Raw genomic sequence first — 52,679 nt, forward strand, 5'->3', positions numbered from 1 at the left:
GCAGCTTTTGCCGGGCCGGGAATGTGGACGCCAAAGCGACCCGAAAGCCGGTCGAGCTGGACGCGCATGCGGATGTCGAACCCGGGATCAAACAGCTTTGGGTCAAGCGCCACCAGAAACAGGCCCGTGCCGGGCGACTGATGGCCCTCTGATATCGAGGGAGCGTCGAGCGACCAGTTTGCTCCTGACACGCCGGCGGCAAGCACCTCGACCATCAAGGCGATATTGGCGCCGCGCGCGCCGCCGAAGGCCAGCAGCACGCCCTTCATCGCCTTCTTGGCGTCGGTTGTCGGCTTGCCCCTGGCATCGAGCGCCCAGCCCTCGGGGATGGCTTCGCCGTCATGGGCTGCCTTGCGGACATTGACGAAGGCGGTGGCACTCGACGACTGGTCGATGATCAGCGGCGGTCCATCGACGACAGGTGCCGCCAGCGATATCGGGTTGGTGCAAAAGACCGGCTTGGTCGATCCGGAGCCGGCAACCAATGCCGGCCCGTTGGTCGCCGCCAGCGCCACCAACCCGGCTTCGGCGAGGCGGCCGGTGAAATAGCCGAGCGCACCGCAGGTATAGGCATTTTTCTGAGAGAAGATGGTGACGCCGAACAAGCGTGCCGCTTTGGCGATGCCCTCGAAGCTGCGGTCGAAACCGGTATGGGCGGCCCCGCCTTGCCCGTCGGACTGGTAGATCGCCAGCGCTGGCCGGTGGATGATTGGCTCTGCCTTGCCGTCGATACGGCCGGCTTCAAGCGCTTCGAGATAGTCGATGTAGTGGGAAAGTCCGACGCTTGGCTGGCCGTCGGCTTCGGCTGCGACGGCGGCAAGGGCGATGGAGCGCGCGGTTTCTTCGCTTGCGCCAGCACCCATGGCTGCCGAGATGCACAGTGAACGCGCCTCATCGAGGTTGAGTGTGACGGTCTTTGTATGCGGCATGGGCGTTATCCCAGTCTGGCCGGAATCCGCGCCTCCAGCTTGCGGAAGGCGAAGACGAGAATGCCGGTGATGATCAGATAGATAAGCGCGAGCAGCAAGAGCGGCTCGTAGACGATGAAAGTGTCCTGGCGGACGCGCGAAGCGACCGCATAGATGTCGATGACGGTGATGGTGGCGACCAGCGGCGTCGCCTTGAGCTGGAGCACGGTTTCGCCGGCCAATGTCGGCAATGCGCGGCTGACAGCCTGAGGCAGCCAGATGCGGCGGAACCGTTTCCACGGGCTCATGCCGAACGCGCGGGCGGCCTCCAATTGGCCCCTCGGCACGCCAGCAAAGGCGCCGCGCATGACTTCGCCCTCATAGGCGGCATAAGACAAGGTCAGCGCCACGACGGCATAAGGCCAGGCTTGCCTCAGGATCGGCCAGAGTTCGGACTGCCTGATCCAAGGAAATTGCGGAAACAGCGAACCGAGCCCGTAGTAGAGCAGCCAGAGCTGGAGCAGCAGCGGGGTGCCACGGATGACCGTGCAGAAGGCCTTGGCCGGCCAGGCGAGCCAGAACGGGCCGGCGGCCTGGGCGAGCCCGAGCGGGATGGCGAGCATGAAGCCGAGCGTGCAGGTGACGACCAGGATCCAGATGGTGCGCCAGATGCCGAGCAGCGCCAGGTCATAATAGTTGGGCAGCCAGTCCCAGCGCATGAAGAAGATGGCCGAGAGCACCAGGGCAGCGGCGACAATGATCAGCACGATACGATGCGGCTGCAGCCATTCCGAGCGCGCGGCGTGTGTTGCTTCGACCGGAACAGCGGCACTCATTGGCCGGTCTCCGTGATCGACGGCATGCCGCGCCGGGCCCAGCGTTCGATGCGGCCGATGATGACGTTGGAGAACAGGGTCAGCAACAGATAGAGGACGCCAGCGGCGACGAAGAAGGTGAAATAGGCCTTTGTCGTAGCGCCTGCCTGGCGGGTTTCCTGTGTCAGTTCGTTGAAGCCGACGACGGCGAGCAGGGCGGTGTCCTTGGTGGCGATGAGCCAGAGATTGGCGAGGCCGGGAATGGCGAAGGGCAGCATCGCCGGCAAGGTGATGCGGCGCAGCATCTTGCCGGGCGACATGCCGTAGGCGCGGGCGGCCTCGATCTGGCCTTGCGGGATGGCGAGGATGGCACCTCGGATGACCTCGGTGGCATAGGCACCCTGGACGACGCCGAGCACGCAGATGCCGGCGACAAGGCCTGATATGTCGATTGGTGCGTAGCCGAAGCTGTCGAGCGCGCGGTTGATGAGGTCGGTGCCGGCGTAATAGAGCAAAAGGATCAGCACCAGCTCGGGCACGGCGCGCACGACCGTGGTGTAGATCTCCATCAGGTCGCGCACCATCGGGCTGCCATAGAGCTTGCCCCAAGCGCCGGCGATCCCGATCGCCAGACCAAGGCCAAAAGCGCCAAGGGCGATCTGGACGGAATTGGCGAGCCCGCGCAAAAGATTGGCGCCCCAGCCTGGTGGCGAGATCGATAGCAGCTCGATGGCGCTTGTTTGCAGCAAAGGGTTCAGCAGGTGCTCGATAGGGCTGCTCCTGGGTTCGTAATCCCCCACCCCCCTTGTGGGGAGGGGCTAGGGGTGGGGGTAAGTTGCTGTTCGGCGCAAATTGTCGAAAGCGAACCTAGCTAGCCGAGCCTAAGGACCCCCACCCTGTATCCCTCCCCACAAGGGGGAGGGAGGGCGTCAGCGCCGCGCTTTCCTCATGCTGCCGGCCACCAGTTCCCTCACTTGCCGTAGATGTCGAAGTCGAAATACTTCTTGGTGATCTCGGCGTATTTGCCGTTGGCGCGAATGGCCTTGATGGCGGCGTTGAACTTTTCCTTCAGCGCCTCGTCGCCCTTGCGCAGGCCTACGCCTACGCCCGGTCCGAGCACTTCGAGGTCTTCGGCGACGTCGCCCTTCATGTCGCAGCAGGCCTTGCCCTGCTCGGTGCCGAGATAGGTTTTCAGCGAAAGCGAGTCGGCCTGAACGGCATCGATGCGGCCGGCGGCGAGATCGGACTGGGCCTCGTCCTGTGTCTGATAGATCTTGATCTCGGCGGCGCCGTCGGCGAAGTGCTTCTTGGCGTAGGCCTCGTGCACGGTCGACACTTGCACGCCGATGGTCTTGCCTTTCAGCCCTTCGGGCGTCGCGTCGAACTTGGCGTCCTTGGCGCCGATGATGCCGGTCGGGGTGTTGTAGTACTTGTCGGAGAAGTCGATCGACTTCTTGCGTTCGTCGGTGATCGACATCGAGTTGATGATGGCATCGATCTTCTTGGAATTGAGCGCCGGAATGAGACCGTCCCAGGCGGTCATGGTGACGGTGCACTCGAGTTTGGCCTCGGCGCAGAGCGCGTCGATGATGTCGATCTCCCAACCGCCCCATTTGCCGGAGGCATCGGGCGACTCGAAAGGCGGATAGGGCTCGGGCGCCATGCCGACCTTGATCGCCTCGGCGCTGGCGCCTCCCGCGCTCATGCCAAGGACCAAGGCCAGGGCCGCAGTTGCAAGCAGTGCTTTCATGCTGTCACTCCCGTTTGTCGTTGTTTCGGATGTTCCCCTGATTTCGTCCGCGCTATCCGATGCTGCGGATGAATTGCTTGAGGCGCTCCGATTTCGGGGCGCCGAAAATCTGGTCGGGCGGGCCTTCTTCTTCGACCACACCGTTCCAGAGATAGATCACATGCGTCGCCACCTCGCGGGCGAACTTCATCTCATGCGTCACCAGCACCATGGTGCGGCCCTCGCGAGCGAGGTCGCCGATCACCTTGAGCACCTCGCCGACAAGTTCGGGATCGAGTGCCGAGGTCGGCTCGTCGAACAGCATGACGCGCGGCTGCACCGCAAGAGCACGCGCGATCGCGGCGCGCTGCTGCTGGCCACCTGAAAGATAGGCGGGATAAACGTCGCGTTTTTCGGCGAGGCCAACGCGGGCCAGGAGCTTTTCGGCTTCGACGATGGCGTCACTGCGCTTAACGCCCAAAACATGCACCGGCACCTCGATGACGTTTTCGATCAGCGTCATGTGGCTCCACAGATTGAAACTCTGGAACACCATGCCAAGCCGCGAGCGAATGCGCTCGATCTGGCGCCGGTCGGCCGGCACGCTGTCGCCCAGGCTGTTGGGCTTGAGCCGGATCTGCTCGCCATTGACGCGGATGATGCCGCTGGTGGGGTTTTCCAGGCAGTTGATGCAGCGAAGCAGCGTTGACTTGCCCGAGCCTGAGCCGCCGATGATCGCCACCACCTCGCCGTCGCGTGCCGAGAGCGAAACGCCCTTCAGCACATGCAGCTGGCCGAATTTCTTGTGCAGGTTCTCGACATGGATGGCTTCGGCGGCGACGCCGTCGGTTGAGGCAAGGCGCTGGGCTGCATCAACCGCAACCATCAGCTGTGGCCCCAGTGCGTGTACGTTTTCCCGTCAGCGTGCAATCGGCTGCTCATGGTCGCGTCGCGATGTCCCCTGGCGGTGAAGATGGACCCTCAAGCCTTGCGGCGTCAACGGCACCATTCCCGCTTCTTATGTGGCCATTACGGCACTTGCGACGTTGTTATGCAAGTGTATAAATATTGCCACGATCCGACTTTTTTCTCCGGAAGATGCGAAGGTGATGGCACACGGCTCACTGTCCATGGCGCCGTCGCGCAAGGCAATCGCGCGATGATGGTTGCTGGGCGGCGAAAATTCCGCCGCGAGGGCGAGGAGCGGCGGCGCCAGGACCTGATCGAGGCAACCCTCGACTGCATTGCCGAACATGGGCTGCAGGGCGCCACCGTCCGAGCGATAGCTCTGCGTGCCGGTGTGACAGCCGGGCTGATCCGGCACTATTTTCCCGGCAAGGAAGAACTTCTGCAGGCGGCCTATGCGACGATCATGGGACGCATGACCGAGCTTGCGAAGACGGCACTCGCGACCGTCGAGCAGGATCCGCGCCGGCGACTTGCGGCGTTCGTCGAAGCAAGCCTGGTGCCGCCGGTCATCGATATCAGGACGTTTTCCATCTGGGCGAGTTTTATCGGCCGAGCGGGTTCCGATCCCGCGTTGGGAGCGGCGCACCGCGCCGGTTATCTCGGCTTTCGCGATGAGGTCGAAGCGCTTGTCGCCCAGGTCCTTGCCGGGACTGGACAGCCGGCGAGTGCGGGCGAGCTGCGCAGGCACGCCATCGCCATCAACGCCATCATCGATGGATTGTGGGTCGAAGGCTGCCTGGCCGGCGACATGTTCGGAAACGGCGAGCTGGCCGAAATCGGCATCGGCTCGGTCGAGGCCATGCTTGGCTTGAGATTGCGGCAAGAGGAAGTGGCATGACGACGATCGGCGAAGCACTCATCGAATTGCTCGAAGCGCATGGCGTCGACACCGTCTTCGGCATACCGGGCGTGCACACCATCGAGCTCTATCGCGGGCTGGCGCGGTCGAAGATCCGCCACATCACACCGCGCCACGAACAAGGTGCCGGCTTCATGGCCGACGGTTATGCCCGCGCGTCTGGGCGGCCGGGGGTGGCTTTCGTCATCACTGGGCCGGGGCTGACCAATACGATTACGGCCATGGCGCAGGCGCGCGCCGATTCCGTGCCGATGCTGGTGATTTCAGGCGTCAATGCCACGCAAACGCTCGGCAAGGGGCTGGGATACCTGCACGAACTGCCGGACCAGCTCGGCATGATGGCAAAGGTGGCGTTGTCGTCGCGGCGGGTGACGGAGGCTGCTGAGTTGCCTTCAGCGATTGCCGAGGCCTTCGAGATTTTTGCGACCCGGCGACCCGGTCCGGTGCATGTCGAGATCCCGCTCGATGTGATGGCCAAGCCGGCGGACGGGCTGAAGCCATTGCCGAGGCGGGCTGCCGCGCAGGTTCTAGACGAGGCGGCGATTGCCGAAGCGGTACGCCTGATCCGAGCGGCCAAGCGGCCGCTGATCCTGGCGGGTGGTGGCGCGAAACGCGCCGAGGCCGCCTTGAAGGCACTGGCCGAAAGGCTCGATGCGCCTGTCGTGACCACCGCCAACGGCCGTGGCCTCATGCATGGCCTCGCGCTGAACGTGCCGGCGAGCCCGAGCCTGAAGGCGGTGCGGGCACTGATCGCCGATGCCGATCTGGTGATTGCCGCGGCCACCGAATTCGGCCCGACCGACTACGACATGTATGGCGATGGCGGTTTCGTGCTGCCCAGGAACCTCATCCGCATCGATATCGACGCCGCGCAGCTTGGCCGGCGACCGGCGACCGTCTCAATTTTGGCCGATGCCGAGGCTGCCGTTGAGTGGCTGAACTCCGACCTTGGCGACAAGAAGCGCACTGCCGAAGGTGCTGCGCGCGCCAAAATGGCACGGGACGCGGCGTGGAAAGAGATCGGCCCGGTCATGCGCGACCAGGTCAAAGCCGTCGAGACCATCCGGGCCGCGTTACCAGGCTCGATCATCGTCGGCGATTCCACCCAGCCGGTCTATGCCGCCAATCTCTATTACGACCATGACCGGCCGGGCGGCTGGTTCAATGCCGCGACCGGATATGGCGCGCTCGGCTATGGCCCGCCGGCGGCGATCGGGGCGGCGCTGGCTGTCTCCGATGCGCCAGTCGTTTGCCTGAGCGGCGATGGCGGTTTCCAGTTCACGCTGCCGGAACTGGGGGCGGCACTCGATGCGAATGCGCCTGTGATTTTCGTCGTGTGGAACAATCGCGGTTATCGCGAGATCGAGACCTCGATGCTCGATGCTGGCGTAGAGCCCGTCGGTGTGTCGCCGGTGCCGCCGGATTTTTCGCTGATCGCACAGGCCTATGGGCTTGCGGCGGAACGTCTGCAGGATGTGGGCGCGCTCGATGGCGCATTGAAGAAAGCGCGCTCGACGGGAAAACCCTGTCTGATAGAAATCACCGTCGAATAGGCCGCATGTCGCGGCCAGTCGCGGGAGTTGAGCATGACGAAGAGCTTCGAAGGCCGGCATGTCGTTGTCACAGGCGCAACCGGTGCGCTGGGCGCCGCGGTTGTCAGGCACTTGCTTGGCGAAGGCGCTGTCTGCCACCTGCCGGTCAGTCGGTCGAAAGCGCCCGATGGTTTCGAATTCGCCGGTCATGACCGCGTCCATATTGCCACCGGCGTGGACCTGACGGACGCTCGCGCTGTCGATGCGTTCTACGACGCAATCCCCGATCTGTGGGCCTCGGTCCACTCGGCCGGCGGCTTCGACATGGCGCTAATCGACAAGGTCGATCCCGACCAGTTCGGCCAGATGATGGACATCAACGCAAAAACCGCCTTTCTCTGCTGCCGCGCGGCGTCGCGCTCGATGCTTGCCGGCAAGGCCGGCGGCCGCATCGTCAACGTCTCAGCGCGCGCCGGCATCGAGCCGCGCAAGGGCGGCGGCATGGTGGCTTATGCGGCGAGCAAGGCGGCCGTTGCAGCGCTGACGGCAGCACTGGCCGAGGAGTTGAAGGGCGCCGACATTCTGGTCAACGCGGTGGCGCCGTCCACGCTCGACACAAAGGCAAACCGCGACGACATGCCCAAGGCGGATTTCTCCAAATGGGTCAGCCTGGAGGCAGCTGCGGCTGCCGTCGCGCATCTTGCCTCACCCGCCAACCTGGTCACCAGCGGCACGGTGGCGGCACTTTACGGGCGAGCTTAGCAGGTCGCGCGATAGGGCGGGCGCTGCGGAATCGAGATCTGAGGTCTGTCCCGCTTAGTGCAAGAGCCCGCCATTAGGCACGCCGAGCAGCTTTGCCGGCAGGTAGATCACCAGCGAAGCCGCACCGGTGATGATGTTGGTGCCGTCGGCGAGCATGGTTTCGGCCTGAGCGCCTTCCCCACGAGCACCGATATCGCGATTGAGCGCCCCGCTGGCAGCCAGCGCCATGAGCGTTGGCGAGCTGGCGAAGACGTCGTGGCTGCCGCCATCGAGATCGGAGGTATCGAGAACGGTGATGTCTTCGTCCTGCAGCGCTTGGATATCGGCGCCGCTGCCGACGCGCGGATGGCCGCCGGTGAGCCTTCCCGAAACGCCTAGCGCCTTGTCCTTGCGCGACACCAGGATGGTGAAGGGACGCGGTAGCTGACCTATGTCGCGCACCTGGCTCTGGAACACGTCGATGTCGATGTCGGGTGCAGCCAGGATGACCCCGCCGAGGCGCTTGATGTATTGGCTGCGGCCGCTGAGCGCCAGGGTACGCAGCGCTTCCATGACCACATAGGTTCCCATCGAGTGACCGACCAGGACAATTCGCTTGGCCTTGGTGCGGGTGGCGATCTCGATGGTTTGGGCAAGCCCGTCGCGGCTGTAGGCAGCACTGTCACGGTCGTAGACGTAGAGCGGCAGCGAGCCGCCCGAGGGCCATGCATAGTGCAGCGCAACCGCCTTGAGGTGGTAGTCGTTGATGACTTGCGCGTTGCGGAAGACGCTGTCGGCGAAATTGTTGTTATAGCCGTGGACGAAGATGACGATTTCACGCTCTTTCTCCGGGCGTTTCGCCAGCGCTGCGTCGAGGGCGTCGATGAACTGCTGCTTGTCGTCGTAAGGCTGAAAGCTGCGGGCGAGGAAATCGCGTGCCGGATCGGGCGCGCGATCGCTCTTTTCGACCTTGCCTGCGACGTGGGTCTTGGGGATGCCAATCTCGAACTTGGCAAAATTCAGCTGCTTGGCCCGTTCGGACGAAAAGGGCTGCGCGAGGTCCTTCGTCCGCGCGCGCATCGTCGACACATAGATCGGCACAACAGTGGCCGACTCGCCTTCCCGGCTATCGCCTAGGCCAAGCACGGCTCTTCCCGCACATCCTGATAGGACCAGAACAACCATTATGAACGTCAGGAAACGCAACTTGGGCATGATCTGGCTCTGAACGCGGGCAGTGTCCAAGAGTAATGATCAGCAAATTTCCGTGACGGCAATCGCGGAAGAGCCCAATGAGGCCGACCTCGGCCTATTCGGCTGCGGCGCTGTAACTTTCCGGCATCACTCATGGCCTTTCCAGTCGCACCGGGCAGGCCATGAGCCATTGATTCAACTTGCGGCTACATACGCATATCCAGTGCCCTTCTTCTCGGCATAGCCGATGCCGGGATATGGCCAGTGGAAGCCGAGCATCTTGATCTTGTCGGTGGCGGCGCGGTCGAGAAACGTCTTGCGGGTCTGGATCGCGAGGTCGGGAATGGTATCGAAGCCGAAACGCCATTCGGGGTGGGGGAAGGCGATCGGCACCGCAACGACCGCATCGCCGACGATGACGAGCGTTTCATCGCCGGGCACCTCGAACGAGACGTGACCGGGCGTATGTCCAGGCGTGTCGAGCACCTTGATGCCGCCGTGGACCTCGTCGCCAGGCTTGAACATCGTCACCTTGTCCTTCACCGCCGTGAGGTTCTTCTGCGCGCCGGTGACGAAAGGCTGCATGCCTTCGGGCACCTTGGTGACAAGGTCCTTGTCCATCCAGAAATTCCACTCCGCAGCGGCTGCATAGTAGGCGGCCTTCGGGAAGGTTAGGTTCCCGTCGGTGCCGAGCGTTCCCCAGATGTGGTCAGGATGCGCATGGGTGAACACGATTTTGGTGATGGCGTCGGGTTTGACGCCCGCCAAGGCGAGATTTTCAACCAGCTTGCCGGCCGTGGGCTGAAAGTTCGCGCCGGATCCGGTGTCGAACAAGATCGTGTCCGCCCCTGAGCGGATCAGCGTGACATTGGTGTCAGGCTTGATCTCCGTGCCTGTGATGCCGGCGGCGTCCAGGAGCTGCTTGACCGCGTCAGGTGGTGCGTCGGGCGCAAGGATACTGGTTGGAAGCACCAGGTGGCCGTCGCTCACCACCGTGATGTCGAGCGTGCCCTGCTTGAAGCTGTAAGGCCCAGCGAGTGCAAGTGCCCTGGATGGCAGGACGCCAGCGGCGACAAGGGCGCCTGCGGCTGCGAGAAAGCGCCGGCGGTCGAGCGTGATGAAGGTTGGACGCGAAGTGTCAAATCCGTTCATAACGTGGCCCTCCTTTGGAGGCTGACGGCCCGCCCGACCAAGGATTATAGCGCCGATGTGGGATGCCGAGAACCGGTCGGCTGCCGCCCGGGTCAAATTATGATCGACCAAGGCTCCTACCGCGCAGCCCAAGAAAAAACCCCGCCGGATCGCTCCGGCGGGGTCTTTCAATTCACGACAATGAGCTGTTGGCTCAGTTGTTGCGGTTCTTCAGGGCTGCGCCCAGGATGTCGCCGAGCGAAGCGCCGGAGTCGGTCGAGCCGTACTGAGCGACTGCTTCCTTCTCTTCAGCGATTTCCAGCGCCTTGATCGAGACCTGCAGCTTGCGGGTCTTCTTGTCGAAGGCGATGATGCGGGCGTCTACCTTCTGGCCGACGACGAAGCGCTCTGGGCGCTGCTCGTCACGGTCACGCGACAGATCCGAACGCTTGATGAAGGTCTCGATGCCGCTCTCGACGAGACGAACTTCGAGGCCACCATCCTTGATGCCGGTGACTTCGCAGGTGACGACGGCGTTCTTGCGCAGTTCGCCAGAGGTCGCGGCTTCGACGACGGTGTCGCGGCCGAGCTGCTTGATGCCGAGCGAGATGCGCTCCTTGTCGATGTCGACGTCGAGCACCTGAGCCTTGACCATGTCGCCACGGTTGTACTCTTCGATGACCTGCTCGCCCGGACGGTTCCAGTCGAGGTCGGACAGGTGCACCATGCCGTCGACGTCGCCGTCGAGGCCGATGAACAGGCCGAATTCGGTCTTGTTCTTGACTTCGCCTTCGACTTCGCTGCCGACCGGGTGGTTACGGGCGAAAGCTTCCCAAGGATTCTCGAGCGTCTGCTTGAGGCCGAGCGAGATGCGGCGCTTGGCCGGATCGACCTCGAGCACAACCACGTCGACCTGCTGGGTGGTCGACAGGATCTTGCCGGGGTGCACGTTCTTCTTGGTCCACGACATTTCCGAAACGTGGATGAGGCCTTCGATGCCCGGCTCGAGTTCGACGAACGCACCGTAGTCGGTGATGTTCGTGACGGTGCCGGTGATCTTCTTGCCGATCGGGAACTTGGTGCCGATGTCGGACCACGGATCGCTCTCGAGCTGCTTCATGCCGAGCGAGATGCGGTGGGTTTCCTGGTTGATGCGGATGATCTGCACCTTGACCGTCTGACCGATGTTGAGGATTTCGGTCGGATGGTTGACGCGGCGCCATGCCATGTCGGTGACGTGCAGCAGGCCGTCGATGCCGCCGAGGTCGACGAACGCACCGTAATCGGTGATGTTCTTGACCACGCCTTCGACAACCTGGCCCTCTTCGAGGTTCTGCACGATTTCCGAACGCTGCTCTGCACGGCTCTCTTCAAGCACGGTGCGGCGCGACACAACGATGTTGCCACGACGGCGATCCATCTTGAGGATCTCGAAGGGCTGCGGGTTGTGCATGAGCGGGGTGACGTCGCGGATCGGACGGATGTCGACCTGCGAACGCGGCAGGAAGGCAACAGCGCCGTCGAGATCGACGGTGAAGCCGCCCTTGACCTGGTTGAAGATGACGCCTTCGACGCGCTCACCCTTGGTGAACTTCTCTTCGAGCTTGACCCAGCTCTCTTCGCGGCGAGCCTTGTCGCGCGACAGCATGGCTTCGCCAAGCGCGTTTTCGATGCGCTCGACATAGACCTCGACGGTGTCGCCGACCTTCAGCTGGCCGTCCTTGGCCTTGGCGCCGAATTCCTTCAGCGGCACGCGACCTTCGACCTTCAGGCCGACGTCGATGATGGCCATGTCTTTTTCGATGGCCGTAACGATACCCTTGACGACCTGGCCTTCGCCCGAATGACCGTCCGAGAAGGACTCTTCGAGCAGGCTCGCGAAATCGTCGCGGGAGGGATTAGCTTGTGACATTAGATCTCCTGGTGCGTCCCGCCTTGCGGGAGCGGCGCCGTGGGTTAGCGTTGCGTTGGCCTGCCGACACCCCGGGCTGAAAGCCCTTGGCCGCCCAAAGCGGCAAATCGGCGCAAGAAGAATGCTGGCAGGTCGGTTAAGTGGCGAAACCTTGCGGCTTCATCCGTATCTTCAACTTCCAAGGACCCGATCGACGATGTCCCTGGCTGCGGAAAACGCGGCTTCTATATCCATTTCTGACGTGTCGAGCAAGTGCGCGTCGTCGGCAGGGCGCAATGGCGAGTCGGCGCGGCCGCTGTCGCGCTCGTCGCGGCGCACGATATCGGCCAGGATACCAGTGAAATCGGCGGTTCCGCCATTGGCCTCGATTTCGGCCAACCGGCGCCGCGCGCGGACCTCGGCACTTGCCGTGACGTAGAGTTTGATCTCCGCGTCCGGACACACCACCGTGCCGATGTCGCGGCCGTCGAGCACCGCACCTTGCGGCGAACGCGCGAACTGGCGCTGTTTTTCGACCAGAATCTTGCGCACCTCGGGGATGACCGCGACCTTGGACGCGGCCTCGCCTACGGCATGTGCTGAAAGCACCTTGCGGTCGAGATGGCCGAGATCGACGAGCTTTGCCGCCTCGATGGCGTGCGCAACGTCGTCGAGCGGCCAGCCCTTTTCAATCAGCATGTGGGCCACCGCGCGATAGGTCAGCCCGGTGTCGAGCAAAGCGAGGTGATAATAATCGGCGAGCCGACGGGCCAGCGTGCCCTTGCCGGCGCCCGCCGGGCCGTCGATCGCGATGGTGATGGAGGTAGGCATTTTTCGCGCGGGTTCCTCGTCAGATGCCGCGCATCAGGCCGCCGTCGACCTTGAGGCTCTGGCCGGTGATGTAGGCGGCACCGTCAGATGCGAGGAAGGCGATGGTCGCGGCGATCTCCTGCGAGGTGCCGTAGCGCTGCATCGGCACGCCGGCGCGGCGCTCGTCGGTCTGGGGCAGACTGTCGATCCAGCCCGGCAGCACGTTGTTCATGCGGACATTGTGGGGGGCGTACTGGTCGGCGAAAAGCTTGGTGAAGGCGGCAAGGCCGGCGCGCGCGACCGCCGACGTCGGGAACATCGCCGCCGGTTCGCTGACCCATGCGGTCGAAATGTTGACGATAGCGCCGCCCTTCTGGGCGACCATGATCGGCGCAACCAGCCGCACCGCGCGCACGACATTCATGAAATAGACGTCGATGCCGGTGTGCCACTGCTCGTCGGTGATCTCCAAAAGCGGAGCGCGCGGCCCGTGACCGGCGCCATTGACCAGCGCGTCGATACGGCCCCACTTTTCCACGGTCAGCTCGACAAAGCGCTTCAGATCCTCGTTCGACTGGTTGGAACCGGTGAAGCCGAGCCCGCCGAGCTCCTTGGCCAGCGCCTCGCCCTTGCCGGACGAGGACAGGACGGCGACGGCATAGCCTTCGGCTGCCAGCTTTTTCGCCGCCGCAGCACCCATGCCGCTGCCGCCGCCGACGATCATCGCTACTTTGTTGGTCATGCTATTCTCCCTATCCCTAGCGCTTGGGCGTCTTCGGAAGGCCCTTCGACTGCCTCACCAGATCCGCGATGGCTCGGTCCGCCTCGTCCTGGCGTGTCAGCTTCCGCGTCTGGTCAAATCTTTCATACTCAGCTTCGGCGAACTGCCTGGCCGTAGAGGCTTTTACCGAGCCGCCTGTTCGCAGCACGTTTCGCCCCAGATTGGCAAGCTGTCTGTCGAGCAGATTTTGTGCGTCCAGCATCACAACGAGGCGACCGAGGTCAAGCTGATCCTCGAAAATGTCCAGGAGGATCGTGGTCAGCCTGTTCAGTTCGCGAATTTCTGTTTCGGCGAGGTAGTTCTTGGAGACAGCAACGTCCGCCTTGCGGATGCTATCGCCTTGCCAGGCGGTCAGGCCCATGTTCGCTACTCTGTGATCGGCTCTTTCGGAGATGATCTCGGCCGGGGTGTGCGAAGTCACCGCAAATACGAGCTTGGCCTGGGTCTTCTGATAGAATTCGCGGGCCGCCTCGCTGTTGCCGTCGTAGTCCTGGCACATGGCGCAGATGCTGCGCAGCTCCCGGTAGACATTGGCTTCGTCGGATCGGATGTCGCGAATGATCTCGCGCAGCTCGGCGACACGGTCGCGGGCCTCGGGTTGCTTGAGGCGAGGGGCATCGACGACGAAGCCCTTCTTGGCAAACTGAACGAGAATGCCAGTCGCCCATCGTCGGAAGATCGTGGCCTGCGCTGAGGAGACGCGGTAACCGACGGAGATCACCATATCGAGGCTGTAGAGCACAGCTGGCCTACCGCTAGTTGTTTGCGCTTTTTGCAAAGAACCAGTTTCGTCCAGCTCGCCTTCCTCGAGCACATTCGCGATGTGCCTCGATATTGTCGATACGTCTCGCCCGAACAGCTGCGCGATCTGGGCCTGGCTCATCCAGAGCGTGTCGCCTTCGTACCGAATGTCGAGACGAAGGCCTTTGTCTGAGTTGTAGACGAGGAAGCGGTCGCCGGATTCTGCATCCTCGACCAGATGAACGGGCCCGTCGCCGCCGTTGCTCATTGCTCCATCCAATTCCTAGCAAGCGGAACATAATGGCAACATTGCTATGGCAGTTCCTGCCTGGACGCAAGCCAACCGGAGGCTGCTTACTCGATCTCGGCACCCAGATTGGCCATCAGGCCCATGAATTCCGGAAAGCTCGTCGCGATCATCGCCTGGTCGTCGACGGTAACAGGTTTTTCCGAGGCCAGCCCCATGACCAGGAAACTCATGGCGATGCGGTGGTCGAGATGGGTTTTCACCGTGCCGCCGCCAAGGCCCTTGCCGCCAGGCACGCCGCGCACCGACAGTGTGGTCTTGCCTTCGGTGCAGTCGACGCCATTGGCTTCGAGCCCGCGCGCAACAGCTGCGAGCCGGTCGGATTCCTTGACGCGCAGCTCTTCCAGGCCCTGCATCAGGGTTTCGCCCTCGGCAAAGCAGGCAGCAACAGCGAGCACCGGATATTCGTCGATCATCGACGGCGCGCGTTCGGCCGGAACCTTGACGCCCTTGAGCTCGGAGCCGCGCACGCGCAGGTCCGCGACGTCCTCGCCGCCGGCATCGCGGCGGTTGAGGATCTCGATCGAACCGCCCATTTCGATCAGCGTGGTGATCAGGCCGGTGCGGGTCGGATTCATCAAGACGTTTTCGATTGTGACGTCAGAGCCCGGCACGATCAGCGCTGCTACCAGCGGGAAGCCGGCCGAGGACGGATCGCCGGGAACGGCGATGATCTGGCCGGTGAGCTTGCCCTGGCCTTCGATGAAGATGTGGCGAACGCCCTGCTCGTCGGCCTGGACCTCGATATTGGCGCCAAATCCCTTGAGCATCTTTTCGGTGTGGTCGCGCGTCATCACCGGTTCGATGACGGTGGTGATGCCGGGCGTGTTGAGGCCCGCTAGAAGGACCGCCGACTTGACCTGGGCGGATGCCATGGGCACGCGATAGGTGATGGGCGCTGCCTGGCGGGGCCCGCGCAACGTCAGCGGCATGCGGTCGCCGGGCGCGGCGTTGATGACCTGCACGCCCATCTGGCGCAGCGGATCGAGCACGCGTCCCATCGGCCGGCCGGACAGCGAAGCGTCGCCGATGAAGGTGGTTTCCATGTCATAGGTGCCGACAAGGCCCATGGTCAGGCGCGAGCCGGTGCCGGCATTGCCGAAATCGAGCGGCGCTTCAGCCTGCAACAGGGCGCCATTGCCGGTGCCCTGGATGATCCACTCGCCGTTGCGCTTTTCGATATGCGCGCCCATGGCCTTCATTGCGTCGCCGGTGCGCATCACGTCTTCGCCTTCAAGCAGGCCGGTGATGCGGGTTTCGCCCGAGGCAAGGCCGCCAAACATGAAGGAGCGGTGGGAAATCGACTTGTCGCCGGGCACGCGGGCGGTTCCAGACAGGGATTTCGACTTCCGGGCGACGGCCGGCTGTGGCACAGCTTGATGCGACATGATGGTTCCTCGTGCGGGATGGCCCAAGAAATCGGGCTTTCCCAAAGATTGCGGCGGTGTCGTAGCATCGATTGCGATAAGGGTCATCCCCCATTGCCCTTGCCGGGGATTTGGCTTTGACAGCGCCACCAACTGGGGCTAAGGGGACGAAAATCTAGAAAACGAGGCCTGACGTGGCAAAATCCGAGCTTGGCACAAAGCGTATCGACCCGGAGACGGGTCGCAAATTCTATGACCTGAACAAGGACCCGATTGTTTCGCCCTATACGGGCAAGACTTATGCGCGTTCTTATTTCGACGACGGCAAGGCTTCAGCCATCATCGAGGAAGAAGAGGAAGTCGAGACCAAGGAGCTCGACGCCGAGGAGGATGCTCCCGAGGTGGTTTCCCTGGAGGACGCCGACGAAGAGTCCAAGGCCGCCGACGACCTGCCGGATCTCGACGATGACGACGTCGATCTGGGCGACGATGACGACGACACCTTCCTTGCCGAGGAAGAAGAAGACGACGACGACGTCTCCGACATGATCGGCGTCGGCGACGACGACGACGAGATCTGACACGCCTTTTCGGCAAACCAAAAAAAGGTTTCGATCAAGGCTTGCCAATGGTCGAATGCGGCGCTAGAAGCCGCCAACAACACCGGCGCGGACGACAAATTCGCGCCGACCTTTGCCGGAAACGGCACCCGGCCCAGGCCGGTGTGGGGCCATAGCTCAGCTGGGAGAGCGCCTGCATGGCATGCAGGAGGTCAGCGGTTCGATCCCGCTTGGCTCCACCATTTATTTTAATAGTACCATAAAATCAGTGGCTTGATGGGGTGGCGGTAAGCGTTGCGTACCACGCTTTGTAGCTCTGTTCGGTCAAAGCTATCCCGACGCGAGACAAATCGCCCCGCAACGCGCTGCGGCTGTTCGAGGATGGCAAACTATTGCCAAAGGTTCCCCATGCCCACGCTTTACCTCACGTGCGGCCTTCCCGGTTCGGGTAAGACGACGCTTGCGAAGAGGATCGAACAAGAGACGTCAGCGCTTCGCCTTACGGGCGACGAGTGGATGCACAAACTCTACCCCGGCATTTCCACCCCGGAAGCGGAGACCGGTCCATGCCGAAGCAGGGTTGAGAGCCTGCAGTGGGAGATTGCCATCCGTGCGCTGAAGCTCGGCTGCAACGTCGTTGTCGACTGGGGGGTCTGGTCGAAGGAGGAACGGGACATTTGCCGCACGAGCGCTCGTGGGGTTGGTGCGCGGGTTGTCTTGTATTTCCTTGACGTTCCGATTGACGAACTTTGGAGTCGGCTTTCGCAGCGCAACGCCGAGCTTCCAGCCGGCACGTTCGATATCCCGCGTGAGGCACTTGCTAGATGGTCGGACCTGTTCCAGCGCCCTACGGATGATGAGTTGGCCCTCTATGACGTGCCAGTGGATGGTGCGGGCGAGTACTAGGTCCGCCCCCAAAACTCACTGCGGTTCCATCGCGTCTCGGCGCCCTGACCGGCCACCTGGACCACTCAGCCCTGAGTAACGGACATGGGTGGACTTTGCGACGATGCCGGAATGATTCGACGCAACTCGCTTCGACCTGCCTCTGCAGCTAGGCCGCGCGCCGATACTGGCACGGTTCGCATCCCGGCATCTATCGCCACTCATGGGGCAGCACGGCGTCAGGTTTGGCAGCTGCGGGCGTCGACCGGTAGCGTCAGTGCTTCACCATGTTCGCGGCGCAGCGTGAAGCGGTCGAAATTGGCGATCGAGGCGCAGGAATGATTGGGGAAAACACGCACCCGGCTGCCGAGCGGCAAGCTGCGTCCCGACAAGGGCACGAAGCCATGTTCTTCGGACATTCGCTCAAGCGTCCACACACCAGCGTCGGCGTCGCCGTCCGCCGAAACCACGATACCGAAGCCGGCGCCGCCCATGCCATGCGCACCACGGTCGGAGCTCATGCTCTTCGAGCCCGCATCGATGATGAAATGCTTGTCGTTTGAGGCAACGACGCGGGCGACGACCGACAGCGCCAGATCGTCGGCGGTGCAGATGCCAAGCCTGAGTGCCGTGCCGTCGAGAAAGACGTAGTTGCCTGGCCGGATGCAGTCGACTTGCTGGAGCGGCGCGCCGACACATGTGGGCGTTGCCCCGACTGAAATGCAGGCCACCGCGATGCCCCGGCTTTTCAGCTCGGCAGCGAGGCCGGACATGGCCGCTGCTTCATCGCGGGCGACGGCAGCAATGGCGTCGGCATCGGCGGCGGCATAGGAGTGGCCGGCATGCGAGAGCAGGCCGGCGAAGCGCAGGCCTTCGGCCGCGACGATCTTTTCGCAAACGGCTAGTGCCGCGGGGTCATTTGGCTTCAGGCCGACACGGCCGAGGCCGACATCGACCTTCAGAAAGACGCCCAGCTCGACCCCGTGGCGAATGGCGGCGGCGGACAGTGCTTCGACGCCTGTGACACTTGCGACAATGGTGCGCAACTCGGTGCCATGCGCCTTCACAGCCGGCAGCAGGCGGTCGAGCGATTCCGCGCGGACGATGGGGTAGCAAAGGATAATCGAGGGGATGCCTGCCTCGACAAAGACCAGTGCTTCGCTCGGCTTGGAGGCGGTGATGCCGCGCGCGCCCAATGCCAGCTGCTGTTGCGCCAGATAGATGCTCTTGTGTGTCTTGACGTGCGGGAACATCGCAAGGCCGGCCGCGTCGGCGCGGCTTTGCATGGCCTGCATGTTGCGCTTTAGCCGCATCTCGTCGACCTCGACATATGGCGTTGGCCGCTCAGCGGCCGCTGGTCGCCGCAGACCCGCGATCTTCAGCTGGGAGGAACTGCCAATATCCGACGTCACGCTGCCAGCCGCGGGGGCGACCGCCAGCGACACATTTGAAGTGGTCATTTAGGAATGCTCTGATTTCGAAGAGGAACTCTGGATGGTACCGCCGTCAGCCTGTCGCGACCTGGCGCACGAAATGGGTCGATGAGATTTGATGCATCGGCAGCTCGATAGGTACGAAATCCGGCGCGCGCATGGCGCTGGGGATTTCGTCCGACATCGGCTGGCGTCCCTCCGGGCGCTGCGTCGGATCGGCTATGGGAACCGTCGACAGAAGCTTGCGGGTATAGGGATGCTGCGGATTGTTGAAGACCGAGCGACGATCGCCGATCTCGACGATTTCACCGAGATACATGACTGCGACGCGGTGGGCGATGCGCTCGACCACGGCCATGTCGTGGCTGATGAACAACAGCGCGATCTGCATGTCGCGCTGCAGGTCCATCAGAAGATTGATGACCTGTGCCTGGATCGTGACGTCGAGCGATGCCACGGCCTCGTCGGCGACGATGAGCCGGGGGTTGAGCGCCAATGCGCGGGCGATGCATATGCGCTGGCGCTGGCCACCGGAAAACGCATGCGGATAGCGCTCGAGAAGTTCGGGCGAGAGCTCGACCTTGGCCATCAGCTCGGCCGCGCGGGCGCGCATGGTCTCGGTCGAGCCAAGCTTGTGCACCCGCATCGGATCCATCAGCGACTGCTCGATGGTCATGCGCGGGTTGAGCGAGGAGAACGGGTCCTGGAAGACCATCTGCGCCTGCCGGCGAAACCGCGCCACGACCTGACGCGGCGCGCCGACCAGTTCGGTGCCGTCGAAGCGGATCGAGCCGGAGCGCGGCTTGTCGAGCTGCATGAGCGAACGGGCGACGGTGGATTTGCCGCAGCCCGACTCGCCGACCAGCGCCAGCGTCTCGCCGGGGAAGATGTCGAAGGAGACGTTCTCCACGGCATGCACACGACCCGAGACATGGCCGAACAGCCCAGCCTTGAGGTCAAAACGGGTCACCAGATTGCGGACTTCGACCAGCGGCTGCCGGGTGTCCTTGTGCTGGGCGGAAGCGTTCATTTGCTCACCTCGGCGAGCTGGCGCTCGGGCTCGAACACCAGCAACGGGAATTTTTCCGGCGCATCCTTGTCGGCCATGCTGCCAAGCCGGGGCACGGCTGAAATCAGGGCGCGCGTATAGATATGCTTGGGGTTGGCGAAGATGTCGTAGACGGAGCCGGTCTCGACGATCTCGCCCTTGAGCATGACGCAGACACGGTCGGCGACTTCGGCCACCACGCCCATGTCGTGGGTGATGAACAGCACCGACATGCCGATTTCGTGCTGCAGGGCGCGCACCAGATCGAGGATCTGCGCCTGGATGGTCACGTCGAGTGCTGTGGTCGGCTCGTCCAGGATCATCAGCGAGGGACGGCAGGCTAGGGCGATGGCGATCATCACCCGCTGGCGCATGCCGCCGGAGAGCTGGTGGGGATACTGGTCGAGCCGGCGTTCGGCGTCGGGAACGCGGACCAGCTTGAGCGTGTTGAGTGCGATCTGGCGCGCTTGCGCCGGCGTCTTGTCCTGGTGATGGATCACCGCCTCGGCGATCTGGTCGCCGATGGTGAAGACCGGGTTGAGACTGGACATCGGGTCCTGGAACACGATCGAAATGTCGGCACCCCTCAGTGCCTCGACGCGTTTTTCGGAGAGCTTGGAGAGGTCGGCGACCTTGCCGTCCTTGAACCGCATCAATATCCGGCCGCCGGTGATGGCGGCGCCGTCATATTCGGTCAGCCGCATGATCGTCATTGCGGTGACGGACTTGCCCGATCCGGATTCGCCGACCAGCGCCACCGTCTCGCCGCGTGAGATGGTGAAGGAGATGCCGCGCACGGCGCGCACGTTCGCCTTGGAGCGAACTGCGAAGGAGACTTCGAGGTCCTCCACCGACAGGATGACATCCTCGGGCATTTCAAGTTTTGCGGCTTTGGCAGGGATCATCGGCACATGGACCCGTTTCAACGATGGACGTTGCGTTGACGGGCATCGAACGCAACGGCGCGGCGTTCTGTCAATAGGCCGGGAAGGGGCTGCCGACGCGCTTGTGTGGGCGATCAGCGCGGTTCGGCGCGGATGACACGTTGTCCAGCTCGGGCAAAAGCCAGCGAAATCAACGTGTCGCGACTGGCGCTGCCAAAACTATGCGTGTCACGCATTGCGCCACCTGTCTTCGCATATCGTGGCGCACAGGCAATTCGAGGCGCTTGAACGGTCAGGCCGCGTCCAGGGTGGACTCGAAACCGTTCTTGTATTGTGGAAGTTCGGCGCATTGCTTGAGGTGTCTCCACAACGCGTCGCCGTCGTGGCTGCTACCGCCGACACGCCTGAAGATGCGGATCTCGACCTCCAGCGACATTTGCGGGCCGCCGATCTGGACGAGTTGGCCGTGCTTCATCGCCTCGGCGACGCAGATCTGCGGCAGCCAGGCCACGCCGCGTCCGGCAACGGCCATGTGCTTCAGTCCGTCGGCAAGTGCCGACTGGTAGACAGTGCTGAGATTGAGCGGGCGGCGCCAGCGCGACTGGATCAGATTGGTCAGCTTGCCGATATAGCCGTCGCTCCAGGAATAGGCGAGGTAAGGGATCTCGGTGCTCTCGGGCACGTCAATGTCGAACAGCGCCCTGCCGTTTTCGTCTGTTCCGGACACCAAAATCAGCCGATCCTTGCCGATTTGCAATGATTCGAACGGTCCACCCTCCAGAACCGGCGGGCCGTCGGGATGGACATAGGTGATGGCGAAATCGCACTGGCCCGAGCAAAGATGGTCGACGCTTTCGAGGAAATCCGCCGCATGCATGCTGGTGCGCAAAGGCATGCGCGAGATCAGCGGCGAGCTGATCCATTTGGGGAAGAAGTACATCGCCAGCGTGTGCAGCGAAGTGAAAGTCAGCATCGCCGAGCTCTCGCCGGCAACATTTCGGCAATCAGTGCGCAGGCGATAAGCTTCGCGCACCAGCCTCTGGCAGCCGGGTAAAAACATGTTGCCAGCCCGGGTCAACTGTACTGGATAGGTACTGCGGTCGATCAGGTCGGCGCCGATCCAGCTCTCCAGCGATTTGATGCGACGGCTAAACGCCGGCTGCGAAATATTCCGCGCCGTCGCTGCCGTTGAGAAATTCCGCGTCGCGGCGATTTCCAGAAAATCTTCAAGCCATTGCAGTTCCATGCCGGGCCTCATGCGTCTTTTGCATAGTCCATCCTATCTACACATTGGACAGACCGGCAAGCGCTCTTCTAGCCTTTCCCTAACGAGAAGAGAAACTTCCGCCTCCACCACAAGGGAACGATGATGAAACGAGCCTTAGCCCTAGCCCTTTGTCTGGGGCTCGGCATGACGGTTGCCCCCGCCATGGCCGAGACCAAGAACCCTGGAACATTCGTGTTCATGTGGACCGACGACATCCAGTCGTTCGATCCCGCCTACATCGCCAACACGCCGAGCTCTTATGGCTCGCTCAACATCTACAGCCGCTTGCTGAACTTCAACGGCTCGAAGATCTCCGAGTTTGTACCGTCGCTGTCGACCGAGGTGCCGTCGCTCGAAAACGGCCTCATCAAGCAGGGCGACGATGGCTCGGTGAGCTACACCTTCCCGATCCGCAAGGGCGTCCACGCCCACAAGGTTGGCGTCAAGGGCGCCGACGGCAAGATCACCTGGGAATATTACGACAAGCTGACAGACGCCCAGAAGGCGGCGATCGAGCCCGGTTACGGCGAGATCACGCCGGAAGACGTGCGTTATTCGCTGCTGCGCGCCATTCTCCAGGGGCAGTCGTGGATGTCGAATGCGATCACCGAGGTGATGACCGCCGGCAAATACACCGACATCGCCAAGTGGGTGGAGACCGAAGGCAAGGTCAAGTCGATCAACGACGCCACGCCTGAGACACTGCGCGCGGTCTATGACCAGCTGGCCTCGCAGATCGTCGTCGACGGCGACAATGTCACCCTCAAGCTGCCCAAGTCGTTTCCGGCCACGCTCGGCGTGATCGCGCTGCCGTTCGGCACCTCGGTCCTCGACAAGGAATGGGTCGCCTCGGTCGGCGGCTGGGATGGTGAGGGCGACGACTGGAAAAAGCACTATCGCCCGGAGCTCGGCGCCAATCCGCTGTTTGCCGAGGAAAACGGCACCGGTCCGTTCATGCTCGAGGAGTGGGATCGCACCGACCGTCGCATCACGCTGAAGCGCTTCGATAATTATTTCATGGGCCCCGCCAAGCTTGAGCGGGTCGTCATGCGCACCGTTCCGGAATGGACGACACGGCGCCTGCAGCTCCTGTCTGGCGACGCCGATTTCGTTACCACGCCAGTCGAGTTCATCGACGAGCTGAGCAAGACCGAGGGCGTCAAGGTCATCGACGGCCTCCAGAAAGTGTTCTCGCGCGGCGTCTTCTTCGCTTGGCCGCTTGACGACAACGACAACCCCGCTATCGGCAGCGGCAAGCTGGACGGTGCTGGCATTCCGCCTGATTTCTTCGGCGACATCGATGTGCGCAAGGGCTTCAACTATGCGCAGAATTACGATGCGCTGCTGAACCAGGTGCTGCTCGGCAAGACGGTCCAGGCACGTGGTCCGACGGTGCGCGGCATCATGGGTTATCGCCCGGATTCACCTGTCTACAGCTACGATCTGGCCAAGGCCGAGGAACACTTCAAGAAGGCGTTCGACGGCAAGCTGTGGGACACCGGCTTCACCTTCACCGCCTATGTGACGGAAGGCTACCCGCAGCTGACCGCAGCCCTGTCGGCGCTGCAGCAGGGCCTGTCGCGGATCAACCCGAAGTTCAAGATGCAGATCCAGGCGCTGCCATGGGCCTCTGTTTCGGACAAGCTCAACAACCGCGAAAAGCCGGCTGCTCCGCTGACCGTGATGGGCTGGGGTCCCGACTATTCCGATCCGGGCGGCCCGCTGGGTGCGGCAAGCTACTACCTCTCGCCCACCGGTCTGGTCGGCGGCATGGCTGGCCAGGGCTACCGCGACCTGATGGCGGAGAAGTTCAAGCCGCTGCTGGATGAAGCCTGGGCTTCGAGCGATCCGGCCGTGCGCGAGCCGATCTACGCCAAGCTGCAGGAAATGTCGTACGACTACGCCACCACCCAGTTCTTGTGGGAGGACTTCGGCTACGTCGTCACCCGCAGCAACATCGACGGCTATGTCGACAACATGATCCTCTACGGCGCCTGGGACTTCTACCCGGTGACCAAGGCCAACAACTGATTGGCTACCGGCACGTCGGGCGGCAACGCTTGCCCGACGTGCCCCTTGCTTCATTTCCCCTGAAATCGGAACGTGTGGACCTGTGCTGAATTACGCGCTCAGACGACTGATGATGTTGCCCATCGTCTTGTTCGCTCTGTCATTGATGATCTTTGCGCTGCAGATGTCGCTCTCGCCGACACAGCGTCTGGCGGCTTACGCGCCGTCGCCTGACTACCTCAAGGGTGGCCAGGAAAGCATCCGTCGAATGATCGAGCAGTACGGGCTGAACGATCCTTTCTACGTCCAGTACGGCCGCTGGATCGGCGGCATTTTGACCGGCAATCTCGGCTGGTCGGAAACGGCCCGGCAGCCGGTGTCGACGGCACTGATGTCGCTGTTTCCGGCAACGCTGGAACTTGTCGTCCTGGCCTTCATTCCTTGCCTGCTGCTCGCCGTTTTCCTGGGCTCGCGCGCCGGCATCTATCTCAACCGCTGGCCGGACCACGTCATCCGCATCTTCACCATTTTGGGCTGGTCGTTCCCGGTCTACGTCTTCGGCCTTTTGATGCTGCTGATCTTTTATTCAGCGCTCGACTGGTTTCCGCCCGGACGGCTCAGCCAGTGGGCGCAGACGATCGTGAGTTCGGATGAGTTCGTGCGCTACACCGGCGCCAACACGATCGACGCGCTGCTGAACGGCAATTGGGCGATCTTCGGTGACTCGCTTCGCCATCTCGCCGCACCCGTCATCACGCTGACCTATGTCAACGTCGCCAGCATGACGCGGGTGATGCGCACCTCGATGCTGGAGACGCTGCGCCAGGATTATGTGCGCACGGCCCGCGCCAAGGGCCTGCCGCGCCGCGTGGTGGAGCTCAAGCACGCCCGTCGCAACGCGCTGCTGCCGGTGGCGACCATCGCCGGCATGGAACTGGCGGTCATGATGGGCGGCGTCGTCATCACCGAAACCATCTTCGACTATGCCGGCCTCGGCCAGTTCGCCGCCAAGACCGCGGCCAATCTCGATTTTCCGGCTGTCCTGGGCTTCGGCCTCTACTTCGCGGTGGTTCTCGTCGTGATGAACCTGATCGTCGACCTGATCTATCCGCTGCTCGATCCGAGGGTGAAGGCGCAATGAAGTTTCTTCGCTACCTCGCGCGCAATCCGATCTCCCTGCTGGGCGTTGTCATCCTTCTGGCCTTCGTACTGATCGCGATCTTCGCGCCGCTTCTGGCACCGCCGCAGAGCTTCCAGCTGTCGCCCTACGACACGCCGCGCGCCGGCTTTTTGGCAACGCCGATGCCGCCGTCGCGCGACGCGATCTTCGGCACGACGCAAGGCCAGTACGACATCTTCTACGGCGTTGTCTGGGGCACGCGCACGGCCTTCAAGATCGGCCTCGGCGTCGTTGCGATCTCGGTGCTCGTCGGCACCATCGTCGGTGCGGTTGCCGCCTATTATGGCGGGCTGATCGAGGAAGTCCTGATGCGCATCGTCGACGTGTTCATGGCGGTTCCGTTCCTCATCGCCGCGATGGTGCTGACGGCATTGCTGGGCAAGGGCATCTGGCCGATTACCATCGCGCTGACGACGTTCGGCTGGATGAGCTACGCCCGCGTCGTGCGCAGCGAGATCCTGAGAATCCGCGAGATGGACTATATCCACGCGGCCAGGAGCTACGGCGCGAGCGACCTCAGGCTGATCGTGCTGCACATCCTGCCCAATGCGATGTTCCCGGTGCTGGTGCTCGCGACCATGGCCACCGGCTCGATGGTGCTGTCGGCCTCGGCGCTCAGCTTCCTCGGCGTCGGTACCGAGGAGGGCTATGCCGACTGGGGCCAGTTCATCGCGTATTCGCGCAACTGGATCGTTGGCCAGCCCGGCAATCCGTTCCAGTTCTGGTACACGCTGGCTTTCCCCGGCGCTGCCGTCTTCCTCTTCGTTTTGTCGTGGAACCTCGTCGGCGACGCGCTGCGCGACATGCTCGACCCCCGCCATTCCCATTGAGATTTCCCATTTTTGAGATCAAGGAGCGTTTTTCATGCCCTCTCTGTCTGCCGCCGGAATTGAGCTGTTCGAGGACCTGATCCGCTACGAGGTCGAAGACAAGGCGATCCCGTCGATCTCCTATGCGCTCGTCGATCGCGACGGCGTGCTGGCCCAGGGCCACATCCAGCGCAAAGATCGCCATTTCGACATGCGCGAAGACACCTGCTTCCGCATCGGCTCGATCACCAAGACCTTCACCTCGCTGGCGCTGATGCAACTGGTTGAAAAGGGGCTGGTCGACCTCGATGCCGATGTCTCGACCTATCTGCCCGGCTTCAACCCGATCAATCCGTTCGCCGGTGCCGAGGGCGGACCCAACGGTTCGGTCATCAGCCTGCGCAAGCTGTTGACGCATACGGCCGGTCTAGTGCGCGAGCCCAAGAGCGGCCATTATCTCGATGCGACCCGTCCGCCCCTTGAAGATACGGTCAACGAGCTGGCAAGCTCGACGCTGAAGCAGGATCCGAGCGTCGGCATCATGCACTATTCCAATGCCGGCATCGCCGTTGCCGGGCGGGTCATCGAGGTGGTGACCGGCCAGAGCTATTCCGATTACGTCGCCCAGCACATCCTGAAGCCTCTCGGCATGAACAACTCGTCATGCGGCATGGCGCCGGGTATCCGCGAGCGCCTTGCGCCCGCCGACATGTGGACGCTGGACGGCGACACGCCGGCACCGGTGTTCAGCCTCGGCGGCTCGCCTGCGGGCAACATCTTTTCGACCACCAGCGACATGGCGCGTTATGTCCAGTGTCTGTTGCGCGGCGGCTTCGACGCCAAGGGCAATTCGATCGTCTCGCCGGCCTCGCTGCGCGAGATGTGGGCGCCCTTCGGCAAGCGGCCCGACAGCCTGGACAAAACGATGGCCGGCTACGGCCTGTGCTTCGGTGCCGGCGAACTCGATGGCTGGGAGTCGGTCGGCCATGGCGGCGCGGTCTATGGCTATGCCTCGCACATGCTGATCCTGCCCGGCGCAGGCATCGGCGTGCTGGTTTTCGCGACGCTCGATTTCGCCAACCAGATCGCCTCGCGGCTTGGCATCGACGGCCTGCGCATCGCGCTTTCGGAGCGCAAGATGGGCAAGGCGCTGGAGCGCATGCAGCGCCCTCCGGTCATTGCCGACGAGCAGTTCAAGACCTTGCCCGGCTACTACCGCGATGAGGCCACCAAGGAGGTCGTCGAGGTCAAGGCCAAGACCGGCAAGCTCTATCTGATGGGCGATGGCGTGCCGCTGCAGATCCGCCCCGTCGCCGGCAAGGACTTCGTCATCGACGGCCGCATCTACGGGCGCGGCGCCGGCTATGCCCACATGAACCTGTCCTTTCCCGAACCCGGCAAGCTGGTCTGGAAGGACGCCAGCTGGACGCGCATCGAAGCCCCGGCCGACGAGACGGTACCCGACGAGATCAAGCCGCATCTTGGCGAATACGGGCCGGACTTCAACATCACCTATCTGACCTACAGCCATGGCGGGCTGAAGTGCCTGATCGAGTATTTCTGCACCCATGCGTGCGAGCCGGTCGAAGAAGGGCGGTTCCGCATGCATGGCAAGCTCTATGAGGACGAAATCCTGGAGCTTGATGCCGTCGACGACAATGGCAAGCGCGGCATCCGTGTCGGGCCGATGTTTCTGGAGCGCCGCGCATCCTCCCAAGCGGCAGCGGCCTGAGCAAGAGCATGAGCGGTCTGTTCAAAATGGAATCGCCCATCGGCGCCCGCATGGTTATTGGCGGGCGCGAGGTCGATTATTACTGCGGCACGTCCTACTTCTGCCTGCATGGCCACCCCGAGGTGATCGAGGCGGCCTGTGCCGCGACAAGGCAGTATGGCATGGGACCAGGCACGCTGGCGCACATGCAGGTCTATGCCGACCTGCAGGAACGGCTGCGGGAATGGTTCGGCACCGAGGAGGTCGTCTACATGATCTCCGGCTACACCAGCCCGATGGTGCTGCTGCAGGGCCTGCGCGACGATTTCGACCTCATCTTCATCGACGCCGCGACCCACTACAGCACCCGCGATGCGATCCCGACGCTGGGCAAGCCGGTGCACGAATTCCGTCATGCCGATGCCGGCGATCTGGCCGAGCAGCTGTCGCGGCATGTCGGGGCAGGGCAGCGGCCGGCGGTGCTGACCGACGGGGTGTTTCCTTCGTCCGGCAGGCTTGCGCCGCTGAACGACTACCGGCAGGCGATGGCTCCTTGTGACGGCGCGCTTCTGTGCGTCGACGATTCCCATGGCGTTGGCGTCTTGGGCGAAACCGGGCGCGGGTCGTTGCAGCACGCCGGGCTCGAAGGCGAGGGCAACTTCTTGGCCGGCACGATGAGCAAGGCGTTCGGCGCGCTCGGCGGCGTTGTGCCCTGCGACGCGGCACTCGCCAAAAAGATCACGCAAAACGCCATGATCATGCGCGGCGCTTCGCCGGCACCACCTGGCCTTGCCGCAGCGGCTGCTGCTTCGTTGCGGGTGCTGCAGACGAGCGACAAGCGGGCCAATCTGGCGCGCAATGTCCGCCATATGCGCACCGGATTGCGCAATCTGGGCTTCGAGGTTGCCGACACGCCGGTGCCGATCGTCACCGTCAAGGGCGTCACCGACCTGGAGCGGATGCGCGATCGCCTCGCCGAGCGTGACATCATCGTCAGGGTCCAGCAGCCGGGCGGCTATTCCGACGCGTCCGACGTGCCGACCATGCGGCTCGCGGTGTTTTCCGAGCATTCTCCAATCCAGATCGACAGGCTTTTGTCGTCGATGTCCGAGCTTCTGTAAAAACCGTAGGGAACGATCATGAAAGTTTTCATTAGCGCCGATATCGAAGGCACCGCCGGCATCACCGTCTGGGACGAGGCCAGGAAGGGGCACGCCGCCTATGACGAGTTCCGCGAATACATGACCGACGAGCTGGTGGCGGCCTGTGAAGGCGCCAAGGCGGCTGGCGCCAAGGAAGTGGTGGTCAAGGACGCGCACTCCACCGGGCGCAACCTCATCCTGTCGAAGCTGCCGGCCTATGTCAGCATCATCAGGGACTGGAGCGGTCACCCCGACATCATGATGTTCGGCATCGACAAGAGCTTTTCGGCGGCACTCTACACCGGCTACCACAACAAGGCAGGCACCGACACCAACCCGCTGGCGCATACGCTGACCGGTACGGTGTCGCGCCTTTTGATCAATGGCGAGGTAGCGTCGGAATTCACGCTGAACGCCCTTTGTGCCGCGCGCTACGGTGTTCCGTCGGCGTTTCTTTCAGGCGATGCAGGCATGTGCGCCGAGGCCAAGGCGATCGTCTCGGGCATCGGCACCGTTGCGACCAGCGAAGGCTTTGGCCCAGCGACCCGGTCGCTGACGCCAAAGGCCTCTGTGGCGGCCATTCGCGAAGGCGTGGAGAAGGCACTGTCGGGCGATCTGAAGGGCTGCCTGCCCAAGCTCGCCGACCGCTTCGAACTGGTCGTCGAATACACCAATCCGACCGAGGCCTATCGCGGCAGCTGGTATCCCGGCGTCGAGCACGCGGCGCCACGCACGCTGCGCTTTTTTGCCAGCGATTTCTTCGAAATCCAGCGTGCGATACGTTTCATCGTCTAGGCATTTCGCCCCACACTGCCATGGCGCGCCCGGGGGCTGGTCAGTTGGATGCCTTGGCTTCCGACACCAGCACCGGGTCGCTGCGGTAGCGGTCGGGGAAGAGGCGCTTGAGGTTTTCGATCTTCGGTAGATCGTTATAGACGATGTAAGGATAGCTCGGGTTCAGGGCCAGGAAGTCCTGATGATAGGCCTCGGCCGGATAGAAGGCGCGGCCGGGCTCGACGCTGGTCGCAATCGCCGCATCGTAGATCCTGGCCTGGTTGAGTTGGGCGATATAGGCCTTGGCGATCTTCGCCTGCTCGGCATTGGCCGGGAAGATGGTCGAGCGATATTGCGTGCCGGTATCGGGTCCCTGGCGGTTCAATTCGGTCGGGTCGTGGGCGACCGAGAAATAGATCTGCAGGATCCGGCCATAGCTGATCTTGTGCGGATCGAAGGTGATCTTCACCGACTCCGCATGCCCGGTCGAGCCGGTACTGACGGTGTTGTATTGCGCGGTGCTGCTGTCGCCGCCGGAGTAGCCCGAGACGGCATCCTTGACACCTGAGACATGCTGGAAGACGCCTTGCACCCCCCAGAAGCAGCCGCCTGCCAGGACCGCTACCTCCGAACCGCCTTGTGCCGGCTCGTCGAGTGCTGGCGCCGGGATTTTTATCCCCTCCTGGGCAGCGCTCGGTGCTGCGGCAAAAGCCCAGGCGCCGACTGCCGCAGCAGCTGCTGAAAGCCAGAATGCCTTGCTATGCCAGGTGGTTTTCGCTCTTGAAAGTGCCTTGGTCATCGGTCTTCTCCCTATGCCGGCAGTTGCACAAGATACGAAGGCCGAGGTGGTTTTGTTACCGGCAATAGCTGAGGTCACGCGCAAGTGAATGCGCGTATCAAAACCAAACGGCCCCTGCTTTGCGGTGAAGCAGGGGCCGCCTGGTCGTATGCGCGGTGGCTATTTTGCTGGTTTGATGGCTGTCACGACGGTCTTGCCGGCCGTATCTGTCGAAAGGCTGATCAGGACCTTCTCGCCGGCCTTCAGCGTCTCCGCTTCGATGCCTTCAGGCAGCGTCAGCTTCTGACCACTGTCCAGGACAACCGCGTCCTTTGCCTTGTCGACGCTCTTAATCGTGGCGTTCAACTCCTTGGCGAATGCACCTGTGGACGCCACGGTCAGAATCGCTGCGGCAATGACGAACTTCTTCATGGTTCACTCCTGTTTCGTTTCGTCAGGCTGACTGAGACGGGAGCGACACTGGCAGGCGGATATTGCCGCGATATCGCCTGCGCATTACGAATTGGTAGGCCAAAGGCCACTTTCCGGACACGGTGACGCCCATAAAAAGGCCGACCGCCGGACAAGCCATGCGGTCGGCCTGAAGCGCGCTTGTTCGCTTCAGTTCGGCTTGCTGTGACGCGGATAGCTGCCCGTGTCGGGCGCGTTGGCGAAGCTCTGCAGGGTCTGTCCGCCATCGATCAGCCAGTCGACGCCGGTGATGTGGCGCGCCTCGTCGGAGGCGAGGAAGGCGACGGCGGCTGCCACGTCCTCGGGCTGGCCGATGCGGCGCAGCGGAATGCGGTCGGCAAAGCGCTGGATGCCGGCGGCATAGGCCTCGCGGTCGTTTGACGGTACGCCAAGCGTTGTTTCGATGACACCTGGGCAGATGGCGTTGACGCGGATGCCGTAGGCGGCGGCGTCGAGCGCTGCGACACGGGTTAGCCCAACCACGCCATGCTTGGTCGAGGCATAACCGGCGCCACCCGATAGCACGTCCCAGCCGGCCATCGACGAGCCCATATTGACGATCGAGCCTTCGATGCCGGCGGAAATCATCGCCTTGAGCGAGGCCTGGAGCACCAGGAACATGCTGCGCAGATTGATCCGCACGATGCGGTCCCAGTCTTCGACGGGCAGTTCGTGGACAGGCGCGACCTTGCCGGAAATGCCGGCATTGTTGAACACAGCATCGAGGCGGCCGAAGGCTTCGACCGTCTTTGCAACCGCCTGGCGGGCGGCAATCTCGTCGGAAACGTCGGCGGTGATGGCAATCGCCTTGTCGCCAAATGCCGAAGCGACCTGCGTGGCGCGTTCAGCGTCGAGGTCGACGACCGACACGCGGGCACCTTCATCGATGAAACGGCGCACCGCCGCACTGCCGATCGCGCCGCCACCGCCGGTGACCAGCACGACCTTGCCTTCGAAACGCATCATCTTCGTCTCCTGTGTTTAGTTGCCGTAAGCGCGCCAGGAATGGCGCGGCGCAAAGCCGAGTGTTTCCAGCGCATGCGTATTGTCGATGACCGCGTCATGGCCCGAAAGCGGACGCTTCAGCGGCGTTGCCGGGAAGGCGCGCTTGACCAGCGCGTCCGTAAGCTCTTCTGAATAGGTGTCGGCAGCGCTGAGGAAGGTGCGCAGATGGCCCTCGCCCTGCCAGGCCAGCGCCTTGATGAAGGCGTCGGCGGCGTCGCGCGCATCGAGATAGCTCCACAGGTCCCGCGCGGCATCGGCGAGGGTGCGGCGCGGGCCGACGCTGTCGAAGAAGCTCTCCGGCGTCTGGATCCAGGGCATGCGCAGGCTGACGGCCGTAAATGCGCCACGGCGCACGGCGGCCTCGACGATTTCTTCGCCGAGCCATTTCGACAGGCCATAAGCGTCCTGGGCGCCGATCGGGTGGTTGTGGTCGATGGGCAGATAGGCCGGGTCGACGAAGTTTTCGGCAAAGGGATAGCCGAGCACGCTGAAGGACGAGGCGTAGACGAAGCGCTTTGCCCTGGAAAGAGCGGCCGCCTCGATGACATTGTAGGCGATCGCCATGTTGGTCTTGAACACTTCGGCCGGCGCCTTGCCGAGCGGGCGCGGGATCGCGGCGATGTGGACGACAACATCGCAGTCGCGGATCAGCTGCAGTGTCAGGCCGAGATCGGTGAGGTCGGCGCTGATATGGGTCCAGGTGCAATCGGCAGGGGCGACCGCGTCGATGCCGAGCACGTCATGGCCGGCGGCGACAAAGGCTGAGGCGACATGGCGGCCAAGCAGTCCGCTCGATCCGGTAATGACGATTTTCATCTCAGGCTCCTCTTGTCGGTCACGTGGCCACTCGGCAAATATCGTTGATGGTCAAACAATCGGACACCGCAAACCGCTCTGCTTGTCAACGCATTTCTTGGCACAGGGGATAAGCACCTGTTGTAGTCGCAAGTCGCATGGCAAGGTGCTTCGGTCCGCCATATTGTGACAAGCAGCAAGCTCAAGGATTGACTTGGAAGTCGTCACGGTTTTTTGTATGACCACCAACAATCGGCAGTTCGCTGAAAAGGTAGGATCATGCCACTGGACAGCTTTTCGTCACATCGCCAGGACGCAGGGATCAAGATCGATCCGGCGCGCGTGGCGGTTATCGTCGTCGATATGATCAACGACTTCTGCAAGCCGGGCGGCGCCATGGTGCTGCCGGGCTATGAAGCGCTTGTCGGTCCACAGCTCAGCGTGGTCGAGGCGGCGCGTGCCGCCGGTGCGCCGGTGATCTGGGTGCATGATGCGCATCGCCGCAACATGCGCCGCGACCGCGAGTGGCTGAAACGCGCACCGCATTGCGTCGAAGGCACCTGGGGCACGGAGATCATCGACGATCTCGGCGCCCGCGACGACGAGATCCACATCATCAAGCGTCGCTATTCGTCGTTTTTCCAGACCGATCTCGACATGACGCTGAAGGACATGATGGTCGACCAGATCATCGTTTTTGGCGTGGTCACCAATATCTGCGTGCGTTCGACCGTGCATGATGCGTTCTTCAACGGCTACGAAGTCGTGGTGCCCGCCGATTGCTGTGCTGCCACCGGTCCGCGGGAGCAGGAAAGCACGCTCTATGACATCTCGACCCATTTCGGCGTCGTCAGCGATGCCGAAAGCGTGGTGAAAGCTCTGCGCGACGGAGTTTTCATCGAAAACGTCAACATCGCCGCATAACCTCTGGGGTCGGCGAATCTCAGGTTTCAAGCCAGGAGTTGGAAGCGCCGTGACAACCCTCGACGAAGCCCGGAAATTCAAGCGCAAGACGGCAGAAGTGGCCAACAAGCCGCTGAGCCGCGAAGAGACAATGACCCGATACACCAAGACCGGTTACGACCTAGACCTCCATCCCGCCCACGTCGTACGCCGCGCCCATCAGCGCGCCACGCTGTGTTTCCAGCAGGTCATGGCCGGTGAGGACCTGTCGCCGACGCAGTTCGCGGCCCTTGCCACGGTGCTCAAGCATGGCGAGGTTTCGCAGAACCATCTCGGCCGCATGACGGCGATGGATCCCTCCACCATCAGCCTGGTGGTGCGCAAGCTTTTGAAGCAGGGGCTGATCAAGCGCAGCGCGTCGGAGACCGACCAGCGCCTGACGATCATCACCCTGACCGACGAAGGCACGCGTTACACGCTCGACCGGCTCGAGCGCAGCGTCGAGGTCGGCCAGAAGCTGCTTTCGCCGCTGACGGCGGCCGAACAGGTGACGCTGCTCAGGCTGCTCCAGCGCATCAGCGGCGACGAGCCAGGCGGCGCCGAAGGCAAATGATCGTCTAGCGCCCCTTCACCAGACCATTCTCCGAAGCGACCGATTGCCGGCCTTGGGCCGGATCGACCCCCTCATGCCCCAAACAGACGCAAGGAATGCCATCGATGTCGCCTGAACCGCAAAACAAGGCCGCCGCCACCGACAAGCTCGTCATTCGCAACATCGGCCTGATGCTCAGCGGCGACCTCGCCCAGCCGATCCTCGATGCCGATACCATCATTGTCGTCGACGGCCGCATCGCTGCGGTCGGCAAGGCAACCGATCTTGATCTCGAAGATGCGACCAGCACCATCGACGCGCAGGGTTGCGTCGTAACCCCCGGCCTGATCGACAACCATGTCCACCCCGTTGCCGGTGACTGGACCCCGCGCCAGAACCAGATCGGCTGGATCGATTCGACGCTGCATGGCGGCGTCACCACCATCATCTCGGCCGGCGAGGCGCATTATCCGGGCCGGCCGCGCGACATCGTCGGCATCAAGGCGCTGGGCATCGCGGCACAGCGGACTTTCGCCAATTTCCGTCCGAGTGGCATGAAGATCATCGCCGGCGCGCCTGTGCTCGAACACGGCATGACCGAAAATGACTTCCGCGAGCTGGCCGATGCCGGCGTGACGCTGATCGGCGAAGTCGGCCTCGGCGGCGTCAAGGACGGACCGACCGGCAAGCAGATGATTGCCTGGGCGCGCAAACACGGCATGACCTCGATGACCCACACTGGTGGGCCTTCGATCCCCGGTTCGGGCCGCATCGGCGCCGATGTCGTGCTCGAAGTTGATGCCGATGTGGTGGCGCATGTGAATGGCGGGCCGACCGCGCTGCCCGATGATGAGATCCGCCGCATCTGCGAAGAAGGCACCCGCGCGCTGGAAATCGTTCATAACGGTAATCTGCGGACCGGCCTGTTCGTGCTCGGCATCGCCAAGGAGCGCAACGAGCTCGACCGCGTCATTTTGGGCACCGACGGTCCGGCTGGTTCGGGCGTTCAGCCGCTCGGTATCCTGCGCACCATCTGCCATCTCGCCTCGCTCGGCGACGTGCCGACCGAAATCGTCTTCTGCTTTGCAACCGGCAATACCGCACGGGTGCGCAAGCTCGACGATCGTGGCGTGATCGAGGCCGGCCGCGCCGCCGACCTGGTGTTCATGGATCAGGCAGCAGGCGGCATCGGCAAGGATTTCCTCGAAAGCCTGGCACTCGGCAACTTGCCCGGCATCGGCATGATCATGGTCGACGGTGTGGTGCGCACAGCCCGCAGCCGCAACACCCCGCCAGCGATCCGCGTGCCGGAAGTGGTTGCGGCCTGATCGCCGAGTTATCCGACAGGAACGAAAAAGCGGCCCCGAGAGGCCGCTTTTTCTTTAGCTTACGCCGTCCTTGCCGACGATCTGGTCCTTGGTCAGCCCGCCGACACGTGGATGCGGGCGGCCCGAATCGGTGACGGCAATCGCCACCACGATTTCGTCGTCGCGCGGCGCGTCCGAAATGCGCACTTCCATGCCATCGAAGTGGCTGCGCACCTTGGCAGCGTCCTTGTGGCCCAATGGAATGTCGAGCGGAATGCCGAGGCCGCCACGCTTCTTGGACGACGGGATCAGGGCCGCGCCCTTGCCGAGAATGTCGCGGAACGGGGCGCCGAGCTTGGGGTGCAAGATGGCGGCTGCATGCTCCAGCTCGCCATCGGCGCCCACCGCTGCGGCCTTGCCGAAGCTCTCGACCTGGTCGCCTGCAATGCCGAGCGCTGCAACGGCACGGCGCGGCAGAATGTCGCCGAGTTCAGCACCGACGTCGCTGAGGGCTGAGAGGTCATCGACGAAGGTGCCGACATAGGGGTTGCGGATGACTGCAACCGCCGCGGCGCGGCGCGTCGGTGGATTGACCGCCTTGCCGCCCTCTGTGCGCGTCTCTTCGACGATGGTGATGATTCGCCGGATTTCGACGCTCATCGCAAGCCGTCCTCGCCCTTTATGTCCTTCGCATCGAGGCCGCCGACGCGAGCATGCACGCGCGAACCCGTGGTCATCGCCAGCACGAATACCAGCTCGTTGTTGCGCGGCGCGTCGTTGATGCCGACCTCGATCGCGTCGAAATGGCTGCGCACATAAGAGGCGTTGACGTGGGTGACCGGAATGTCGATGCGAACGCCGGGGCCGCCGACCTTCTTGCTCGACGGCACGATCGCCTTGGCGCCACCCAGAAGCTCGCGCATCGCGTAGCCACCGGGGTTGTGCCAAAGGGCGCCGTGCTCGAGTTCGCCGCCACCACCAACGATGGAGCCTTTGCCGTAGCTCTCGATCGCCGAGGCATCGCCGCCAAGCGCTTCGAGCAGGCGGGTCGCCATTTCGAGGCCGAGCGGCTTCAGATCTTCCATGAACGGGGTGATGTCTTCGACATAGCGCCCGGCATAGGGATTGGCGACGACGGCAAGCACGGTGCCGCGCTTGATCGGCTCGGCGCGCACCGGCCCGCCTTCATGAAAAATCTCTTCGACCTGTACGACAAACTTCCTGACAACAACGTCCGGCATCGACTGCTCCACATTCTGGCGGGCTGAAAAACTTGTTAGAGTAGCAACAATTATCGGTTCGCCATATTTGTCAAGCCGGATGCGTGAAACCGCCGCCGCGTCGATTGTTCACATCGATTTTGGCCGCTCGCTGACCGATTGACAGTTTGTCGGGCCACCCATAAAGTCATATGACCACCAACAAGTTTTCCGGGCATCGAGGAAGAGCCCGACGCTTGATGCCAAGGTGTCAATTGGGGAGTTGAGATGAAAAGCGTATTCCGTAAATGCATTATCGCCGGCGCGGCTCTTGCGGCCTCGATCGGCTCGGCGGCAGCCCAGGACAAGGTGTCCGTCGCGGCGATCTCCGGCTATTTCGCGCAAGGCTTCGGCATCACGATCGTCGACGGTCTCAACAAGGCCAAGACCGATTTTGGCATCGACATGAAGCTGGTCGACACTGGCAACCGCGCGCTCGACTATGAAGAGCAGTTCGCAAACCTTGCCAAGGGCGGCCAGTACGACCTGATCTTCGTCATGGGCTGGGAACTGGTCGACGCGCTGACCAAGGCGAGCGAAGCCTATCCGAACCAGCGTTTCGTCTTCATCGACGGCGTGCTCGATTCAGACAAGATCATCTATGCCAACTTCGCCGAGGAGCAGGGCTCCTTCGTTGCTGGCGCGCTTGCCGGCATGATCGAAAACCAGGGCAGCGGCTTCGACAAGATCGGCGACGGCAAGGCCATCGGCTTTGTCGGCGGCCGCGACATTCCCGTCATCCGCAACTTTCTCGGCGGTTATGAGGAGGGCTCGAAATATGCAGCCCCCGACGTCAAGGTGAACCCGGTTTTCGCCGGCACTTTCGATGATCCGGCAAAGGGCAGCGAGCTGGCATTGGCGCTCTACGGCCAGGGTGCCGACATCGTCTACAACGTCGCTGGCCCAACGGGCGAAGGCGTCATGCAGGCAAGCGCTGCCGCCGACAAATACTCGATCGGCGTCGACATCGACATGTGCGGCTCGGCTCCGGGCAACGTGCTGGCCTCGATGCTCAAGCGCGGCGACATCGCCGTCTACTCGCTGATCAAGGACGAGGTCGAAGGCCGCAAGATCACGCCGGGCACCCGCACGTTCGACCTCGCCGCAGGTGGCGTCGAAGTGAAGATCTGCGACGACATCGCGCCGTCCATCCCAGCCGACGTGACCGCCAAGCTTGACGAGATCAAGAAGGGCATCGCTGACGGATCGATCAAGGTCACACGGCACAAATAAGATGCTGCCTTTCTCCGCGAGCCGCCCCCACGGCTCGCGGAACCATTTCTCCCAAGACTAGGTAGAGACGTATCCGTTCCGTCCGTCGGGACGGGTACGTCTGAAGCTGCGAGGCTCTCGTGTCGACCACGTCGCCAGCCATGACGGCACAAAACGCCGTCGAATTGATCGGCATCACCAAGCGTTTCGGCGCCTTCGTTGCCAATGAGGATGTCAATCTCACCGTCAAGCGCGGCGAGATACACGCCATCATCGGTGAAAACGGTGCTGGCAAGACGACGCTGATGAACATCCTGTTTGGGCTGTTGCAGCCCGACGAAGGCAAGATCCGCCTGAATGGCGAGGACACGGTGGTCGGCGATCCCGCGACAGCGATCACCGCGGGCCTCGGCATGGTGCACCAGCACTTCAAGCTTGTGCCGTCGCTGTCGGTTGCCGACAACGTCTTCCTTGGCATGGAAATCCGCCGCAACGGCCTGATCGACCATACAGCCCAGGTCGAAAAGACCCGCGAGCTGTCCGAACGCTTCGGCCTCAAGGTCGAGCCGACCGAGCGCGTGTCGCTGCTGTCTGTCGGCATCGAGCAGCGCATCGAAATCCTGAAAGTGCTGGCGCGTGGCGCCCGAACGATCATTCTCGACGAGCCGACAGCGGTGCTGACGCCGCAGGAAAGCCGCGAGCTGTTCCAGACGCTGCGCGGCTTCGTTGCCGACGGCATGACCGTCATCTTCATCTCGCATCATCTTGAAGAGGTGATGGAGGTTTCAGACACCGTCACCGTGCTGCGCCATGGCAAGCATGTCGCGACGCGGCCGACGGCCGAGCTGACCAAGGCCGACATGGTGCGCATGATGGTCGGTCGCGATGTCAGCTTCGACCGCCGCCCGCGTGAAAAGTCGGACGGCAAGGTCGTGCTCGACGTCAACAATCTGTGGGCGCGCGACGATCGCCGCCTGCCGGCTTTGCGTGACGCCAGCTTCACCGTCCGCGCCGGCGAGATCGTCGGCATCGCCGGTGTCGCCGGCAACGGCCAGACCGAGCTTGCCGAAGTGCTGTCTGGCCTGCGTCCGGCAAGCCACGGTTCGGCGATGCTCAAGGGCAGCGATCTGACCACGCTTTCGACGTCTGCTATCCGCGAGGCTGGCCTTGCCCACGTGCCGGGCGACCGGCTCGTGCGTGGCGTCGACGGCAGTGCATCCATCTCCTCCAATCTCCTGATGGGGCGGCAAAACAAGGCGCCGTGGAGCCGTAACGGCGTCATCGACTGGCGGGCCGCGGCCAACCAGGCCGTGGAGATGATCAAGCGTTTCGATATTCGCGCCCGTGGTCCCGAAGACACCGTCAAGCGGCTGTCGGGCGGCAACATCCAGAAGGTCGTTCTGGCCCGCGAATTCACCAATCAGGCGGACTTCCTGCTGATCGATCAGCCGACGCGCGGTGTCGACATCGGTGCGCAGGAATCCATTCACGACGAGATCATGCGCCAGCGTGCCACCGGCCGCGCCGTGCTCGTCATTTCAGTGCAGCTCGACGAACTGCTCACCTTGGCCGACCGCATCCTGGTGATGTTCAACGGTCGGATCATGGGCGAGGTCGACGGCGACAGCGCCGACAGCGAAAGGATCGGCATGATGATGGCAGGTCTCGAACCCGGCAATGCTTCGGACGAGGTGGTCTCGTGAACGACAAATTGCGTGCATTCTCCGGCCAGATCGTCGCCGTCCTTATCGCGCTCGCCATAGGTGCTGTGATCATCATGCTGATCGACGAAAGCCCCATCAAGGTGTTCATGACCTTGATGCGCGGCGCCTTCGGCGACCAGGCCAAGATCGCCGGCACCTTGTTGCAGACCACGCCTATCCTGATCTGCGGCATCGCCGCCTGCATCGGCTTGCGCGGTGGCATGTTCAATGTCGGCATCGAGGGCCAACTCTTCCTCGGCGGCTTTGCTGCTGCCTGGGTCGGCTTCGCCATGCCGCTGCCGCCTGGCCTGCATGTCGTGGTCGCCATGACGGTTGCCGTGATCGCGGGCGCTGCCTGGGTTTCGATCCCCGCCTTCTTCCGGACTCGATACGGCACAAACGAGGTCGTCTCGACGATCCTGTCCAACTACGTCGCGGTGCTGCTGACCTCTTACCTCACCATCTTCCTGTTCAAGCGTCCCGGCGGCTGGTCGGAAACACCGCCGATCCTGGCGACCGCCTACCTGCCCGAGTTGTTTTCCTTCTCGCGGCTGAACTGGGGCCTGATCATCGGTCTGGCGCTCGCCTTCTTCGTTGCCTGGTTCTTCCGCTCCACGGCCAAGGGCTACTCGATCTCGATGGTCGGCTCGGCGCCGAAATTCGCCGAATATGGCGGCATCGACGTCAAGCGTCAGGGCTTCCTGGTGCTGCTGGCATCGGGTGCGGTCGGTGGTCTTGCCGGCGGCATCGAAACGCTCGGCGTGCATCACCGCTTCATGGAAGGCTTCGCGCCTGGCTTCGGTTTCGACGGCCTGATCGCGGCCCTTCTCGCCAATGGTTCGCCGATCGGCACCATCGTCACCGCGCTGTTTTTCGGCGCGCTGCGCAACGGTTCGCTGCTGCTTGAGACCGATACCAACGCTTCGCGCGAAATCATCACCGTGATCCAGGCGCTGATTATCCTGAGCGTCTCGGCGCAGGTCCTGATGAAGCGTCGCGGCGACAGCACGGCAGGAGAGCGCCGATGGAAATTCTAAGCCTTTTCAACGTAGCACTGCTCGTCGCAACGCTGCGGATGACAGCACCGATCCTGCTTGTCGCACTTGGCGGCTCGTTCACCACCAAGGCCGGCATCTTCAACATCGGCCTTGAAGGCCAGATGCTGGTCGGCGCCTTCTTCGCCGTGCTCGGTTCGATCTGGTCGGGCTCGGCATTGGTCGGCGTCGCCTGTGGCGTGGCAGCAGCCCTGGTCTTCGCGCTCGCATTCGCCGTGCTGGTCGTCAGCTTCCGGGCCAATGAAGTGGTGGTGGGTCTCGCGCTCAACATCCTCGCCGGCGGCATGACCATTTCGCTGATGAAGGCTATCTTCGGCACACGCGGCTCGATCGTCGGCAAGGGCATCGTCGGCCTGCCCAAGGTGCAGATCCCCGGTGCCAAAGATCTGCTGGGTTCGTGGGCGCCGCTGATCAACGGCTTCACGCCGATGGTCTATGTCGCCTTCATCGCCGTGCCGCTGCTGGTGCTGTTTTACAAGCGCACGCGCCTTGGCCTTTACATCCGCGTCGTCGGTGAAAAGCCTGAGGCCGCCGAAGCGCTCGGCATTTCGATCACCCGCGTTCGCTACATCGCCTCGCTGCTGTGCGGCCTGCTTGCCGGCCTTGCCGGTGCGCACCTGTCGCTTGGCTACATCACCATGTTCACCGAGAACATGTCGTCGGGCCGTGGCTTCATGGCGGTCGCCATCCTGATCTTCTCCAATGGCAGCCCGTTGAAGGTACTGGCGGGCTGCCTGCTGTTTGGTTTCGCCGACGCGTTTTCGCTCAGGCTCCAGACCTTCGGCTTCCCGTCCTACCTGGTCCTGGCGGTGCCTTATCTGGTGGCGCTGACGGCACTGTTTGCCCTGTCTTATCGCAGCCGTCCGAAGATCATCCGCGAGACCCTGGAGAGCATGCGCAAGCTGCTTTCGGTCGACAACAAGCCGGCCGAGTCCGGCAAATAACCTCTCACGCTGAAGGGCTGTAACAAGGAATGGAACGTATAATTCTCGACGTGGATTCGGCCGGCGATGACATTCTCGCCGTGCTGTTTGCCGCGGCCAACCCCAACGTCAAGCTGGAAGCCGTGACGGCCTGCACCGGTGCTGCTGGTCCCATCGAGCAGGTCACCAATGTCGTGCTCAACACGCTGTCGCTCGCCGGCCGCGACGACATCCCGGTCTACGCTGGCGCCTGGCGTCCGATCGTTGGCCACTCCAAGGCCGACATGGAAGCGCCGGTGCATTTTGAAAAGCGCCTGACCGCACGGTTCGGCGATCGCCTCAAGCAGTTCAACCCGCCGGCCCCCACGCCCAAGCGTGCGGCGACGCCGGGTCACGCCGTTGATTTCATCATCAACACGGTGATGTCCAATCCGGGCGAGATCACGCTTGTTACCACCGGTCCGCTGACCAATGCGGCGATGGCTCTGCTGCAGGAGCCTAGGCTGACCACGGTGCTCAAGCGCCTGATCGTTCTCGGTGGCACCTTCACCACGCCCGGCAACATCACGCCGGTGACGGAATACAACATCTGGGCCGACCCGGAGGCCTCGCGCATCGTGCTCAATGCCGATGTCGACAAGATCCTTGTGCCGCTCGATATCTGCGAGGACAACCGCGTCGCAACCTCCATGCTGACGCGTGACGATATCGCCGACATGCAGGCGACAGCCAAGAACAACCCGGTGCTCGACATGATCGCCGAGGTGTTCCCGATCTACATCGACATCTGGCGCGAGTTCTTCGGTCTTGTCGGCTTCCCGCTCGATGACGTCATTACCGTAGCACTCGCCTTCGATCCGGAGCTGGCGACGCTGACCGAGCCGCTGTTCGTCGACGTGCTGCTCGACGGGCGCGTGGCGCGCGGCCAGACGGTTGCTTATCGCGGTTTCCAGATCCTGCCTGGCGGCGGACCCAAGACCACCCGCATCGGCACCGATCTCGAAGGTCGCCGCTTCCTCGAAATGTTCAAGCAAACCATCGCGCGCTACGAGCGGGCAGCGTGAGGGGCGAAATCATGACAGCTACACCTATCCTCTTCGATTGCGATCCCGGTCACGACGACGCCATTGCGCTCGTGATGGCCCATCGTTCGCCTGATATCGAACTGCTCGGCGTGACCACCACCTGCGGCAACTCCGAACTCGAAAAGACGACGACCAACGCGCTGCGCATCCTGGAATATATCGGCGCCGGTAACGTGCCGGTCGCGGCTGGCTGCCATCGCCCGCTGGCGCGCCCGCTGGTGCTCGGCACGGCCGACGGTCCGAGCGGCCTCGAGGGCTCGCCCTACCTGCCGCAGGCGACCATCAAGCAGGTCGACCAGCATGCCGTCGACTTCCTAGCAGAAAAGTTGCTTGCCTCAGCCGAGCCGATCCTGGTGGTCGCCACCGGCCCGCTCAGCAACATCGGTCTCTTGATCCTCAAGCACCCCGAGGTGCTACCCAAGATCAAGGAACTGCTCTGGATGGGCGGCGTGTTCTACCGCAAGAGCGAGATCATCACGCCGACCGAATTCAACGCCTTCTGCGATCCCGAAGCGCTGCGCATCGTGCTCGATTCCGGCGTGCCGATCACCATGGTCGGCCTCGACGTGACGATGCAGGTTCTGGTCGAAGCGCCTCAATATGCGGAGCTTGCCACGATCGACACGCCGCTCGGCAAGCTCGTCAACGACTGGCTGCTGTATTACGAGAAGCTGCACCGCAATTCGATGGGTGTCGGCGGGGCCATGCACGATCCGCTTGTGCTGGCGCTGGCGATCGACCCGACGCTGGTCAAGACCCGTCCGGCCCATATCGGTGTCGACCTCTCGGGCACATTTACCTTCGGCGCCACGGTCGCCGACTTCTGGGGCGAACGCGGCGAAAAAGACAACGCCAAGATCGCCTATGAGGTCGATGCCGACCGCTTCTTCAAGCTGATGTTCGATCTCCTCAGGGATTGAACGTCGCTCATGAAGTGACGTCGAAGGAGGGCGGCGGACATTCCTGGCCCGCGCCGCCGCCCAAACTTTTGATCGCTAGTGCTGGCCGCGATGCCAGCGCAGCGACATGCAAGACAAGCCAGCGTCGATCTTGCCGATCTCGGTGGTCTTGAGCGCGACAACCTTGTAGCCGAGCTGGTCGAGCATCTCGATGGTCCTGGGATAGTCCGCGCCAACCATCACCACGTCATTGACGCGCAGCGCGTTGGCGGCAGGCTCCTCGCCTTCGGGGATGAGCACTTCGCGAAAACCCTTGAACACGCCCGAACGCGCGAGCCGCTTTGTCGAAAGCATGGTCTCGCTGTCGAGCAGCGAACAGTCGCTCTTGAAATGCAGCACGCCTTCGGGTGTCTGCACGATCTCGCCCTTGCGGCCGATCTTGGCGAGGCTTGCGATCAGCCCTTCCGCGCCGGCACGATCGGTGCGGGCCGACAGGCCGATCATCACACTTTTCGGCGTCGTCAGCACGTCGCCGCCATCGGCGAAGCCGGGCGAGGGCAAGTCGAGAACCGTCTCGAACATCTTCCTCAGTGTCGGCGCGATCTCGGCTGTTTCGTTGGCACGGGTCTCGGCTCCCGGACGGAGCAGGACAGCCCCCTCGGGGAAGACCAGGGCGGGATCTTCGACAAAGATCGAATCCGGAAAGTTTTCGAGCGCCGGCAGCACTGTCACCTCGACGCCCGCAGCCCTCAGCGCTGCGATGTAGGCTGCGTGCTCGGTCTTCACGCCGTCGAAGGTCGGGTTGCCGCGATCATCGGCACGCAGGCCGTTGACCACCGACCGCGCCGGTTCGCGCACGATGGCCGCGTTGAATTCGTAGACCGCTGGCTTGGATGTCATGTCGGTGGCTCGTGTTCGGGGTGGCGCAGATTTACATCAACGTGCCCGAATTGGCGGGACCTGTCGACGGGGCAACTATTGCCCCTGCGCGCGTCGAAACTCGCTCGGCGACTGGCCGGCGATGCGGCGGAAATCGCGGCTGAAATGATAGGGGTCGGCATAACCGCAGGCGAGCGCCACGGCGGCGATCTTGGCATCCGATGCCGTCAGCAGGCGCTTGGCCAGGTTCATGCGCTCGTGGCGGATCCAGTCCATCGGCGTCGTGCCGGTTTTTTCCTTGAACTGTCGGTGCAGTTGCGAGGCGCTTAGATTGGAAACTGTAGCCAACTCCTCGATCTGCCAGTTGTGGGAAATATCGGCGCGCACCCCGCGCATGACACGCAACACGCGCTCGCCCCGGTCCTCGGAGCTGTCCTGCTCGCCGCGTTCGGCGACGAGCAATTCGACAAGCTGGGCGACGACGGCGCTTGAAGTGGCGTCGGTCGTCTGCCCGCGCCGGGCGAGGTTGTCGATGGCCCGCTCGAAGATGGCATCGCCTTCGCCTGATGTGGCGAATAGCGGGTTTCCGGTGACGCGCAGGAACGAGAAGACCGCATCGAGCCCATGGCCCTCGATGCTCATCCAGAGATAATCCCAGTGCTCGGCGTCGGGATGGCAGCCATGGGCATATTGCAGCGATGTGTCGAGCCAGGCGATGGTTTGAGGGCCAGCCGCGACCCTGCTGCCGCCGAGTTCGATCAGGCCGAGCCCGGAGAGCGTATAGATCAGCGTATGATGGTGGAACCGCCGGGTGACGAAGCCGTCTTGATGGGAAAAGCGCGTGCGGCCGGCAACCAGGATCTTGTAGGGGTAAGCGTCCGAATGCCGGCCTGGCGTGTGGAAGAAGATCTCATTGCTTTCGTCCGTCAGCATGGTCATTTTTGCGCAGGCATGGCCTTCAAAGGGTTCGCGCTGTTGTATCCGGCCACAAACGGCGATGCGAGTTTTATCCAGCAATGTGCGAGTGGCGTGCATTCATTTTTTGCCCTTTGCCATTAGGCTGAACGCAGCCAGCCGTTTTGCGGCGGCAATCCATTGATTGGAGCGTTGGATGACCGCTACCTTGTCGGCAAGCGTGCAGGCTCAGGCTTTTGAGCCGTTGTCTGCCACCTTCGCCCAGAACCCATACCCGGCCTATGCGGCGCTGCGCGACAAGGGCACGCCCCAGTTCTTCGCTGATTTCGATATGTGGCTGGTGACGCGCTTCGACGATGTCGCGGCCATCGCCCGCGATATCTCGATGGTGCGCTCGCCCGAATTCTTCATGTCCGAAGAAGAGATCACCGAGCAGAAGCGCCTGCAGAACTGGCTCGACATGCCGCATCATCAGCGCTTCGTACAGTTTTCCATGCTCGACAGCGACGGCGAGGTGCATGACCGGCTGCGCAAGCAGGTGTTTCGGGAATTCACTCCGGCCTTCATTGCCCGCCAGCGCTCAATGATCCAGAGTTTCGTCGATAAGCTGGTCGACAGTCTGATCGACAAGGGCGAGATCGATTTCGTCGAAGAGCTTGCCGCTCAGGTGCCTGGCCACATCATCGGCCGCGTGCTTGGCGTGCCGGATGAGGATTGTCCGCAGCTGCGCGTCTGGTCGGAAAGGGTTGTCCAGTTCTTCGACATCGACCGCTCTAACGAGCGCAAGGCGCTGGCCGAGCAGGCGACGACCGAGTTTTATCACTACCTGCTCGAGCTGATGGCGGAGCGCCGCAAGGCGCCGCAGGAAGACCTCATCACCCGGCTGATGGCCGCGCAGGATGCCGGCGCGCTCAATGAGGACGAGCTGGTTTCGACCTGCATGCTGATCCTGATGGCCGGCCATGGCTCGACCATCGACGTGCTGGGCTCCGGCATGCATGCGCTGCTGCGCTTTCCCGACCAGATGGCGCGGCTGAAGTCCGACCCTGGCCTGATCCATACCGCGATCCAGGAGATGTTTCGCTATGAGGCGCCGCTGCCCTTCTTCCATCGCTACGCGACAACGGAAACTGTGGTCGGCGGCCAGAGTTTTGCGCGCGGCACCAAGTTTGGCCTGCTCTATGGCGCTGCCAACCGCGATCCGGCGCAATTCGAGAACCCTGATACCTTCGATGTCGGCCGCAACCCGAACCGGCACCTCGCCTTTGGCGGTGGTGCGCATTTCTGCCTCGGCAACCATCTGGCGCGGCTCGACATGGAGGTGATCTTCACCACGCTGCTCAAGCGCCTGTCGTCGATCTCGCTTGTCGACGCCGAACCGCAATACAAGCGCGGCCTGTCCGTGCGCGGCCCCAAGGCGCTGCGCCTGGCGCTGACGCCTGCCTGATCCGGAGATTTTTGATGTACCGCGTAACCTTCATCGACGCCGACGGGCTGGCGACCGAACTCACTGCCCAGCAGGGGCAAAGCGTCATGTCCGTGGCTGTCGCCAACGGCATCGACCAGATCCTCGCCGAATGCGGCGGCTCCTGCGCCTGCGGCACCTGCCATTGTTATGTCGACGACACCTGGACCGATCGTCTTTCCCCGCCCGACGATTCCGAGCAGGGCATGATCGAGTGCCTGATGAACCCGACGGAGCGCAGCCGCTTGAGCTGCCAACTCAAGATGTCGGAAGCGCTCGATGGCCTGGTCGTGCATCTGCCACGCGAGCAGTACTGAGACAGCTCAAACCGATGGCGTGACGCGCGACGCGATCCACGCCCCGACGATCTCGACATCGCCGGCGTCGAAGCCATGGCCCGAAGATATGGTGCGGGCGTCGACTTGAGCACCCGCGTCGCGCAGCAGGCCGGCGAGGTCGGGACCAAAACTGCTGAATACGTCGACGTCGCCGGCAATGAGCAGCGCATCGACATCGGACAGGTCGGCAGTGGGCGGCTGTTCGAGGACCATCGCTGCCCGAAGCAGGCCTGCGCGGCGGATCAGATGCGGATGCAAAAGCATCGTTGCCGCCAGCATGTTGGCGCCATTGGAATGGCCGACGAAGAACAGCTTTTCGGCATCGATCCGATAGGCTTCGACAGCACCCTCGATGAAGGCGGCCAGTGCTTCGGCCTCGGATTTGATGTCGGCCTGGTCGAATTTGTTGGCTGAAAGCCGGCGGAACCAGCGCGGCGTGCCTTCGTCGGTGGCGCGGCCGCGCAAGGCCAGCAGCGTCGCGCGCGGGGCAGCTTTGGCAGCGAATGGCAGCAGGGAGGTCTCGTTGCCGCCCGAGCCGTGCAGCAAGACAACCACGCTGCCGTCGGCATTCTCAGGCGTGTAGAAACGGTGGACGAAGGGCAGGTCGCGATAGATCACGCGCTCTTCGCCGGGCCAGGAGAATTGCGGCAGCATGGTTCGCAGCTCGTCGATCTTGTCGGCACGTTCGGGCGGTACGAACAGATGCGTGCCGAGTTCATTAGCCGGTTCATCGACAGCCATGCCAGGTCCGTCGGTCGCCAGTTCGAACAGCGTGCCGCCCGGCTCGCGAACATAAAGCGAGTAGAAATATTTGCGGTCGTGCACATTGGTGATGGTCGAATTGCTGGAGGCGAGTTCGCCGTGCACCTGCTCGACCTCGTCGGTGTCTTTGGCGCGGAAAGCGATGTGGTCGATGGTTCCGGTGCCTGGCGCGCTGGTCCAGAAGCCCTTGGCGTCCCTGATGTCGATGATGTCGCCGGATTCCGAGACAAGGCGCCGGATGAACTCGGTGCCTTGCGCCGGCCGGTAGCCGAAATGGCGCATAAGAAAGGTTTCAGTCAGTTCGGGCACTTCGCTGAGGAGGGTCGCGCCGCGGATGCGGCGGATCGCCTGCTCTGCCGGCACGTCGCTGCCCTCCCAAGCGGCGGGCGCTGGAAAACCACTGACGCCGACGAGCTTGACGATCACGCCGTCGGGGTCCTTGAGCCGCAAGGTCGGTTCGCCCATCTCCTCCGACGGGCCTGATATCTCGATGTGGTGGGAAAGCGCCCGGGTCAGCCAGAAGCCGATGCTCGAGGGTTCGATGGCGAGCGAAATTTCGCTGGGCTGGCCATGGCCGACACGCCCCTGGGCGCCGTCTTCCCAGACAAGGAAGGTGATCAGCGTGCCCGGGTTGGCCGCGCCGTCGCCGTAGAAGAGGTGCAGCTGCGTGGCGTCTTCATAGCCGCCGGTCTGCTTGACCAGGCGAAGGCCAAGGAAGCCGACATAAAAATCGACATTGGCCTGCACCTTGCGGGTGATGAGCGTGACGTGGTGGATTCCGGCGCCCATGACGCACTCCTGGTCGATTTGCTTTGGTCCGACATTCCATCAGGCGGGCATGGCACGCAACCGATGTTCTGTAAGATCGCGTGCATCTGTCGTGCGCCTGACACAGGCCTTGGATAAATGCGGCGCATTGCATCTTTGCCGCCGCCTTGTTGCACGTGATTTTTTAGCTGAGACCGGATTTTGGAGCGCCGCAACCAGTCAGCGGTGTGAGGACCATACTGCCCATCTTTCGCGCGGCCGGCGACCGCGCACCATTCGCCGCAAACAAAAAGGCCGCGCTGGGCGCGGCCTTCATTGTCGGTACGCCGAGGCTACAAACCTACCACTCCAAAACGATCTTGCCGGCTTCGCCATTGGCGGCGTTGTGGAAGGCGGCCTGGTAGTCGTCGGCCTTCATGCGGCTGGTGATGACCTTGCGGATGTCGAGGCCGCTTTCCAGCATGGCCAGCATCTTGTGCCAGGTCTCGAACATCTCGCGGCCATAGATGCCCTTGAGCGTGATCATCTTGAAAACGATCTTGGCGAGGTCGATGGGGAAGGGCTTAGCCGGCACGCCGAGCAGCGCGATGCGGCCGCCCATCAGCGTGTGCTCGATCAGCTGGTCGAAAGCTGCCGGCGAGCCGCTCATCTCAAAGCCGACGTCGAAGCCTTCGCGCATGCGCAGCCGGGCCATGGCGTCGCGCAGATCTTCCTCGGCGACGTTGACTGGGGTGACGTCGGCCACCTGGGTGGCGAGTTCGAGGCGCTTCGGGTTGACGTCGGTGATGACGACATGACGAGCGCCGCAATGGCGTGCGACGGCGGCACCCATGATGCCGATGGGGCCGGCACCGGTGATCAGGACATCTTCGCCGGCGACGTCGAAGGACAGTGCGGTGTGCACGGCGTTCCCAAGCGGATCGAGGATCGCGCCAAGCTCGTCGTCGATCGAATCGGGCAGCGGCACGACGTTGAAGGCCGGGATGCGGACATATTCGGCGAAGGCGCCGGGCAGGTTGACGCCGATGCCCTGGGTTTCCGGGTCGAGGTGGTAGCGGCCGGCGCGGCTGGCGCGGCTGCGCATGCCAATGACATGGCCTTCTCCCGAAACGCGTTGGCCGACCTTGAAGCCGCGCACATGGGCGCCGAGCTCGACGATCTCACCGGCATATTCATGGCCGGTGATCATCGACACCGGCACGGTCTTCGCCGCCCATTCGTCCCACTTGTAGATATGGATGTCGGTACCGCAGATGCCTGTCTTGTTGACCTTGATCAGCACGTCATCCGGCCCGACCTTGGGCACGGGGCGTTCTTCCATCCAGATACCGGGCTCGGCCTTGGCCTTGACGAGTGCGCGCATGGGAAAACTCCTGACTGTCAGATAATGCCGAGCGTCTTGCCGGCGTCGGCAAAGGCGTCGATGGCAAGGGTGATATCGGCGTCGTCGAGTGCTGCCGACATCTGGGTGCGGATGCGCGCCTTGCCTTGGGGGACGACCGGATAGAAGAAGCCGGCGACATAGATGCCGCGCTCGTCGAGCGCCTTGGCCATGCGCTGGGCAAGGACAGCATCGCCCAGCATCACCGGGATGATCGGCGTCTCGCCGGGCAGAAGCGTGAAACCGGCCGCCGACATGCCTTGACGGAAACGCGTCGTGTGGCCGGCAAGCTTGGCGCGCAGGTCATCGGCCTCGCGGGCGATCTCGATGGCTTTCAGGGAACCCGCGGCAATCGCCGGAGCCAGCGAGTTGGAAAACAGATATGGCCTGGCGCGCTGGCGCAAGAGGTCGATGATCGGCTGTGCTGCGGCGATGAAGCCGCCCATGGCGCCGCCCAATGTCTTGCCGAAGGTGCCGGTGACGATGTCGACACGGTCGCCGGCGCCGGTCAGAGCAGGCGTGCCGCGACCCTTTTCACCGAGATGGCCGGTGGCGTGGCAATCGTCGACGGCAACGATGGCGCCGAAGCGGTCGGCCAGTGCGCAGATGTCCTTGAGTTTCGCGACATGGCCGTCCATCGAAAACACACCGTCAGTGACGATCAGCTTGAAGCCCTTGCCCTCGGCGTCCGCCTTCTTGAGCTGGGCTTCAAGTTCGTTCATGTCGCCCTGGGCGTAACGATAGCGCCGGGCCTTGCTGAGGCGAACGCCGTCGATGATCGACGCATGGTTCAGGCTGTCGGAGATGATGGCGTCATCTTGGCCGAGCAGGGTTTCGAACAGGCCGCCATTGGCGTCGAAGCAGGCGGCAAACAGGATCGCGTCGTCCTTGCCGAGATAGTCTGCTATGGCGTGCTCGAGTTCGCGATGCAGGTCCTGGGTGCCGCAGATGAAGCGCACCGAAGCCATGCCGAAGCCGTAGTCGTCCAGCGCCTGCTTGGCGGCATCGCGGATCGCTGCATTGTCGGCGAGGCCGAGATAGTTGTTGGCGCAGAGATTGACCATCTGGCGTTCGCCGGCCGGACCCTTCACCTTGATGCGGCCCGACTGCGGGCCGGTGATTTCACGCTCGCGCTTGTACAGGCCGTCGGCCTCGATACCCTGGAGAACGCTTGATATGTGGGAAAGGAAATCTTGGCTCATGGTCTCGCCATTCCGTTAAGGTGGAAATTCCGGTATATCGGATATTGCGTCAAGTCTAGTGGAATTCACTTGTGCCAGCGGGCCCAGCCGCAAATGCCTCGCAGTACGGCCGGCGCGGTGCTATCAGAGAGCCGGCTTTGGGGGAGGCGACATGGAACTGAATGACGCGCCGAAGATCGGCCCGGTGATCCAGAAGGAACGCAAGGAGCGCCACCTGACGCTCGACCGGCTTGCGGCGATTTCCGGCGTTTCGCGCTCCATGCTGTCGCAGATCGAACGTGGCGAGGCTAACCCGACCTTCGCGGTGCTGTGGTCGCTGACCCAGGCGCTCGGCATCGACTTCGCCCAGCTGATCGCTGGCGGGATCACCCATCAGAAGAAGACGGATACGATTGATCTTGTAAGCCTGGCGCTGACGCCCGAGATCAAGAGCCCAGAAGGTGCCTGGCGGCTGCGCATCTTGAGCCCGCCGGCGCTGGCTGGCCGGGTCGAGTGGTATGAGCTCGAGATCGCGCCCGGCTGCAAGCTGCAGAGCGCCCCGCATGCGCCCGGCACCTTCGAGCACCTGACCGCCCATACCGACGGCCTTTGGGTGGAAACCGAGCATGGGCGCCAGGCGCTCAAGACCGGAGAGACCGCGCGTTATCGCGCCGATGTCGGCCACGAGATCACCAATTCAGGCGAGAAATTGGCCAAGGCGCTGATGGTGGTGTTTTACGAACAGGACGCCTGAGCTGATCAGCCAGGCACAGGCTTTCAGCTCGTGGAGGGAGCGGTGGGCCTGGCGGTTCGCCTCGGCAAGGTCGGCTACGGGGCGACGCTGACTTTGAGCGAAAAAACGATCCCATGCCCGCGCATCTATATAGAAGTGCCTGGCATGACGAAGCATCATCCACCGCACCGACACGAAGCCGGTATATGAAGCCTATATATAGAGTGTCTGATCCCGCTCCTATTATAGAGCCACCAGGCGGTGGCGTCGCCCCATCTGGCGGGGCCGAGATCAGCACCAGGCGCCATGTGCCTACGCGCCGTATAATAGCCCGATCAATGTCCTCATCCCCGACGGATCCGGTGCTGAAGCTATCCTGGGCGCGATGGGCGCCCTGGCCACTGCGCAAAGGCGCGATGACGCCCGACCTTCGGCAATGCCATCTCCCTATATAGTGTGAGACGTTTTCTCGCCGCGCGGGTCCGCCACGGCGCGGAAAGCGCAATCAAGGTGCCCTGCAATGTCGGGTCGATCGAGGCTCGTGAAACCAGCGATCTGGCAGTCCCCGACGCTGGCGAACTGGTGACCGTTACAACACCGACGCCGGGCGGCAGCGGTTTCACGTGAATCGGCCCTGAAGCATTTGGCCGAGGCTGCTTGTCGGGCTCCCGATTCCGTTTGTTTTGGTGTCATTTCGCGTCTGACGAGCCATTGCCGCCTTGGTTTTCGCGTTGAGATTGAATGGGTTGGGTGGGTTGGGCTGTGGCGGTGGTTGGATTTGGGCGGGTTTTG

The 52,679-nt window shown here is 62.9% G+C and carries 48 protein-coding genes, 1 tRNA gene and 1 pseudogene (1 of these 50 only partly in view); 24 read left to right on the top strand and 26 right to left on the bottom strand.

Features of this window, described 5'->3' with window-relative positions:
• The 5 genes from AC1DLV_RS18810 to AC1DLV_RS18830 form a co-directional block, all read right to left on the bottom strand.
• Positions 1–929, bottom strand: partial view of an Ldh family oxidoreductase gene (locus AC1DLV_RS18810; RefSeq protein WP_476801400.1) — the 5' portion only. 91 nt of this gene lie to the left of the window's left edge; only the first 929 of its 1,020 coding nucleotides appear in the window; its start codon is at positions 927–929; the stop codon falls past the left edge of the window.
• Positions 930–934: 5 nt separating this feature from the next.
• Positions 935–1,744 (bottom strand): ABC transporter permease, encoded by an 810-nt coding sequence (locus tag AC1DLV_RS18815; RefSeq protein WP_476801401.1) that lies wholly within the window; start codon positions 1,742–1,744, stop codon positions 935–937.
• Positions 1,741–2,469: an ABC transporter permease gene (locus AC1DLV_RS18820; RefSeq protein WP_476801449.1), complete on the bottom strand. Its 729-nt coding sequence runs from the start codon at positions 2,467–2,469 to the stop codon at positions 1,741–1,743. Before AC1DLV_RS18820 ends, AC1DLV_RS18815 begins: the two co-directional genes overlap by 4 nt.
• Before the next feature lie 224 nt (positions 2,470–2,693).
• Positions 2,694–3,473 (bottom strand): transporter substrate-binding domain-containing protein, encoded by a 780-nt coding sequence (locus tag AC1DLV_RS18825; RefSeq protein ID WP_476801402.1) that lies wholly within the window; start codon positions 3,471–3,473, stop codon positions 2,694–2,696.
• 52 nt (positions 3,474–3,525) lie between these two features.
• On the bottom strand, positions 3,526–4,338 hold the full coding sequence (locus AC1DLV_RS18830; protein WP_476801403.1) for an ABC transporter ATP-binding protein: 813 nt from the start codon (positions 4,336–4,338) through the stop codon (positions 3,526–3,528).
• A gap of 273 nt (positions 4,339–4,611) precedes the next feature.
• Between AC1DLV_RS18830 and AC1DLV_RS18835 the strand changes: the two genes are divergently transcribed.
• The 3 genes from AC1DLV_RS18835 to AC1DLV_RS18845 are packed head-to-tail and all read left to right on the top strand — an operon-like array spanning position 4,612 to position 7,574.
• Positions 4,612–5,259, top strand: a complete 648-nt coding sequence (locus tag AC1DLV_RS18835) for a TetR family transcriptional regulator C-terminal domain-containing protein (protein WP_476801404.1) — start codon at positions 4,612–4,614, stop codon at positions 5,257–5,259.
• Positions 5,256–6,833 carry a 5-guanidino-2-oxopentanoate decarboxylase gene (locus tag AC1DLV_RS18840; protein WP_476801405.1) on the top strand — a complete coding sequence of 526 codons (1,578 nt, stop codon included), beginning with the start codon at positions 5,256–5,258 and terminating at the stop codon, positions 6,831–6,833. Before AC1DLV_RS18835 ends, AC1DLV_RS18840 begins: the two co-directional genes overlap by 4 nt.
• 33 nt (positions 6,834–6,866) lie before the next feature.
• Positions 6,867–7,574 (top strand): SDR family NAD(P)-dependent oxidoreductase, encoded by a 708-nt coding sequence (locus AC1DLV_RS18845; RefSeq protein ID WP_476801406.1) that lies wholly within the window; start codon positions 6,867–6,869, stop codon positions 7,572–7,574.
• Positions 7,575–7,628: 54 nt separating this feature from the next.
• Here AC1DLV_RS18845 and AC1DLV_RS18850 read toward each other — a convergent pair whose 3' ends face one another.
• The 7 genes from AC1DLV_RS18850 to aroA form a co-directional block, all read right to left on the bottom strand.
• A complete protein-coding gene (locus tag AC1DLV_RS18850; RefSeq protein ID WP_476801407.1) occupies positions 7,629–8,768 on the bottom strand; it encodes an alpha/beta hydrolase in 1,140 nt (379 codons plus the stop codon).
• A gap of 174 nt (positions 8,769–8,942) precedes the next feature.
• Complete coding sequence (locus tag AC1DLV_RS18855; protein ID WP_476801408.1) at positions 8,943–9,899, bottom strand: MBL fold metallo-hydrolase; 957 nt, start codon at positions 9,897–9,899, stop codon at positions 8,943–8,945.
• 193 nt (positions 9,900–10,092) lie between these two features.
• Positions 10,093–11,790 carry a 30S ribosomal protein S1 gene (rpsA, locus tag AC1DLV_RS18860; protein ID WP_476786452.1) on the bottom strand — a complete coding sequence of 566 codons (1,698 nt, stop codon included), beginning with the start codon at positions 11,788–11,790 and terminating at the stop codon, positions 10,093–10,095.
• A 171-nt stretch (positions 11,791–11,961) separates the two neighbouring features.
• Positions 11,962–12,600 (bottom strand): (d)CMP kinase, encoded by a 639-nt coding sequence (cmk, locus tag AC1DLV_RS18865; protein WP_476801409.1) that lies wholly within the window; start codon positions 12,598–12,600, stop codon positions 11,962–11,964.
• Positions 12,601–12,619: 19 nt separating this feature from the next.
• Entirely contained in the window at positions 12,620–13,321 is a 702-nt protein-coding gene (locus tag AC1DLV_RS18870; protein WP_476801410.1) for an SDR family oxidoreductase, read from the bottom strand.
• 16 nt (positions 13,322–13,337) lie between these two features.
• Positions 13,338–14,369, bottom strand: coding sequence for a RhuM family protein (gene rhuM / locus AC1DLV_RS18875; RefSeq protein WP_476801411.1), 1,032 nt, complete (start codon positions 14,367–14,369; stop codon positions 13,338–13,340).
• A gap of 86 nt (positions 14,370–14,455) precedes the next feature.
• A complete protein-coding gene (aroA, locus tag AC1DLV_RS18880) occupies positions 14,456–15,796 on the bottom strand; it encodes a 3-phosphoshikimate 1-carboxyvinyltransferase (RefSeq protein WP_476801412.1) in 1,341 nt (446 codons plus the stop codon).
• A gap of 173 nt (positions 15,797–15,969) precedes the next feature.
• On the opposite strand from aroA, the gene AC1DLV_RS18885 reads away from it, so the two are divergent.
• From AC1DLV_RS18885 to AC1DLV_RS18895, 3 genes are all read left to right on the top strand, one after another.
• Positions 15,970–16,356, top strand: coding sequence for a TIGR02300 family protein (locus AC1DLV_RS18885; protein WP_476801413.1), 387 nt, complete (start codon positions 15,970–15,972; stop codon positions 16,354–16,356).
• Positions 16,357–16,501: 145 nt separating this feature from the next.
• Positions 16,502–16,577 (top strand) — tRNA-Ala (locus AC1DLV_RS18890).
• 139 nt (positions 16,578–16,716) lie between these two features.
• A complete protein-coding gene (locus AC1DLV_RS18895) occupies positions 16,717–17,241 on the top strand; it encodes a P-loop nucleotide/nucleoside kinase family protein (protein WP_476801414.1) in 525 nt (174 codons plus the stop codon).
• Positions 17,242–17,459: 218 nt separating this feature from the next.
• On the opposite strand, the gene AC1DLV_RS18900 is transcribed toward AC1DLV_RS18895, so the two are convergent.
• From AC1DLV_RS18900 to AC1DLV_RS18910, 3 genes and pseudogenes are all read right to left on the bottom strand, one after another.
• Positions 17,460–18,680, bottom strand: a complete 1,221-nt coding sequence (locus AC1DLV_RS18900) for an alanine racemase (protein WP_476801415.1) — start codon at positions 18,678–18,680, stop codon at positions 17,460–17,462.
• Between the two features lie 46 nt (positions 18,681–18,726).
• Positions 18,727–20,606 (bottom strand): annotated as a pseudogene (locus tag AC1DLV_RS18905) (ABC transporter ATP-binding protein).
• A gap of 271 nt (positions 20,607–20,877) precedes the next feature.
• Complete coding sequence (locus AC1DLV_RS18910) at positions 20,878–21,831, bottom strand: LysR family transcriptional regulator (RefSeq protein WP_476801416.1); 954 nt, start codon at positions 21,829–21,831, stop codon at positions 20,878–20,880.
• 165 nt (positions 21,832–21,996) lie between these two features.
• On the opposite strand from AC1DLV_RS18910, the gene AC1DLV_RS18915 reads away from it, so the two are divergent.
• From AC1DLV_RS18915 to AC1DLV_RS18940, 6 genes are all read left to right on the top strand, one after another.
• On the top strand, positions 21,997–23,883 hold the full coding sequence (locus tag AC1DLV_RS18915; protein ID WP_476801417.1) for an ABC transporter substrate-binding protein: 1,887 nt from the start codon (positions 21,997–21,999) through the stop codon (positions 23,881–23,883).
• Between the two features lie 109 nt (positions 23,884–23,992).
• Complete coding sequence (locus AC1DLV_RS18920; protein ID WP_476801418.1) at positions 23,993–25,003, top strand: ABC transporter permease; 1,011 nt, start codon at positions 23,993–23,995, stop codon at positions 25,001–25,003.
• Positions 25,000–25,872 (top strand): ABC transporter permease, encoded by an 873-nt coding sequence (locus AC1DLV_RS18925; RefSeq protein WP_476801419.1) that lies wholly within the window; start codon positions 25,000–25,002, stop codon positions 25,870–25,872. Before AC1DLV_RS18920 ends, AC1DLV_RS18925 begins: the two co-directional genes overlap by 4 nt.
• 34 nt (positions 25,873–25,906) lie before the next feature.
• On the top strand, positions 25,907–27,583 hold the full coding sequence (locus tag AC1DLV_RS18930; RefSeq protein WP_476801420.1) for a serine hydrolase domain-containing protein: 1,677 nt from the start codon (positions 25,907–25,909) through the stop codon (positions 27,581–27,583).
• A gap of 8 nt (positions 27,584–27,591) precedes the next feature.
• Positions 27,592–28,683: an aminotransferase class I/II-fold pyridoxal phosphate-dependent enzyme gene (locus AC1DLV_RS18935; RefSeq protein WP_476801421.1), complete on the top strand. Its 1,092-nt coding sequence runs from the start codon at positions 27,592–27,594 to the stop codon at positions 28,681–28,683.
• Between the two features lie 18 nt (positions 28,684–28,701).
• Complete coding sequence (locus tag AC1DLV_RS18940; RefSeq protein WP_476801422.1) at positions 28,702–29,499, top strand: M55 family metallopeptidase; 798 nt, start codon at positions 28,702–28,704, stop codon at positions 29,497–29,499.
• 40 nt (positions 29,500–29,539) lie between these two features.
• On the opposite strand, the gene msrA is transcribed toward AC1DLV_RS18940, so the two are convergent.
• The 4 genes from msrA to AC1DLV_RS18960 all read right to left on the bottom strand — a co-directional run bounded on the left by msrA (position 29,540) and on the right by AC1DLV_RS18960 (position 32,548).
• Positions 29,540–30,277: a peptide-methionine (S)-S-oxide reductase MsrA gene (gene msrA, locus AC1DLV_RS18945; RefSeq protein ID WP_476801423.1), complete on the bottom strand. Its 738-nt coding sequence runs from the start codon at positions 30,275–30,277 to the stop codon at positions 29,540–29,542.
• Positions 30,278–30,436: 159 nt separating this feature from the next.
• The gene (locus AC1DLV_RS18950) at positions 30,437–30,688 is read right to left on the bottom strand and encodes a DUF1344 domain-containing protein (protein ID WP_476801424.1); all 252 of its coding nucleotides are present in this window, start codon (positions 30,686–30,688) and stop codon (positions 30,437–30,439) included.
• Between the two features lie 189 nt (positions 30,689–30,877).
• Positions 30,878–31,693 carry an SDR family NAD(P)-dependent oxidoreductase gene (locus AC1DLV_RS18955; RefSeq protein WP_476801425.1) on the bottom strand — a complete coding sequence of 272 codons (816 nt, stop codon included), beginning with the start codon at positions 31,691–31,693 and terminating at the stop codon, positions 30,878–30,880.
• A gap of 15 nt (positions 31,694–31,708) precedes the next feature.
• Entirely contained in the window at positions 31,709–32,548 is an 840-nt protein-coding gene (locus AC1DLV_RS18960; RefSeq protein ID WP_476801426.1) for an NAD-dependent epimerase/dehydratase family protein, read from the bottom strand.
• Positions 32,549–32,806: 258 nt separating this feature from the next.
• Between AC1DLV_RS18960 and AC1DLV_RS18965 the strand changes: the two genes are divergently transcribed.
• From AC1DLV_RS18965 to AC1DLV_RS18975, 3 genes are all read left to right on the top strand, one after another.
• Positions 32,807–33,451 (top strand): cysteine hydrolase family protein, encoded by a 645-nt coding sequence (locus AC1DLV_RS18965; protein ID WP_476801427.1) that lies wholly within the window; start codon positions 32,807–32,809, stop codon positions 33,449–33,451.
• Positions 33,452–33,500: 49 nt separating this feature from the next.
• Positions 33,501–34,043 (top strand): MarR family winged helix-turn-helix transcriptional regulator, encoded by a 543-nt coding sequence (locus AC1DLV_RS18970; protein ID WP_476786110.1) that lies wholly within the window; start codon positions 33,501–33,503, stop codon positions 34,041–34,043.
• Between the two features lie 104 nt (positions 34,044–34,147).
• Entirely contained in the window at positions 34,148–35,350 is a 1,203-nt protein-coding gene (locus AC1DLV_RS18975) for an amidohydrolase family protein (protein ID WP_476801428.1), read from the top strand.
• A 54-nt stretch (positions 35,351–35,404) separates the two neighbouring features.
• Here the strand turns inward: AC1DLV_RS18975 and AC1DLV_RS18980 are convergent, their stop codons facing one another.
• Both AC1DLV_RS18980 and AC1DLV_RS18985 read right to left on the bottom strand, forming a co-directional pair.
• Complete coding sequence (locus AC1DLV_RS18980; protein ID WP_476801429.1) at positions 35,405–35,989, bottom strand: amino acid synthesis family protein; 585 nt, start codon at positions 35,987–35,989, stop codon at positions 35,405–35,407.
• Positions 35,986–36,570, bottom strand: coding sequence for an amino acid synthesis family protein (locus AC1DLV_RS18985; RefSeq protein WP_476801430.1), 585 nt, complete (start codon positions 36,568–36,570; stop codon positions 35,986–35,988). The genes AC1DLV_RS18980 and AC1DLV_RS18985 overlap by 4 nt, the downstream gene beginning before the upstream one ends.
• Before the next feature lie 246 nt (positions 36,571–36,816).
• On the opposite strand from AC1DLV_RS18985, the gene AC1DLV_RS18990 reads away from it, so the two are divergent.
• From AC1DLV_RS18990 to AC1DLV_RS19015, 6 genes are all read left to right on the top strand, one after another.
• Entirely contained in the window at positions 36,817–37,821 is a 1,005-nt protein-coding gene (locus tag AC1DLV_RS18990) for a BMP family lipoprotein (RefSeq protein WP_476781944.1), read from the top strand.
• Positions 37,822–37,961: 140 nt separating this feature from the next.
• Positions 37,962–39,503, top strand: a complete 1,542-nt coding sequence (locus AC1DLV_RS18995; RefSeq protein ID WP_476801450.1) for an ABC transporter ATP-binding protein — start codon at positions 37,962–37,964, stop codon at positions 39,501–39,503.
• On the top strand, positions 39,500–40,540 hold the full coding sequence (locus AC1DLV_RS19000) for an ABC transporter permease (RefSeq protein WP_476801431.1): 1,041 nt from the start codon (positions 39,500–39,502) through the stop codon (positions 40,538–40,540). Before AC1DLV_RS18995 ends, AC1DLV_RS19000 begins: the two co-directional genes overlap by 4 nt.
• A complete protein-coding gene (locus AC1DLV_RS19005) occupies positions 40,528–41,502 on the top strand; it encodes an ABC transporter permease (RefSeq protein ID WP_476781941.1) in 975 nt (324 codons plus the stop codon). Before AC1DLV_RS19000 ends, AC1DLV_RS19005 begins: the two co-directional genes overlap by 13 nt.
• 29 nt (positions 41,503–41,531) lie before the next feature.
• Complete coding sequence (locus AC1DLV_RS19010; protein WP_476801432.1) at positions 41,532–42,545, top strand: nucleoside hydrolase; 1,014 nt, start codon at positions 41,532–41,534, stop codon at positions 42,543–42,545.
• An 11-nt stretch (positions 42,546–42,556) separates the two neighbouring features.
• Positions 42,557–43,486 (top strand): nucleoside hydrolase, encoded by a 930-nt coding sequence (locus AC1DLV_RS19015; RefSeq protein ID WP_476801433.1) that lies wholly within the window; start codon positions 42,557–42,559, stop codon positions 43,484–43,486.
• A 75-nt stretch (positions 43,487–43,561) separates the two neighbouring features.
• Here AC1DLV_RS19015 and AC1DLV_RS19020 read toward each other — a convergent pair whose 3' ends face one another.
• Positions 43,562–44,365 (bottom strand): arginine deiminase family protein, encoded by an 804-nt coding sequence (locus AC1DLV_RS19020; RefSeq protein WP_476801434.1) that lies wholly within the window; start codon positions 44,363–44,365, stop codon positions 43,562–43,564.
• Between the two features lie 75 nt (positions 44,366–44,440).
• Complete coding sequence (locus tag AC1DLV_RS19025) at positions 44,441–45,283, bottom strand: helix-turn-helix transcriptional regulator (protein WP_476801435.1); 843 nt, start codon at positions 45,281–45,283, stop codon at positions 44,441–44,443.
• A 172-nt stretch (positions 45,284–45,455) separates the two neighbouring features.
• Here AC1DLV_RS19025 and AC1DLV_RS19030 point away from each other — a divergent pair, with 172 nt between their 5' ends.
• On the top strand, positions 45,456–46,706 hold the full coding sequence (locus AC1DLV_RS19030) for a cytochrome P450 (protein WP_476801436.1): 1,251 nt from the start codon (positions 45,456–45,458) through the stop codon (positions 46,704–46,706).
• A gap of 14 nt (positions 46,707–46,720) precedes the next feature.
• Positions 46,721–47,041: a 2Fe-2S iron-sulfur cluster-binding protein gene (locus AC1DLV_RS19035; protein WP_476801437.1), complete on the top strand. Its 321-nt coding sequence runs from the start codon at positions 46,721–46,723 to the stop codon at positions 47,039–47,041.
• Positions 47,042–47,047: 6 nt separating this feature from the next.
• Here the strand turns inward: AC1DLV_RS19035 and AC1DLV_RS19040 are convergent, their stop codons facing one another.
• The 3 genes from AC1DLV_RS19040 to AC1DLV_RS19050 form a co-directional block, all read right to left on the bottom strand.
• Positions 47,048–48,613 (bottom strand): VOC family protein, encoded by a 1,566-nt coding sequence (locus AC1DLV_RS19040; RefSeq protein ID WP_476801438.1) that lies wholly within the window; start codon positions 48,611–48,613, stop codon positions 47,048–47,050.
• 319 nt (positions 48,614–48,932) lie between these two features.
• Entirely contained in the window at positions 48,933–49,955 is a 1,023-nt protein-coding gene (tdh, locus tag AC1DLV_RS19045; protein ID WP_476801439.1) for an L-threonine 3-dehydrogenase, read from the bottom strand.
• Positions 49,956–49,972: 17 nt separating this feature from the next.
• Positions 49,973–51,175: a glycine C-acetyltransferase gene (locus AC1DLV_RS19050; protein WP_476801440.1), complete on the bottom strand. Its 1,203-nt coding sequence runs from the start codon at positions 51,173–51,175 to the stop codon at positions 49,973–49,975.
• Between the two features lie 151 nt (positions 51,176–51,326).
• On the opposite strand from AC1DLV_RS19050, the gene AC1DLV_RS19055 reads away from it, so the two are divergent.
• Positions 51,327–51,908, top strand: coding sequence for a helix-turn-helix domain-containing protein (locus tag AC1DLV_RS19055; RefSeq protein WP_476801441.1), 582 nt, complete (start codon positions 51,327–51,329; stop codon positions 51,906–51,908).
• Positions 51,909–52,679 lie beyond the last annotated feature (771 nt).

It is taken from the genome of Aminobacter sp. 01T433 (genome assembly GCF_056398585.1).

What these genes read in the sequence shown, in the direction of transcription:
- AC1DLV_RS18815 (WP_476801401.1), bottom strand. Translation starts at nt 1,744, where the DNA reads ATGAGTGCCGCTGTTCCGGTCGAAGCAACACACGCCGCGCGCTCGGAA.
- AC1DLV_RS18825 (WP_476801402.1), bottom strand. Translation starts at nt 3,473, where the DNA reads ATGAAAGCACTGCTTGCAACTGCGGCCCTGGCCTTGGTCCTTGGCATG.
- AC1DLV_RS18830 (WP_476801403.1), bottom strand. Translation starts at nt 4,338, where the DNA reads ATGGTTGCGGTTGATGCAGCCCAGCGCCTTGCCTCAACCGACGGCGTC.
- AC1DLV_RS18835 (WP_476801404.1), top strand. Translation starts at nt 4,612, where the DNA reads ATGATGGTTGCTGGGCGGCGAAAATTCCGCCGCGAGGGCGAGGAGCGG.
- AC1DLV_RS18840 (WP_476801405.1), top strand. Translation starts at nt 5,256, where the DNA reads ATGACGACGATCGGCGAAGCACTCATCGAATTGCTCGAAGCGCATGGC.
- AC1DLV_RS18845 (WP_476801406.1), top strand. Translation starts at nt 6,867, where the DNA reads ATGACGAAGAGCTTCGAAGGCCGGCATGTCGTTGTCACAGGCGCAACC.
- AC1DLV_RS18850 (WP_476801407.1), bottom strand. Translation starts at nt 8,768, where the DNA reads ATGCCCAAGTTGCGTTTCCTGACGTTCATAATGGTTGTTCTGGTCCTA.
- AC1DLV_RS18855 (WP_476801408.1), bottom strand. Translation starts at nt 9,899, where the DNA reads ATGAACGGATTTGACACTTCGCGTCCAACCTTCATCACGCTCGACCGC.
- rpsA (WP_476786452.1), bottom strand. Translation starts at nt 11,790, where the DNA reads ATGTCACAAGCTAATCCCTCCCGCGACGATTTCGCGAGCCTGCTCGAA.
- cmk (WP_476801409.1), bottom strand. Translation starts at nt 12,600, where the DNA reads ATGCCTACCTCCATCACCATCGCGATCGACGGCCCGGCGGGCGCCGGC.
- AC1DLV_RS18870 (WP_476801410.1), bottom strand. Translation starts at nt 13,321, where the DNA reads ATGACCAACAAAGTAGCGATGATCGTCGGCGGCGGCAGCGGCATGGGT.
- rhuM (WP_476801411.1), bottom strand. Translation starts at nt 14,369, where the DNA reads ATGAGCAACGGCGGCGACGGGCCCGTTCATCTGGTCGAGGATGCAGAA.
- aroA (WP_476801412.1), bottom strand. Translation starts at nt 15,796, where the DNA reads ATGTCGCATCAAGCTGTGCCACAGCCGGCCGTCGCCCGGAAGTCGAAA.
- AC1DLV_RS18895 (WP_476801414.1), top strand. Translation starts at nt 16,717, where the DNA reads ATGGCAAACTATTGCCAAAGGTTCCCCATGCCCACGCTTTACCTCACG.
- AC1DLV_RS18900 (WP_476801415.1), bottom strand. Translation starts at nt 18,680, where the DNA reads ATGACCACTTCAAATGTGTCGCTGGCGGTCGCCCCCGCGGCTGGCAGC.
- AC1DLV_RS18910 (WP_476801416.1), bottom strand. Translation starts at nt 21,831, where the DNA reads ATGGAACTGCAATGGCTTGAAGATTTTCTGGAAATCGCCGCGACGCGG.
- AC1DLV_RS18915 (WP_476801417.1), top strand. Translation starts at nt 21,997, where the DNA reads ATGACGGTTGCCCCCGCCATGGCCGAGACCAAGAACCCTGGAACATTC.
- AC1DLV_RS18920 (WP_476801418.1), top strand. Translation starts at nt 23,993, where the DNA reads ATGATGTTGCCCATCGTCTTGTTCGCTCTGTCATTGATGATCTTTGCG.
- AC1DLV_RS18925 (WP_476801419.1), top strand. Translation starts at nt 25,000, where the DNA reads ATGAAGTTTCTTCGCTACCTCGCGCGCAATCCGATCTCCCTGCTGGGC.
- AC1DLV_RS18930 (WP_476801420.1), top strand. Translation starts at nt 25,907, where the DNA reads ATGCCCTCTCTGTCTGCCGCCGGAATTGAGCTGTTCGAGGACCTGATC.
- AC1DLV_RS18935 (WP_476801421.1), top strand. Translation starts at nt 27,592, where the DNA reads ATGAGCGGTCTGTTCAAAATGGAATCGCCCATCGGCGCCCGCATGGTT.
- AC1DLV_RS18940 (WP_476801422.1), top strand. Translation starts at nt 28,702, where the DNA reads ATGAAAGTTTTCATTAGCGCCGATATCGAAGGCACCGCCGGCATCACC.
- msrA (WP_476801423.1), bottom strand. Translation starts at nt 30,277, where the DNA reads ATGACCAAGGCACTTTCAAGAGCGAAAACCACCTGGCATAGCAAGGCA.
- AC1DLV_RS18950 (WP_476801424.1), bottom strand. Translation starts at nt 30,688, where the DNA reads ATGAAGAAGTTCGTCATTGCCGCAGCGATTCTGACCGTGGCGTCCACA.
- AC1DLV_RS18955 (WP_476801425.1), bottom strand. Translation starts at nt 31,693, where the DNA reads ATGATGCGTTTCGAAGGCAAGGTCGTGCTGGTCACCGGCGGTGGCGGC.
- AC1DLV_RS18960 (WP_476801426.1), bottom strand. Translation starts at nt 32,548, where the DNA reads ATGAAAATCGTCATTACCGGATCGAGCGGACTGCTTGGCCGCCATGTC.
- AC1DLV_RS18965 (WP_476801427.1), top strand. Translation starts at nt 32,807, where the DNA reads ATGCCACTGGACAGCTTTTCGTCACATCGCCAGGACGCAGGGATCAAG.
- AC1DLV_RS18975 (WP_476801428.1), top strand. Translation starts at nt 34,148, where the DNA reads ATGTCGCCTGAACCGCAAAACAAGGCCGCCGCCACCGACAAGCTCGTC.
- AC1DLV_RS18980 (WP_476801429.1), bottom strand. Translation starts at nt 35,989, where the DNA reads ATGAGCGTCGAAATCCGGCGAATCATCACCATCGTCGAAGAGACGCGC.
- AC1DLV_RS18985 (WP_476801430.1), bottom strand. Translation starts at nt 36,570, where the DNA reads ATGCCGGACGTTGTTGTCAGGAAGTTTGTCGTACAGGTCGAAGAGATT.
- AC1DLV_RS18990 (WP_476781944.1), top strand. Translation starts at nt 36,817, where the DNA reads ATGAAAAGCGTATTCCGTAAATGCATTATCGCCGGCGCGGCTCTTGCG.
- AC1DLV_RS18995 (WP_476801450.1), top strand. Translation starts at nt 37,962, where the DNA reads ATGACGGCACAAAACGCCGTCGAATTGATCGGCATCACCAAGCGTTTC.
- AC1DLV_RS19005 (WP_476781941.1), top strand. Translation starts at nt 40,528, where the DNA reads ATGGAAATTCTAAGCCTTTTCAACGTAGCACTGCTCGTCGCAACGCTG.
- AC1DLV_RS19010 (WP_476801432.1), top strand. Translation starts at nt 41,532, where the DNA reads ATGGAACGTATAATTCTCGACGTGGATTCGGCCGGCGATGACATTCTC.
- AC1DLV_RS19015 (WP_476801433.1), top strand. Translation starts at nt 42,557, where the DNA reads ATGACAGCTACACCTATCCTCTTCGATTGCGATCCCGGTCACGACGAC.
- AC1DLV_RS19020 (WP_476801434.1), bottom strand. Translation starts at nt 44,365, where the DNA reads ATGACATCCAAGCCAGCGGTCTACGAATTCAACGCGGCCATCGTGCGC.
- AC1DLV_RS19025 (WP_476801435.1), bottom strand. Translation starts at nt 45,283, where the DNA reads ATGACCATGCTGACGGACGAAAGCAATGAGATCTTCTTCCACACGCCA.
- AC1DLV_RS19030 (WP_476801436.1), top strand. Translation starts at nt 45,456, where the DNA reads ATGACCGCTACCTTGTCGGCAAGCGTGCAGGCTCAGGCTTTTGAGCCG.
- AC1DLV_RS19035 (WP_476801437.1), top strand. Translation starts at nt 46,721, where the DNA reads ATGTACCGCGTAACCTTCATCGACGCCGACGGGCTGGCGACCGAACTC.
- AC1DLV_RS19040 (WP_476801438.1), bottom strand. Translation starts at nt 48,613, where the DNA reads ATGGGCGCCGGAATCCACCACGTCACGCTCATCACCCGCAAGGTGCAG.
- tdh (WP_476801439.1), bottom strand. Translation starts at nt 49,955, where the DNA reads ATGCGCGCACTCGTCAAGGCCAAGGCCGAGCCCGGTATCTGGATGGAA.
- AC1DLV_RS19050 (WP_476801440.1), bottom strand. Translation starts at nt 51,175, where the DNA reads ATGAGCCAAGATTTCCTTTCCCACATATCAAGCGTTCTCCAGGGTATC.
- AC1DLV_RS19055 (WP_476801441.1), top strand. Translation starts at nt 51,327, where the DNA reads ATGGAACTGAATGACGCGCCGAAGATCGGCCCGGTGATCCAGAAGGAA.